The following is a 57671-nucleotide window of genomic DNA, read 5'->3' on the forward strand; positions in this document are numbered from 1 at the left end:
AAATCTCCGTAGTTACGTCCGATCAGGGAATAGTTCGAGCGCCAGTCCTTGGTCATCTGTACATCGTAAATACCGCCACCGGTCCCGGCCAGAAAGACCACGTCCGAGTCCAGCCAGTGGATATCGAAATTATCCCTGTCGAAGCGCTTGCCGGCCCACAGCGTGGCGTTTTCGAACACTGAATTCCCCTTGAAAGCGGCAATGTGGTCGAGTTCGGTAAATACCTGACGCACGTTCAGGCTGCTTTCGGTGGCCGTCCAGTCGTTATAGCTTTCAACGCCGTCGGCGATGGAGACGGTGAACTTGGAGCGCGTGCCGTTCTGCGCGTAGATCTCTTTCGACAGATCGAAGCGCATGTAGGTGTCGTCTTCGTTACCCAGGCGCCCGACCGCACCACCGACTGAACCTGCGGGGGTTGTATAAGGCCCACCGCGACCGCCGCCCAAACCGTCGTTGATCAACAGACCGGAGCGAGCGTAGCCCTTGAAGCTGAACCCGTCGGTGAGGTGTCCGGCACTGCCTGGCTTCTCCATGCTTTGCTGGCGGGCTTCGAGTTTTGCCACGCGATCATCCAGAGCCGGCTGTGAACTGGCCGCAACGGTGGACGCAGAAGTGGGTGCGGCAGGCTGCGCAACGGGGGTCGAGAGTTTGAGTTGCTGAAGCTCCCTGGCGAGCGCCTGGGTTTGCTGTTCGGCAGCGGCTGCACGTTTTTCCGCAGCGCTGGCACGGGCTTCGAATGCGGCCATCCGCTCTTCCAGAGTCGCGGCCTGAGAGACGGTTGTCGAGGTGCCGAGTACCCCTGCGAGTAGCCATCTTGATGCGTTCTGCATGTGGACTTCCTGTTTTGTTTTTATTGTTTTCGTGACGTTGGCCGAGCCTTTTTCCTTCAGCACAAAATTGTGCAAATCGGAGAAAAAAGGGTGCCACATCGAAAATACGCTGTTACATTGACGATGTTAACGTTAACTTTTATAAAAACAAAAATAAAGAGGGCTCTATGAAACAGCTGAAATCTCTTCTTCCCGCCGCGCTGCTCACCCTGTCCGCCGGGTTTTCTGCGCTGTCGAACGCAGCCGATCTGACGATCTCGTGCGGGGCCGTCGGCGCTGAATTGCAACTGTGCAAGGAGGCAGTCGATAGCTGGTCAAAACAGACCGGCAACAACGTTCAGGTGGTTTCCACGCCTAACTCTGCAACCGAGCGCCTGTCGTTCTACCAGCAGATCCTCAGCGCCCAGTCCACCGACATCGACATCATTCAAATCGACATGGTGTGGCCGGGGATGCTCGCCAAACACCTGACGGATCTGCGCGAACTGCTTCCGGCAAATGCGACACAAGGCTATTTCCAGGCACAGGTGGACAACGCCACCGTCGACGGCCGGCTGGTGTCGATGCCCTGGTTTACCGACTCGGGGCTGCTGTATTACCGCAAGGATCTGCTCGACAAGTACCAGCAGCCGGTCCCCCAGACCTGGGAGGACATGACCGCTACCGCCAAAAAAGTGCAAAAAGCCGAACGCGATGCGGGGAATGCCACTATGTGGGGCTACGTGTTCCAGGGGCGCGCCTATGAAGGCCTGACGTGCAACGCCCTGGAATGGATCAGCAGCCAGCCGGACGGCGGACTGGTCAACCCGCGCGGAGACATCGTGGTCAACAGCCAGGCCTCACGAGTCGCGCTGACCCTGGCAAAAAGCTGGATCGGCGAGATCTCCCCGCCCGGCGTCCTTAACTACACCGAGGAAGAAGGCCGTGGCGTATTCCAGTCGGGAAATGCGCTGTTCATGCGCAACTGGCCTTACGTCTGGGCCTTGGTGCAAAGCAAGGACAGCGCGATAAAAGACAAGGTCGGCGTCGCGCCCCTGCCCAGTGGCGGCGCGAACGGCACCCACGCTTCAACGCTCGGAGGCTGGGGCCTGGCGGTTTCGCGCTACAGCCGCAACCCCAAACTGGCGGCAGAACTGGTTGCCTACCTGACCAGCGCCCAGCAGCAAAAACAGCGTGCCCTGGCAGGTGCCTACAACCCGGTCATCGAGTCCCTGTATGCCGACCCCGAGTTGCTCGCGGCGATGCCGTACTACCCGCAGTTGCACAGCATCCTCAGCAATGGGGTCATGCGCCCCGCCGCGATCACGGCCAACGGCTACCCACGCGTCTCCAACGCATTCTTCGATCGGGTGCATAGCGTGCTGGCGGGCGATATTCCGGTCGATCAGGCACTGGTCGAACTGGAACGCGAACTGACCCGCATCAAACGCCGGAACTGGTAAGCCACACGTAAGGAAATCAACATGCCCGTCTCTTCTACCGACTTCCCTGGAGACGACGAACTCGTCACCCGGGAAACGCCTGTACAACGTCGCAGGCTACGCGCCGCCTGGCTGTTTCTGACGCCGATGCTGGTGTGCCTGGTCCTGGTGGCGGCCTGGCCGTTGCTGCGCACATTCTGGTTCAGCCTGACCGATGCCGATCTGTCGGATACCGGCAGTGGCTCATTCGTGGGCCTGAGCAATTATCTGCTCTACGACGGCGTCATCTGGTCTGGCGTGCTGGTCGATCCGCAATGGTGGAACGCGGTGCGCAACACCCTGCATTTCACCGTGGTGTCGGTCGGGCTGGAAATGGTCCTGGGACTGATGGTGGCGTTGCTGTTGAACGTCAAGTTCACCGGCCGCGCGCTGGTCCGTGCGTTGATTCTGATCCCTTGGGCGATTCCGACCATCGTCTCGGCGAAGATCTGGTCGTGGATGCTCAATGACCAGTTCGGCATCATCAACCATATGATGCTGAGCCTGGGCCTGATCGATGCGCCGCTGGCCTGGACGGCAGATGCGGACCTGTCGATGTGGGCAGTGATCATCGTCGACGTCTGGAAGACCGTGCCCTTTGTCACCCTGCTGATGCTCGCGGCACTGCAGATGCTGCCAAGCGATTGCTACGAAGCCGCCCGGGTCGACGGCATTCATCCGGTGCGGGTGTTCTGGCGAGTCACCTTGCCGTTGCTGATGCCCGCCTTGTTGGTCGCCGCGATCTTTCGCATCCTCGATTCGTTGCGGGTCTTCGACGTCATCTACGTCCTGACCTCCAACTCTTCGAGCACCATGAGCATGTCGGTCTATGCCCGCCAGCACCTGGTGGAGTTCCAGGACGTCGGCTACGGCAGCGCCGCCTCCACCCTGCTGTTTCTGGTCGTGGCAGTGATTGCCATGCTTTATCTGTACCTCGGACGTCGCCAGCTGGAGGTGCGCTCATGAACCTGCGCCCACTGAAGAAAGCGCTGCTGCGCCTGGCCTTCTGGGGCCTGGTCGGGGTCGTGCTGCTGTACGCGATCTTCCCTTTCTATTACGCCATCCTGACCTCGCTGAAACCGTCCAGTGCCTTGTTTGAAGTGAGCTACTGGATCACCGAAGCCGACTTCTCCAATTACGCAGCGGTCCTCAGTCAGGCGTCATTCCTGCAGGCCATCGCCAACTCGCTGGTGGTTGCGCTGAGTGTGGTAGTGCTGGCGCTGTTCCTGGGCCTGACGGCGTCCTACGCCCTGGGCAGGGTCAAGTTCCGAGGCCGCGGCACGGTGCTGATGATGGTGCTCGGCGTCTCGATGTTTCCTCAGGTCGCGGTGCTGTCGGGGCTGTTTGAAGTGATCCGCGCACTGGGTCTGTACAACACCTCATGGGCACTGATCCTGAGCTACACGATTTTTACCCTGCCCTTCACCGTCTGGGTGCTGACCACGTTCATGGGGCAACTGCCGCATGAGCTGGAAGAAGCGGCAATCATGGATGGCGCATCGCCCTGGGTCACGCTGACCCGCGTGCTGTTGCCGCTGCTGTGGCCCGCACTGGTCACGACCGGCCTGTTGGCTTTTATTGCCGCGTGGAACGAGTTCCTGTTTGCCCTGACCTTCACCCTGACAGATGCGCAACGAACGGTCCCGGTCGCCATCGCCCTGATTTCGGGTGGCAGCTCCCACGAATTGCCTTGGGGCCTGTTGATGGCGGCGTCGGTGCTGGTGACCGTCCCACTGGTGATTCTGGTGCTGATCTTCCAGCGCCGCATCGTTTCCGGCCTCACTGCCGGCGCGTTGAAAGGTTGATGCACACAACTGACAAGGAACAGCATCGTGATGAAATTGAAGCTAGCCAACATCAACAAGCAATTGGGCGGCACGCGCATTCTGCGCGATGTCAGCCTGGAGATCGCTGCGGGTGAGTTCGTTGTGTTCGTCGGCCCTTCGGGCTGCGGAAAGTCGACGCTGCTGCGCTTGATCGCCGGACTGGATTCGATCTGTGCTGGCGACCTGCTGATCGACGGACGACGGGTCAATGACCTGGAACCGCGCGAGCGTGGTGTCGGTATGGTCTTTCAGTCCTACGCCCTGTACCCGCACATGAGCGTCTACGACAACATCAGTTTTGGCCTCAAGCTGGCCAAGACGGAAAAAAGCAGCCTGCGCGAACGCGTGCTGAAAACCGCGCAGATCCTGCAACTGGACAAACTGCTGCAGCGCAAGCCCCGGGAATTGTCCGGCGGGCAGCGTCAGCGCGTGGCCATGGGCAGAGCCATGGCGCGGGAACCGGACATCCTGTTGTTCGATGAACCGCTTTCCAACCTGGACGCCTCGCTGCGGGTCCAGATGCGCAACGAAATCGCACGGCTCCACAAGCGGCTGGGCTCGACGATGATCTACGTCACCCACGATCAGGTCGAGGCGATGACCCTGGCGGACAAGATTGTCGTGCTCAACGGCGGTCAGGTCGAACAGGTCGGCTCACCACGCGAACTCTACGAACGCCCTGCCAGCCTCTTCGTCGCCGGTTTTCTGGGCTCGCCGAGAATGAATTTTCTACCAGTAAGCTTGCAGGCACCGGGTCGCAACAGCCTGATCGACATCCCGGCACTGGGTATGAAATCCCTGCCCTTCGACAGCTCGAATCTGACCGAGGATGCGCAACTGACCCTGGGTGTTCGCCCGGAGCACATCACCCTCAATGCTGCGAACAACGGCGTTGGCGTCACGGTATCCGGTGTCGAATACCTGGGCAGCGAGGTCTATGTGCATCTGGCTACCGGGGCGAGCGAGCCCTTGATTTGTCGCTGCGATGCCAAGGCCGGCTGGCAGGCAGGCGATCAGGTCGCGCTGCAATTCGACGACAGCAACCTGCACCTGTTCGACGCAGATGGCCTGGCCCTGAAGCGCCACACAGACGCCAGTCAACACCTGACACCCGGCACCACACCGCACCTCGTACAAGCAGGCACCCTATGAGTTTTTCTGCAAATGCCATGAGCAAGCCGATGTCTCCCGCCCTCGAGCGCGCGCGCCATGCGCTGGAAGAGGGTCTGTCGCAGCTCGTCCACGATTATCGCCCCGGTTACCACCTGGCCCCGCCTGCGGGCTGGATGAATGACCCTAACGGGGTGGTGTTCTTTCGTGGCGAATATCACGTGTTCTATCAGCACCACCCGTTCGACGCGAAATGGGGCCCGATGTACTGGGGCCATGCAAAGAGTGCCGATCTGGTCCATTGGCAGCACCTGCCCATTGCCCTGGCACCCGGTGATGACTTCGACCGGGACGGCTGTTTTTCCGGCAGTGCAGTGGTACATGACGACACCCTGGCGCTGATCTACACCGGGCACACGTGGCTGGGTGACGTGGGCGACGAGCGTTTCATCCGTCAGGTGCAGTGCCTGGCCACCAGTAGCGACGGCATCAGCTTCATCAAACACGGCGCCGTTATCGACACCCCGCCGCAAGACGGGATGATTCATTTCCGTGACCCGAAAGTCTGGCGACAGGATGGCCACTGGTACCTGATTGCCGGCGCACGCCTGGGCGACAAACCGCTGCTGCCGCTCTATCGATCCAGGGACCTGCACGCGTGGGACTTCGTCAGTTATGTGTCCACAGGCGGCGAAGGCGACGGCTATATGTGGGAATGCCCGGACCTGTTTGGCCTCAATGAACGCGACGTACTGCTTTACTCCCCCCAGGGCATGCCGGCGCAGCGCTACGAGCGACTGAACAGGTTTCACACCGGCTATCGAGTGGGCCAGGTCGACAGTCAATGGCAGTTCACCGGCGGGCCTTTTATCGAGCTGGACAGCGGTCACGATTTCTATGCGGCGCAGACGCTGGTGGCTGCCGATGGCAGGCGTCTGCTGTGGGCCTGGATCGACATGTGGGAAAGCCCGACCCCAACCGAGGCACATCACTGGCGCGGCATGCTGGGCCTGCCGCGAGAACTTGAAGTACGCGCCGATCGCCTGTGCGTGCAGCCCGCGCGCGAGCTGACAGCGTTGCGCAACGCGTCACTGCCAGGCACCCCCTGGTGGAGCGAAGCGGGTAGCCAATCGCTGGCCGACATACACGGCGACATGCTCGAAATCCACGTGCACCTGGACGTGCTCGACTGCATCGAAGGTCACCTGGGTGTGGCCTTGCGTTGCAGTGAGGATGGCAATGAGCAGACGCTGCTTTACTACGATGCGTCGCTGAAACGTTTGATACTCGACCGTACTCAGTCGGGCACCCACGTCAGCGGTCAGCGCAGTGTAGCGATAGATCCACAACAGAATCAGCTTGAACTGCGGATCTTCCTTGATCGCTCGTCCATCGAGGTGTTCGAGCAAAACGGCAGTTTCAGCTTCAGCAGCCGTTTTTATCCACAGACCGACAGCCTGGGGGTAAAACTTATTGCCAACGGAACCGGAGGCCGGGTCTGCATCGCCGACGCATGGCAACTCGCCTCGGGATACCTGTCGGTAAATCATTGAAGTCGCGAAAAAAATCAGGTCTCTGTAGCATGATAATCATCAGTCAACCCGACAGGCCCCGCTTCGCATGACCTCAGTTAAAGACGTTGCAAAACTGGCCGGTGTGTCTCTGATGACGGTGTCTCGGGCGCTCAATGATCCGGGAAAACTGAGTCCGGAGACTTATCAGCGAGTGCGCAACGCGATCGATGAGCTTCAATTCGTACCCAGCCTGTCGGCTCGCAGGATTCGCGGCGACAACCTGCAGACCCGAACCATCGGCGTATTTGCCCTGGACACCGCAACCACGCCGTTTGCGGTCGAGCTGCTGCTATCAATCGAACAGACCGCGCAGCAGGCAGGCTGGAACGTATTTATTCTCAACCTGCTAAGCAATCCGCCTACCGACCAGAACATTGACCTGATGCTGTCGCACCGCCCGGATGGGTTGATCTTCAGCGCCATGGGGTTACGCAAAGTGAGTATCCCCCAGCGCCTGAAGAGCAAGCCGCTGGTGCTCGCCAACTGCGTAGCTGATGACAGCAGCCTGGTCAGTTATGTGCCAGACGACGAAACGGGTCAGTACCGCGCCTTGAACCACGCGTTCAGCAAGGGCTATCGACGCCCGCTGTTCATAAACCTGCCAAAACAGAGCCTGGCCTGGGAAATCCGCCAAGCAGGTATGTTGCGTGCCTGCGAGGCATTCGGCCTGACTCGCGACGAACTCTTGCAGTACAACCTGTCCGAACACGATGCCTACTGGGAAACCGCCGCTATCCTTGCACGACACATGATAGATGGGCGTCCGCAGTTCGACATTCTGATCTGCGGCAATGACCGCATTGCCTTTTGTGCCTACCAGTTGCTGCTGGGCCAAGGCCTGAAAATCCCCGGCGATGTTGCCGTACTGGGTTATGACAACATGATCGGCATCGCCGAGCTGTTCATTCCTGCGCTGACCACGGTGCAACTGCCGTATTACGAGATCGGTCGCAACGCCGCCCGGCACCTGATTGAAAGCCTTGAAGTGTCGGGCTCCCAGCCGGTGGACTGCCCGCTGGTGATCAGAGAATCGTTATGAAGCCTTGCGTTGGAAAGCTCACGCAGCAAGTCGTCACGGGACCCTCCAGACAAAAGCGACTGCTCTTGAGCCCTGATTTACACCCCTGAAACGCTGACCGTATTAAATGGTTACGATTGAGAGGGGTAAGAGCGCCTGGCTGTCCGGCCACTCTAAAAAGATAGCTTTTCTCTTACTTTTCAAGCGCCTACTGATTGCACGCTCAAAACAGGCGAGCTGTACACCCTCTGACTTACATGAATCCCGCCCCAAAAAAGCGCACTAAACAAATTAAAGAACAAAACCGTGCGCAACTAACGCACGAACTAATCCAGAAACCAAACCCGACCACCTCAAGTAATATTTCTGGTAGCCGATAGTTCTAAAGCCGTGAAAAATCAATTCTACAAGGAGGTCAGTGACAATGAGAAACTTGAAAGTATCTGCGCGCGCAGCACTCAGCTTTATGTTTATTGCACTCTTATTGGTCGCCTTGGGTGGTATTTCAGTATGGAAAATGGGAGAAATCCGCGAGACGGCCAGAGACATTGAAAACGATGCATTGGCCAGCGTGGTGGTTGCAGACCGAATCAATGCCACGATGCTGCGCCTGCGCCTGGAAGTCCGCAGAATGCTGTCCCAGACCAATCCGCAGGACATGGCCACCACGTCCGGCATGATCGCTTCGCTGAGTGAGGAGTTGAAAAAGCAGGTAGCACTTTACGCCCCTTTTGTCGCCAGCGATAAAGAAGGACAACTGTTCAAAGCCGTGTCGGAAAACACCGATAAAGCACTGGTTGCATTCGACCAGGTGATTGCACTTATCCGTCAAAACGCAACCACTGAAGCGCTGGCCTACCTGAGTTCAAACGTGACGCCTGTTACCCGTCTTCTCGACGACGCTGTGAACGGGCTTGTTCAAATGAACATTGACGAGGCGGCAAACTCAGGAAAAGAATCCGAGGATTCGTATCAAAGCGGCTTAACGTTTGTGATCTTCATTATTGCAGCCGCGACGCTGGCGACGATTGTGCTGGCCGTGCTGTTCACCAAAAGTATCGTCACGCCGTTGCGCGACATGCTGCGTGTCAACGACACCATCGCCAAGGGTGATCTGCGCAGCGTGATTACCGTCACGGGCAAAGACGAATTTTCCGACCTGATGCGCTCTACCCAGGTCATGCAAAACAATCTGCGCGATACGATCAAGCTGATCGGCGATTCATCCACTCAACTGGCATCCGCCGCTGAAGAAATGAACGCGGTCACCGAGGAGTCGAGCAAAGGTTTGCTGCGCCAGAATAACGAAATTGATCAGGCAGCCACCGCCGTTAACCAGATGACCGCTGCGGTCGATGAGGTGGCGCGTAATGCTGCCGCTGCATCGGATGCAGCCAAAGCCTCTGATCAGTCAACCCGCACCGGCGCAGCACGGGTTACCAGTACGGTTGACGCCATCGAGAAACTGAGCAAGACCGTGCAGAGCACCAGTGTCGATGTAGAGCGTCTGGCCGTGCAGTCCAAGGACATCAGCAAGGTATTGGAAGTCATTCGTACGATTGCGGAACAAACCAATCTCCTGGCCTTGAACGCAGCTATCGAAGCCGCCCGGGCAGGTGAGCAGGGACGCGGTTTCGCGGTGGTGGCTGATGAGGTCAGAGCGCTGGCCCATCGTACCCAGACCTCGACTCAGGAAATCGAGAAAATGATTGGCGACATCCTCACGGGCACTGCACAGGCCACCAAGGCCATGAGTGAAAGTTGCGATCAGGCCGGTGGCACACTCACCATCGCTCATGAAGCCGGAGCAGCACTGACCCTGATCGCGAAAGCAATCAATGAAATCAACGAAATGAACCTGATGATTGCGACCGCATCGGAGCAGCAGGCGCAGGTCGCACGTTCGGTCGACGGCAACCTGATGAGTATTCGCGATCTTTCCATCCAGAGTGCAACGGGGGCCAATCAGACAGCGGCGGCCAGTGCCGAGCTCTCAGTGCTTGCTGTAGACATGAATAAGCTGGTGGCCAGGTTTTCGCTCTAAGGGTTTTCGACTGCTTCAGGTCGTGATGCTGTGGATACTGATTCCACAGCATTCAGGGCCAATCAACTGCATACGTCTGGACAAGTGCAGGACGGTCAGAGGAGCGCATTAACGCCCCTCTGAGCCGTGAGTTTCCTACGCGTCAGTCAGCACTGCCGGTCAGCAGTGTTCTTGTGGCCGCAGTAACATCCTCTTTGCGCATCAGACTTTCGCCGACCAGAAAGGTAGTAATGCCGGATTTTTTGAGTCGCAGGCAATCGTTATGGTTGCCGATGCCACTTTCACCGACCAGCAGTTTGCCTGCGGGCACCATGGATGCCAGTCGCTCGCTTGTGCCGAGGTCTACTTCGAAGGTATGCAGGTTGCGATTATTGACGCCGAGCAGCGGAGAAGACAGTTTGAGCGCACGCTCCATTTCATGTTCGTTATGCACTTCCACCAGAACGTCCATCCCCAGCGTCATGGCCGCATCTTCAAGTTCGGCGGCGAGGTCGTCACTCAATGAGGCCATGATCAGCAATATGCAATCCGCGCCCCAGGCACGTGCCTCATATACCTGATAAGTGTCAAACATGAAGTCTTTTCGTAACACAGGAAGGGCGCAAGCGTTTCGCGCATCGATGAGAAACTGCGGGGAACCCTGGAAGCTGGGCGTGTCGGTCAGAACGGATAAACAGGCGGCCCCACCGGTTTCATAAGCCTTCGCCAGTTCGGGCGGGTTGAAGTCTTCGCGAATCAGGCCTTTTGATGGACTTGCTTTCTTTATTTCTGCAATGAGCCCCAACAGACCCTGCTGTTCTTTTGCTTTCAGTGCTTTATAAAAACCGCGGGGACTGGACTGTTCGAGGGCACGCTGCTTGATGCGACTTAATGGTACGTTAGTTTTTGCCGCCTCTATTTCTTGAAGCTTGTAATGTTTTATTTTGTTTAGAATATCACTCATGGCAGTCACTCATATTAACGGGTAGTCTATTGAATTAAGCCCTGTAGCGCCTCGACGTACGCATGCTCATTATCGCCCTCTGGCAATATTTAAACGAGCGTACATTCACTGATCGAGAAACAACAATTAAATTTAATTTATCCACCTTTAAACACATTATCGCGTTAATATATCATGATCGTCCATAATGTAAACCCGGGTAACACGGTCTCTGTAACGTACATCAACAACTGAACCCAGACGATTAAGATGGCGAAACAATATCAACTTTCCGGCACAGCCTGGCGATTTACCTGGGCCAGTCCACGCCTCGGCTGTTACTACTGGCAAGCCTGCTGATCGGCGCACCGGCAAACCTGAAGTATCTGCTGGTCAATCGGCTGATTCGCAGCCCTAGTAAGCTGGAACTGCTTTCCGTGGTCGTGCGCCAACGTCTTGCTCGCACTGCTTTTGACGCTCGTGTCAGGCGTCAAGGATTACCTGCTTTATGGGTTGCTGCCGCATTCGACAACTTTTCAGGCCTTGACCCGGTTTATCGAACTCGCCGAACATTGCCCGATGATTGCCAAGGCCAGCGTGGATCTGCAGGCCACCCGCAATCGCTTCACTCCTCTCAAACGACAAACCAGCGACAGGGAACGTCATCAATGCAATCCAATTTCAGCAAGGGCGTTATCTTTGCGCTCTCCGCCGCCGCACTGAACGCAACCATTGGTGTGCTCAGCAAGGTACTCATGAGCAACGGCTTCACCTCCAGCAGTGTTGCCGTCATCAAAACGATACTGGGGTGCATACTGCTCTCGATCGTGCTGCGTTTCCTCAAGCGTCCGACATCAGCCGCCAAATGGAGCCAGGCCGCGATCTGCGCGTTCCTCGGTATTTTCGTGCTGTTCCATTTCGAAACGTCCGCCTACCGACATTACGCTGCGGCGGGTGTCGTCGTCGTACTCATGGCCAGTGCCTCAATCTCGTCGATCATTCTGGGGCGCCTTTTACTGAAGGATGCCATCACTGCAAACGTAACCGTGGGCGCCGCACTGGCCATCTCAGGTATTGCGGTGATCTTCGGCGCTGATTTGCAACAGGGCTTCACTCTGGAAGGTGCAGCGCTGGCCTCGATCGCAGGCTGTGGCTACGGAGCGTTTTCAGTTGCCATGAAAAAAATGGGCGTTTCGGGGGGCCTGCATTTCACTCGTCAATTGCTCTTCTTCGGCAGCCTGTACCTGCTGATGCCGGCCGCCGCCGATGGTTTCGTGATCGGCGAGCTGTCATCAATGGCTATTGCCGCACTGCTGGCGCTGGCCGCCCTGCCGACCATCCTCGGCTTTTTCTGCACGACCAAGGCCATTGAGTACCTCAAGCCATCCCAGGTGCAAGCGCTTGAACTCACCGAACCGCTGTTTGCGGCGTTGCTGGCATTTGTAGCCCTCAATGAAGTACCGCGCGAAAGCCTCTATCCGGGAGCGGCCCTGATCATCGCTGGTTTGTGCTTCTCCAACGAACTGATACGCCTGGGTCAAAAAGCGCCGACGCGCGCCAGTCAGTAAGGCAGGCAGCGCCTGCCAGTTGCGAGCACGTTGATTCCAGTAACCGATGTCATGCGTGAGGCCCCGTACACAAGTATTCGCTCGGTACGGGCCGCTCGATACGTCACAGAGCTTGCCGGTGTCCTATTTCGCATCAGACGGCGGCTTAGCCCCGTCTCACCTGAAAATGCACCCAACAAAAAAGGCGTCCCGAAGGACGCCTTTTCTGTTGGACTCAAAACGACTGTTCTTGAGTCCTGATCTTCAACCCTGATACAGCTGGGCGAAAATGGTCGGGGTAAGGGGATTCGAACTCCTGACATCCTGCTCCCAAAGCAGGCGCGCTACCGGACTGCGCTATACCCCGATGATGCTAAAAAACACCTCCGAGGAGGCGTTTTCTATTTGGGTGACGCTTGTGGCGTCACTCCCTAAGATCCAGCCAGATACAAACTGACCAAAAATGGTGGGTCGTGTGGGATTCGAACCTACGACCAATTGGTTAAAAGCCAATTGGTTTCATGCCCTCAGTTTAGGCAGAACCTCCTGATGAAGGCTCTGGATCCAATCCGCAGTCTCTAATGTCCCCATTAGAGGCTTTAAATCATGTTCGTAACCTCGCTAGTGTCCACCAAAGGTGGCGTCGGAAAATCTACCAAAGCTGCCAATCTCGGTGGGTTCTGCGCCGATTCAGGCTTGAAGGTCCTACTCATAGATTTGGACCCTGTGCAGCCTTCTCTCTCTTCCTACTACCCAATAGCGCAGGAGGCCAGCGGCGGCATATTTGAGCTCATCGCGCAGAATCTTACGGATCCTGAACGGATCATCTCCAAGACCAGCATACCGAACCTCTCGTTGATCCTGTCGAACGACCCCAACAATCAGTTGATCAACCTACTGCTCCAGGCACCAGATGGTCGGCTGCGACTGGCTCACCTGCTCAAAGCATTTAAAAATCAATTCGACCTGATCTTGATAGATACCCAAGGCGCACGCAGCGTCATGTTGGAAATGGTGGTGTTAGCCTCAGATCTCGCTTTGTCGCCGGTTCCACCGAACATGCTGAGCGCACGCGAATTTAGCCGCGGGACGTTGCAGATGCTTGACGGCCTTCGCCCTTATTCCCGGCTAGGATTGCCTATCCCCCCCATCAAAGTTGTGGTGAACGGTCTCGACCAGACCGTGGATGCTCGCGAGATCCATGACGCAATACGAAGAACGTTCTCTGGTAACGCGGAGATCGAGGTTCTCAAGACCACGGTCCCTGCTTCAGTGATTTTCCGTCAAGGTTCCACAGCGGGAATGTCTGCGCACCGAATCGAGTACAAGCAGCCTAGTAACCGTCGAGCGCCTAGCGCCCTGAAGGTCATCCGTGATCTGGCTATCGAGATTTTTCCACAATGGACCGACCATTTCGAGGCGATGACTGAGTCCGCCGTAGAGGCCCTGGTAAAAGGGGGTCAATGAGATGGCAAAGACAAATCTCACGGAAGCTGCCGGCATTACTCCTCAGTTGATGCAGAAGCTCAACGAGCAGTACAACTCATCAGAACTGCGCGCCGCTCAGACCAAGCTTACGAACACGTCACGTGAGCTTCGCAATTTAAGCTCAGGCCATCAGATGGGCCGCGGCTTGGTTAGCCGACTGGGTGATTACTTGAGCGTAGAACAGCGTGAACTGCTCACTCAGGCCGCGCAGCTCCTTGAATCAGTCAACTCTCATGTCGAGCATGCCAAGGAAAAACGTGTCCGCGACGAGAAAGCGGCCAAACGTCGGCAGGACGCGCGGAACGCAAGAGCGAAACAACTGATTGCTGCTACATATCCCCTGCCCATTGAGAGCCTGGACCAGAAACTTGAGCTCCTCAAAACAGTGCTGTTATTCAACCGTATTGGCGTATACGACGGTTTCTACACCGCAGTCGAGCTCAATAGCAGAGTCAGACGCGATCTACTGACGCCGTTTAGCCAACTGATAGGTTGGACCAGCCTGGCAGCTTATCGAGTCAGTTGCCTGGACTCAGTTCGTCACCAGTTCGTTGAGGCACTGAGTAATAACATCTCTTACGACGATGGATCTGATGTCGAGGACCGGCTTGACATTCTGAAGTCAAAAGCCCGGGAAGAGCGGGCTAAAGCCGAGCTCACTGCTGATGAAAGTGAGACCCTCAGACTCTGGAAAGAGGCTCTGGCAGTTGAGGCAGTACCGGAGGTACGGCCATGAGCATTGACCGCCAACGGATAATCGACAAAGTCATCAAATGCTTCGCACTGGCACGTTCTGCGGGTGCCTCTCCTAATGAGGCTGAGACAGCCCTGCGGCAAGGCCGCAAGCTTATGGAGCAGTACCAACTCGAAGAGCTTGAGGTGGACGCCCACCTCGCACGTGAGGCGTCAGTATCTGCCGGCACAAAGCGAGCGCCAGCGAGTTGGCTGCACAGCCTGGCAGGGACGTGCGCGAGCGCTTTCGACTGCGATTGTTTTGCTTTCCCCTCACGCCCTGGAGACTGGCATTTCAAGTTCGTCGGGTTGGGTGTATCGCCCGATCTGGCGTGCTATGCCTATTCTGCGCTTCATCTGCAGCTTGTTACGGCGCGTCGTCAGCACGTTTCGCAGCTCAAACGCTGCAATCCAACCACCAAAAGACGACGTGGACGGATTTTTGCCGAAGCATGGATCAATGCGGTGGCCACCAACGTTTACAAATTCGCCGGTCGACAAAATGCTGAAGCTCAGCAAGCGATAAGCGCTTACCTCAGCCTGCACCACCCCACCGTAGTCGAAAAAGAGCTTGAGCCTACCTCTGTTAAGGGCCACGACCTGAAATCTCAACATCAGGGCTGGACGCAAGGTTCTAGAGCAGCGTTGCACAGAGGCGTCGATCAGCACTCCCAGTCCCCGGCAAGAATCGGGAGGGCTTGATGGACATTTCTCATATGTCACCTCCCCACTCCGTGGAAGCCGAACAAGCTGTGCTTGGCGGACTGATGCTTGATAACGAGTCCTGGGACCTGATCGCAGACCGTATCAAAGCCGATGACTTCTACCGGGCGGAGCACCGTCTGATATTCCAGAGCATTGCTGGGCTGGCTGAATCGAACAGGCCATTTGACGTGGTCACGGTGTCCGACTCCATTGCGGCAATAGATGCTGCTGGGGGCTTGGCTTACCTCAGTGAGCTCGCCAAAAACACGCCTTCTGTGGCCAATATCAAGGCTTATGCAGAAACAGTGAGTAACCGAGCTCATCTACGCCGGATTATTTCACATGGCTATGCATGTACCCGGGAGGCTTCAGATCCTCAAGCGAATGCGTCTGAGGTTCAAGACGTCATCGAGCAGCAGCTTTTTGCCTTGGGGCAAGGACGGCAGACTTCCGACTTTGTGGACGTCAACCAGATGCTTATGCAGGTGGTCGACAAGATCGATCTTCGCTTCAACGCTGGGGAGTCGGTGGTTGGGCTGCCTACAGGGCTTTCCGATCTTGATGAATTGACGGGCGGACTACAACCAGCCGATCTGATCATCATTGCGGCCAGGCCCTCCATGGGCAAAACCAGCCTGGCGCTCAACTTGGTAGACGCTGCGCTTCAAAAAGATACTCAGGCCACTGTTCAGGTCTACAGCCTCGAGATGCCGGCAGAGGCGATCATTTACAGGCTCATCTCGATCCTGGGGCACCTGAACCTGGAGAAGTTGATACGCGGGCAGTTGGAGGATGAGGACTGGCCGAAGCTCGCGATGGCAGTGCAAAAGATCAACTCGTATGGCGATCGCCTTGTAATTGATGATCAAGCTGACCTCACTCCCTCGGCAATCCGTGCGCGGGCTCGCAGAGGCGCACGGCGTTTCGGAAAGCCAGTACTGATATTGATCGATTATCTGCAAATGATGAAATGTCCAGGTAAAGAAAATCGGACCAATGAAATCAGTGAGATATCTCGGTCACTCAAGGCTTTGGCCAAAGAGTTCGACTGTCCTGTCGTGGCGCTCTCTCAGCTCAACAGAGAACTTGAGCGGCGTCCGAACAAGCGACCTATCAATGCAGACCTCCGTGAGTCGGGCGCGCTTGAGCAAGACGCTGACCTGATTCTGTTCGTCTATCGGGACGAGGTTTACAACCCCGATAGCGAGCAAAAAGGGGTCGCCGAACTCATCCTCAGCAAGCATCGAAACGGCGCGCTCGGCACCGTCCGAACGGCCTTCATCCCCCAACACACTCGTTTCGAAAACCTCTCGGCCGCCGCATGGCAAGGAGCTCGATCATGAGCGCGCGCAATAAACCCCTTTGCATAACTCATGAGTGCCGCACTTGCGGCCACCACCACCCGTTCACTGCGGTCATGCCAGAAGGAAAACGTGCGCCCGAGTGCCCTTCGTGCCACAGCGGTGAAGTCGTTGAACTGGAGCTGGTGCACCCACAGTGGAGCGTCGTTGCCTCCAGCAAGGCACCAGACAGCAAGGAGTACACCGTCGTGTTCCGCATGAGCCCAGGTACTTCCAGAAAAGCTTTCATGAAAAAACTTACTGACACCTTTGCCGACCACGAGGTTGAAATCCTCGAGATTCAGTCGGGTGACAAGCTCGGCGGATCGGGAGGCCAGTGACATGCAGCTCTATCACACCACTGAAGAAGATTTGCCGATCCAGTCGGACCGGGAAAAAGAGCGCCTCCGGAGCGATATCGAGAAGGCGATGGCTGATTACTTAAGTCGTGGAGGCGCTATCAACCAGGTTGAAGCGAGCCAGCGCTCGAATGACAGCTCGTTCGTTATCAATTCTGAAAAAACCGCACAGTTGAAGGCGGATACCACCACTCGTGTGCGGAAAAAAACAAACGATCTGACCGACACAGAGCTGGCGCGACTGCTGAAAGCCCACTGCACAGCAGGGGCATCACTGGCGTCCGCCGCTGCAACGATCAATCAAACGCGGAAGCGTTGTGAAGCCATAGCTCGTCGCTATCAGATCCCTTTCCGCTCTGCTGCTTTTACAAAAGCGAGGGCGCGGTCATGAGCAAAACATCTACCTCTCTTCGAGGCAGGAAAAAGTCCCTGCAGGACTTGGCTGACTTCGCCATCTCACAGGGATGGGCAGTGCATCGCACTCATGGTGGACATATCAAGTTCACCAAAGGTGGGTGTTCACCCATCTTCACTTCTTTCACACCCAGCGACCACAGGGCCGGCCTCAATGCTCGCGCTCAACTGCGCCGCGCACAAAACCCAAGCCAGATTGGAGATCGCCATGTTGAGTAACGAAGCCGTGAATATTCGTGAGGACGACAAAGACGAGAAGTTCGTCATCCGCCTACCTACTGGAATGAGGGGCCGGGTCCGTGGGGCTGCAAAAGCAAACCATCGCTCAATGAACTCAGAAATCATAAGCCGTATTGAAGCGACGCTTCGTCACGAGCAGGAGATTGCGAGGCTTACGGCTGTGATCGATGTGCTGCTCAAAGGCGGAACACCCACCAGCAACGTCATCCAACTTCCTGAGGCGGGTCAATAATCATGGCAAGCAAACTGAGTGCAGATGAAATCTCGGGCAAGTTGTTACAAGGCTCATTCAGTCGTTCTGGCCCCACGGTTGATCGCCTGCCAGACCCGATTGCAGATACTCCTATGGTTTTGACCCTGGATGAATTGTCGGCGTACGAGCATAACCCCCGCACGGTGACCAACGCCAAGTACCAGGAGATCAAGGACTCCATTCGGGTCCGGGGTCTGGATCAGCCACCCCAGGTGACGCGTCGTCCGGGTGAGAAGAACTTCATCATCCGCAATGGCGGCAATACACGGTTGTCGATTCTGCGAGAGCTGTACAGCGAAACCGGGGATGAGCGTTTTTACAGGATCAGCGTGCTGTTCCGGCCATGGGATGGCGAGCGTGGGGAAATCATTGCCCTCACTGGCCACCTGGCAGAGAACGATCTGCGCGGTAACCTGATGTTCATCGAGCGAGCCGTGGGCATTGAAAATGCTCGTGCGATCTATGAGCAAGAAACCGGTGCCCCCATATCACAACGGGAATTGGCCAAAAGGCTGAAAGCAGACGGTTACCCGGTATCGCAGTCCCATATCAGTCGCATGCAGGAGACGGTACGTTGTCTTCTGCCGGTGATCCCCGCAGCACTCTATTCCGGTCTGGGCAAACATCAGGTTGAACGTTTGCTGGCTCTTCGCAAAGCCGCCGCTCAGACGTGGCAGGCGCACACCGAGGGCAAAGCGAACGTCACCGACTTCGAGATGCTGTTCCAAGACGTGCTGTCAATGTTCGATGGCGATGCCAGCGAGTTCGTCTGTGAACGCGTTCAGGATGAACTGATCAGCCACATGAAGGACGGTACGGGACTTACGTACGAGCAGATTCTGCTTAATGTCAATGAAAACCAGACGATTGCACGTCGCTCATCGGTGATCGGGACACCACTGACATTCCCTTCAACAATGCAGCCACCCACTGGCGATGCCCCAGGTCCTCCTCCGGGGGAGTTAGAGCAAACAGCCCCGCCACCCGACTCGCCCCCCCAGTCAACCACCATACGCGGCACGGGGAAAAGCACTCTACAAGCACTGCCACGGGAACTCTCTGATGAAGAGCGTCTGGCGCGGCTGGAAGGGCATGTGGTTACACCTGTTTCAACGACTGAACGTGTGTTCGAGATGAAGCGTCAGGTGGCTGCGCTGGACGGAGAGGAACTGCCGGATTTCAAGGCCAACGCCTTAGTATCAATTCCCGTACAAGCAGGTGGTCTTCATCCGATATCGGATGTTTGGTACATCGAGCGAATCATCGACCAGCCCGATGAATTACGCCATGTCATTGCTCAGCTTGCGCGTGAAGTGGCGGTCATCTGCGGCTTGAAGCCCGACACTGTGGAAGAGGTGCCGGGAGGTCTGGGATTCCTGTGTCAGGAGCCTCCGGCGGACGTCGAGCTTACAGAGCTTGCCAACAACACATTGACCCTGCTCCAGGCCATCAGTGGGGTATATGCCATCGCCCTGACCAAACAGACACCAGAAACACCATTAGACGTGGCGGAATTTCAATTCACGGCAGCACTGGGCCAGTTGCTCCTGGGCAGCCCCAGGTATGAAGACCGGGATGCTGTGTTGGCTGGACGTCTTGACGATGCCTGCATCGTCAAGCTGTTCCGCCTCATTCGTTTGGGCCGCAGGCTGGTCGAGCTGGAAGTAATGGACGTGGATGGGGGCCAAGCCTCGTGAGGTTTTATCACGGCTTTCTGAGACAGGAGTTTGAGCATGTCAAAAAGACATAACCCACTTAATGAAGCCATGGTCGCACAGATCCTTCATCACCTGCGCAACGGTGAGGTAAAGCGCTGCATCGATATGGGCTTGGACCCAGAAATTCTGGTACTGCTCCAGCACCCCTCCTCTCAGAGCGTGCTGTTGAACTCTGCCGTCATCTGGTGCCAAGTGGCGATTGATCCCGATATGGTCAAGCGCCTGCTCTCCAATAAAGAGCGAACTGACGAAGAGAACCGTATTGTTCAACGCGCCCTTCGTCTGGGCGCAACTACACCGATGCTTCAGCAGTTCTTCGGCATGTCGCCGCAAGAAGTCTCACTCCAACGCGTTCTGGTCGGAGTGCCAGGCAAGCCAGGTCGCTTCCGAGACCTGCCCGATGACACACCTTTATGGCACCGATTCGTCCAGTTGATGGCGGATTTCAATGTTGATCACACCGACGGCGTCGCTTTGCTCGACATTGCAATGTTGTTGACAGAAGAAATCAACATCCCTCCGGAAGAACAGGATCGCCAATCCCCCGAACCTATCACGCTTGGCCTGGTGTGGAACAAAATCCAGCAATGGCTGGCTCAGGACCTTTACCCGACGGGAAAAAACCGTAAATCCGCAAGCCTTGCTCTTGTGAATGAAGCTCGACTGAAGTCCACAGCTAATGCGAAACGCAACGCTCCACAACGCAGCCTGGCAGGTAAAACCGCAGGCAAGGTAGAAGGCGACCGGATGTGACAAGAATGAACCGGCGCCCTACCCTGGGAGTCGCCATCAACGCCGCTGCCGGGGCATTGCAAAACCACTTGCTGCTCCAGCAGATGAGATTGGCGCAACAGCAGAACGCTGGCTCAAGTTCGGTGCACCCGGACACTGAGTCATTACGCGACGAGCATTACGACGGCATCGTCTTCAGTGGCAATCCCCACGAGACGGTGCCGCGCGGCCTGCTGCTCGATGATCGGCTGTCCCCGCTTGAACGCAATGCCTGGCAAGTCTTCAGACTGCTGATCAATGGTGATGGCGTCACTGCTTTCCCGAGCTACGAAAAACTACGCCCCTACCTCGGTTCGTCACCAGGTAAATCTGCCTCAAAAGAAACTGTAGCCAAGGCGTTGACCGTTCTTAGACTGACGCGCTGGCTCAGCCTAGGACAACGCGTGCGCGACTCGGCCAACGGTCGAGTGCAAGGCAACATCTACATTCTGCACGACGAGCCGGTGGGGTGTGCGGAGGCGATGGAAATCGACCGCAACTATATGCAACTCGTTGGCCACGCTCTTGAGCATGCCAACAAAGCCGTCAGAGTCGTCGCAGACCATGCGTTCAAAGAATTCGCAGCCGACCCAAATCAAGCGACAGGTGTTATGCCCTCGCGGCTGGAAGTCATTGAGGCTAGATGGCGGCAACAGGGCTGGCATGATGCTCCACCAGCTGTCGAACTCGGACAGGCTGACCCTGAGTTCGGATTCCGAACCAAGGGTTCAGACGAGTCAATTTCACTGAGTTCGGATTCCGAACTCAGTGAAAAAAGCACCGGAGTGAATTTGAAAACACCGGGTTCGGATTCCGAACTCAGTCTGAATTCGGCCTCTTTCGGCTCAGTTCGGATTCCGAACTCATATAGTACGTATACCAATACAAATACATCTGTATGTAAAAGCTCTGTACCGCGCGAGGGTCGAGAAAGTTCTCGGGACCTGCCCCCCGGGTTTGAGCGGTTCACACAGGATCAATGTGAAAAGGCGATGATCGCCTTGCAGCGTGTAGAACCCGAATTACGAAAACTCGTGCTCGATCAGTGGCGACATCGGTGCAAAAGCGGAACCGTGAAGAACCCGTTTGGCTACCTCCTGAGCTGTACGCAGAAAGCCCTGAGTGGAGAATTCAACGCGCAGTGGCAGGCTCCCTCAGCGCACACCCAGAATCTGGAGGTTCCCCCAGGTCACTCCCGATCACCGAACAACCAGGCTAACCCGCCAACACAGGATCCCCCTCCGACTGTCACAAGGACTTCGCCGCAGGATCGAGATGCGTCATCACTCGCGACCGGACGCCGCTCCATGCTCAGCATCAAGCAGATGGTTCGACCGAGGCCCCAGGGTTGAGCATGTCCAGTCATCGCGACCGCTTAGGCATCACTGCGGACGGCGAACTGGGTGTTGCCACTGGCAACACTCCGAAGACCTATCTGGGGGATTACCCGGGAATCTCTTCCAACACCGATCTGAGTGATGCCCCGGGCATCACTTCCAACACCGATCTGGGTGATGCCCCGGGCATCACTTCCAACACCGATCTGCGTGATGCCCCGGGCATCACTTCCAACACCGTTCTGCGTGATGCCCCGGGCATCACATTCAGCACCGATCTGCGTGATGCCCCGGGCATCACACAGATCGGTCAGGCAAAACCCAATAGACCAAGAAACGGTTTGTTACTGACCAGAGCCAGCACGCCCGGGCAGTCTTGCCTCTCTCCATCAATCTGCTCATATAAAGGAAGCGCTCAGCATGGCTGACAACTTTCAGCTCAACCTCGGCTCGTTGCGAAGCAGCGTCAATCTGACCCTGCACACCCACCACGCCTCGCGCCTATGGTTTGGTCGTCAACGTACCGAAGGCAAGCCAGGCATGATCGGCCTGAGCGGCTTTGCCAACATCCTCAATCGCATCAAACGTGGCTGCGAACAGGACGACCCTTACTCGGACTGGTTCCTGATCCTTATAGAAGAAAAGATCGACAGCTCCGAACAGGAAATGAAGGACATCGACAACAGGCTGGATGAAGTCATGGCTGCGCTGCCCGCCATGCTAGACATCGGCGAAAACCTGTCCGTGCAACCAGTGACACTCCCGCTGTATCTGTCGACGCCTTTGGCGTTCAAAGCTGTGTACCTGCTCACTGCCTATGACGAACTGGTGCGCCGCATCCTGCTGGCCAGCCACGTCGGCCTAATCGACAACAATGCAAAGGGCCAGTGGCTGGATGAAGGTGCTGCGATCCTGCGACGCCTCTTCGGCCTGAGTCAGCGATACAAATTTTCGGGCGCTAGCCGGGGAGACTTCGCTGCCAAGAATGCACGCGCCGAGCAAGCTCGCGAGATGTATGCACCGTTTGGCGAAATCCCCCAGGACATTCTCGAAGGCACACAGCGATCCAAGTTTGCTCCAGCTCTGGCCACCGCGTCCGCACTGACGCTCGATGACGACGATCATGAAGATAGCTTCGAAGAGGCTATAACGCTGGGCCTGCCGCACCAAGATACGCTTGGCACTGAGTCAGAAGAGTGAGTGATCTCAAGCAAAATCATCCTCAGCAGTCGACTGGAAGCCGTGGAATGCAACAGGGAGCCTTCCAGCCCCTGCAACAGGATGCCTTCACCGGCCTGCAACACGCGCCCTTCCTAAAAGGCCTTTTAAAACCTTTTAAAGGTAAGGGGGGGATGCTCCAGCTGACGGAGTTATGTCGGTCCCTTGAAGGCGATTTGAATGCGCTGGCTGAAGATCAAGTGCTGGCCCAGGCGAACAGGCATCCCTACACCCTTCTACCTGTTCGGATGGTTCGGCAACGCACAAGCGCTGGCACAGTTTTTCTTCGCTGGCAGGAGATGGGCACTCGGCAGATGGGAGTCAATGTTTGGTCCAATTTGCTGGCCGACCCAAGAACACCCGAATCACTGCTCCAGGATCTGCACTCCATGGAACAGCAGCGCGTTGCTTTGAATATGCAAATAAGTCTGGTCCATACCATCGGCCGGCAGGCCGCCGAGTGCGCCGAAAAGATGGCCCAGGCAGATGCCGTCTACTCAGGACGGCTGCAACAGATCTCACAATCCAGCGGCATAACACCGCACACGCAGAAGGAGTCCTAACATGGGCACATCAGTAGATTGGGAAGGTAACCTTGGCTCTGCTCCAGAATTTAAGGAGTTCCCCAACGGCAACAAAGATCCGCGCCGCTTGCTACGGCTGAACGTTTACTTTGACAATTCAATTCCGAAAGCCGATGGATCAGGCTTTGAGGACAGAGGCGGTTTCTGGGCCAACGTAGAGTATTGGCACCGCGATGCAGAGCACTATGCCAACGTTTACCAGAAAGGCATGCGGGTGCTGATTCAAGGCCGGGCGGTCATGGATACCTGGACCAAAGATGGGGAGGATTTTTCAGCGTTGAAAGTACAGGCGTCTCGCGTGGGTATTCTCCCAGCGCGGATCGAATCGGTAAACCTTGCGCAGTCCCAGCCTCAGCAATCGACCCGTGCGCAGCCTCAGGCGGCTCAACACAACGATGCACCGCCGGACTTCGACGACGATATTCCCGTGTAGGCAAAAAATCGCGCCCTCTGCGTGATGCTGCTGATGGAAACGAAACTGATCAGCGTCGTTCTTCATCGGCAGGCAGCCTCTTCTGAAACTGTTCCCATGATGGGTTGAAAAAATCGCCGGATACGTGAATCCATTGGTAAACGAATTACACACCTCGGCAATCCCAAGCCACTATGAATCTCTATCAGGTCGAAACTCATGAGTACGAGCAACTTTGTAACCTACGTGATCCGCATGCCGACGAATACCGTTTCAAGGGCCACCCTGACGGCCGAGCTGCAGGCGTCCGTTACCAGGAATGGAGGCGTAATCACCGGCACATCAATGGATGATGAAATGACGCTAAATGAGCTGCTGGAAGCACGCCTGGATGACATTGATGTCCAGGAAGCTCGGCAAGAGGCAGCGGGGCTGGCTGCTGAACAGCTGTCCCAGGCATGAAAAAAATCGCCTCATTCGGGAAGGCTCAGGGATTTTTAAGCTACAACACGGGAATCCCCAGTCGTGAGAGCGGGTACTACCTCGATGCACGAGACTACGGATCAGCGTCGCTTCAAAAACCCTCACCATGCGGTGATGCTCGCGGGGGCCGAAGCGGCGCGTAAGAGCATCCCACTCCACGAATGCCCCTACCGGCATCCAGCTATGCGCGCATCGTGGCTAAAGGGGTTTGCCCAGGAGCAACAACAAAGCTTCAATTTCTGACCCAGAGCGGTTAACCCACTCCCCCGCGTTTACGGTTACGCATGGCGAGCGCAAATTTGGTCTAGGACAGTGCTGCCTCAAGTCACTTTGAGCTCATTGATTCATGACCGCCGAGCCTATTTGCGAAACAACTTTCGTCCAAACTCTTCTCGATATTGCGAAATTTTCAGAACGTCAACGTGCTGTTGCTAACACTTGGGCTGATCATTTCGTCGTGCCGCCGGAGCTACGTGACGAGTTCATTCTCCACTACCTGAGTCACACCTCTTCAACTCGATGCTGGTGCGTGTCTCTCCATAACGATGACTCGGTTGCACGTCCAACTGTGGCGCGCCTGGGCAGGCAGCTTCAATACTTCGATGGCCAGCTGATTTCAGCGGTGCGATTTGATGAGAAGGGAAAAGTCCCAGGCCACGCACCCACGCCGAGCCGAGCTTTGAAGCTGGCTCATCAGTTGATTACTCATGATGGTGCGGACGCGATTCTGACGTCATTCTGCAAACACGCACGGGACCTGGCGCGATATGAATCAGAACTTAGTATAAGACCACTGGTGAAGTACGATTTATGGCCGCTTAGTTCAGAAGGCAGAAACAAACGTTTTTACGCCCCACGCGACCGCTTTTACATAACCTGTATCGGCGCGGCACTGAAGAGGTTTTCTCAGAGTCTCGACCAGGAGCTGCTGCATGCAGTGCGTTCTGTGCAGTGTCCATCCGCCAAACTTTACAACTGGCTCGCTCAAGGCGACCGCAAACGACGACTACAAGCCTTGAAAGCACAACCGGTATTGGTGCCGGTATTGATCGTTGGGGTTGGAATGCCTTGGCCCAAGATTGCAGGTGGACTGTTGGTGGAATGCCCATGGGGCGACCTTCAGGAGTTTTGCTGCTCATGGGAGGGGGAAACCGTCATGGACGGGGCCGGGTTCTTAGGACGAGCCGTAGACACAGGCTTGCCTTTAAACAGGGTCTTGGCATGGTTGTTCTCAGTCCCGACGTCCGCGATCCGATTCCTTGGCCAGCAGCGGGTCTACGACACCGGCAGCGCGCTCAGTCGTTTGAACTCCGAGGGCCTTGAGGCAGGCTGGGAGCATTTGATCGCGGGCTCTGTGCTAGGCAATCGTCGCCCGAGAACGAAAGCAGAATGGCGTTTTTTCTATGCGTTCAGATCAGGTATTCCATGGCAAATACTTCGACCCTTGCGTGACATGAACAATCTTTTGGCGGGCTGCCCTACTGACTGGGCGGATCCTGCTTGGTCAGATATAGCGGCCAAACTGGTTGATTTCAGAGAGCTGTTCGACAATCTCGACAGGGCTAATAGTGAAAAGGCGCGAAGCACCAAGCGGCGCCTGCACGAGTTTGTGGGGGGGTTGAACTTTCGCCAAATATCCAATGTGATCGATGCTTTCCACGGAGCACTCGTAGACATCAGAGCGAGGATGGAGCGGGATATCCCGCCTGAGCCATCTGACTGTTTCACAACGTGGCCGGGGCTGCTGCTGGGGAGTGATCCAATCACCTGCAGTGTGACCGGTTTGCAGATCGTCGAATTGCGCTGCCCAGCAGACCTAGACCAGGAGCATCGCTCTCTGGGTCATTGCATCGACACATACGACTACCGCGCATATTCGGGCGACTGCCGACTCCTATCAATCCGATCTGGTGGACTGCCGCAGGCATCGGTCGAGCTCATACTCAGAGCGGGCCGTAATGAGCGGGCGACGGGGGAATTGACACTTCAGCATCTGCATGTCGCTCAGATCAGAGGCTACAAAAACGCTACCCCGGAGGCTCATTCGGCGGTGATGAACGCCTTCGAGATATTCATGGTAGCAGTCAAAAGCGGTCGTATTCCGGTGCTCCTGCACTGGCCAAATATGGCGATGAAGATGGCGCGTTACGCTGACAATAATTCGATCTTCAACATCCGATTTGCTGAAGAAATCGTGGGCTGGGTTAACACCTTGCTGGACAGGGGGCTCTGAAGATGGGATCGCCCCGATTGATGAACAAACGCCCAGTGTTACTGCGTAAAGCCATTTACGATGGCTACGACTTCGGGCTGTCACTGAGTTATCTCGAAGGTGCTTACAAGCTGTTGTTGCGCCGGGGTGGGTTTTTCATACGCCGAACTGATCATCCGCTGAATCAGTTCTGGCGCGTGCCCAAGGCCAAGCTGCTCGATGACCTCGATGTGCTGTACCGAGAACTGGCTGAGCTCGCGGATGGAAAACACATCGAAAGCTGGCAAGCATTCAGGGACAGGATTACCGCTGCCCAGTCTGACGTGCACCGTGACGCATTCACCTGGGGGATGAAGTTCCGGCTCGCGCCGTTGGCGGAAGGCGGTGTGATCCTGTCGGGAGATTTTCATCCTGGTGCAGTAGCAATCGCCAAACGCATGCGTGGGGTGTTCCTCTCGGCGGGCAAAGCTTGGCGGGTGCAGGGCACAGCAGAGTTGGTCCGCAGCAACCTGATTCTAGAACTGGGCTTGGCCGAAGAGCAGTTTGAAATTCTGGACACGCTGCAGGAGTTGCTCGCTGACGGGTCGGTCAAAGCGGTGAGTGAGGTCACGAGCATCCGTCTGGGGGGGCACTCTCCGGAGTCGACCAAAAACGAAGAGGAAATTTCAGACTCAGGTATCTACCTGGCATCTGTCCCATCGATCAAAAACACCGAGCTGACCAGCGCCGAGATCGATAAGGCGCTGCAAGGATTCTCGCTGATGGATCATCAACCAGCAGGTATCAGGCACCTGCTGCAGCGCACGAGCGCGCTACTGGCCGACGATATGGGGCTGGGCAAAACTCGCCAGGCGGTGATTGCCGCTGGTATACGTGCCCAAGGCAAACCGGTTCTGGTGATAGCGCTCAACAGCCTGATCATCAACTGGCAGCGCGAGATCCTGATGGTATTTCCCCAAGCTCAGATCGCCATGCAAACCTTTGATGCGAACGCTGGATGGATCATCGTGAACTACGAGCGACTGGGTGATTTTGTCATGCACGCGAACCGCTTCGCGGTGATGGTCATTGACGAGGCTCACCGACTCAAGGAACCCACTGCTGGATGGACACGCCACGGCTTCGACATCGCGGCTCAAGTACAAAACCGCTACCTGTTAACGGGCACACCAGTGCTCAATCGCGAAGCGGAGCTGCACACACTGCTCAGGCTCTCAGGCCACCCAATAGGTCAACTGCCCCTCAATGAGTTCTGCGAGCGATTCGCCGGCAGTCCTGAGTTTCGCAAGACGCTAAGGGATGAGATATCTGACTGGATGCTTCGTCGTCGCAAGGATGTGCTGCCCAACCTGAAGGGGAAGCAGCGCCAGACTGTGCCGGTGATACTCAGCCAGATAGAACGTGACGAGTACAATCAGATCATGCGAAGCGACCAGCACCGATTCGCACGGCTGGGCGCACTGCGTCAACTGCTCGAGCGCGTGAAGGTACGGATCTTGGCGGATCTGATGGCCGAGCTGGACGTCGACGACAAGGTGATCCTCTTCTGCGAGTATCAGGAATCCGTGGCCACGTTACGTGAACACTGCCTCAAGATGGGCGTCGGGTGTGTGACGTTGGTAGGCAGTGACTCGCCCAAGAAACGACAGAAGGCGATTGATGCTTTCCAGCAGGATCCGGACTGCAGGGTGTTCATCGGGACCAGGTCGGCCGCCGGCACAGGTTACAACCTGACAGCGGCGAACTATGTATTCTTTCTGGGACTTCCATGGACACCGGGGCTGCAAGACCAAGCTGAGGATCGAGCCTATCGCAACGGGCAGTTGCGCATGGTTGTCGTCAAAATCCCTCTAGCTGAGGACACCATCGACCAGCAGCTGTGGCAGATGCTCATGGACAAACGCGCGCTAGCCCGCGATTTGATAGACCCCGAAGCAGAAGAAAAAAGTAAAATGGCTCTCGCGAATCAGCTAAAAATTTGAGATGACGGCACGGTTTACTGTGGGCTGTTCAGCAACATGATTGGCAACCCTCTAAGTTACAAATCGCTTAGGCACGTGCTTCCAATACGACGTCGAAATTGCGGACGGTTATCAACGGCGAGATCTTTCAGGGTGGCGGTGATCCCTTTCACAACTCAACAGCTCGGTCCTAGCCAATTTTTTGGAACCGAACGGGTCAGCTGGACACTTAGATACTGATTCTAGGTTACGTAGGCCAAATTTTCAGTCTAAGAACTACATCGGAAATGTTTTGAGGTTTATATGAAAATAGGTACGCAGGCCACCTCGCTGGCTGTTTTGCACAATCAGGAGTCGCACGCTCCACAGGCACAAACTGCTGTACGACCTGAGCCTGCTCAAGCAGTCCCCGAAATTCCTTTAGACCTCGCAATTAGGCCTAGAGCACGTGGCATACACCCGTTCCTGGCAATGACATTGGGCGATAAAGGGTGTGCATCTTCTTCAGGCGTAAGTCTAGAAGAGGACTCACACACACAAGCAAGTTTGAGTGATTTTTCTGTAGCTTCGAGAGATGTTAATCATAACAATATCTGTGCCGGTCTCTCCACGGAGTGGCTTGTAATGAGCAGTGACGGGGATGCAGAATCACGCATGGACCATCTCGACCATAACGGAGAGGGACAAAGCAGTGGAACCCAAAGGCATCAGGTCTATAATGATGCGTTAGCTGCCGCCCTATCAAATGATGATGAAGCACCTTTTTTCACTGCAAGTATCGCCGTTATCGAAGATGCCGGTTTCTCTTTACGCAGGCAACCTAAAACTGTTCGTACGTCGGGTGGCAGTGCGCAATTGGGCCAGACAGTAGCCGATGATGTAGCTCAATCTGGTAGAAAACATTTGCTAAGCTTACGTTTTGCAAACGTTCAAGGGCACGCAATCGCGTGTTCCTGTGAGGGAAGTCGGTTCAAGCTGTTTGACCCTAATCTCGGTGAGTTCCAATCATCCCGCAGCGCAGCACCGCAGCTGCTTAAGAGTTTAATAGACCACTACAACAGTTTGAACTACGACGTAGCTTGCGTGAACGAATTTAGAGTTTCATAACTTAATCCCTTAAGATTTTCCACGAACTTTAATTTCGGCAATATTTACCACTCACACGCGAAAAAACTGACGGGGAATCGCCGCACGCCTGTAGCCAGTCTGCCTCGAGTTGACTCCATTGTAAGTGGAAGCAAAAAACCCAGCCTGAAAAGGCTGGGCTTAAAGCCAACCAATCCTCGAAGAAAACTACACACAGAAGAATTTGGTATCAGACATACAGACAATCTTAGCTCAACTCGTGACAAAGGCATGTATAAATTGGCGGGAAATTATGAAACAGCTTAGACTCTTTAAAAGTTTCCCTATGTATAGATGCAGTAAGCCGCTCATTTGACGACACACGCCTTCAAATGCGTTCACCCAGATAACCTGAATCGATCCGTTAAGGGTTTAGCAGTGCTTTGCAAACTGAGCGCTGGCACCTTGTCCACCATCAAGAAATGGGGTCAAGGCACACATGATCAGGCAGCTTTCCACACTTTCCATACTCGCGCTGTTCGCCGGATGCACATCTGTAGCGGACAAACCGGTTGGGCCTGCTTTCGACAGCAGCCAGAATCCTGAGCTGCTCTCGCCAGACCTGTACTCAAGTGGCGCAAAGTCTGGCCAGGAGCCGATGGTTCGCTATGGTCGATACGCCCTGGTGAATACCGCTCCAGAGGCCGAGCAGCGTGATCTGATGGCTCAGATCATCGATGTCAGCATTCCGGCCAATATGCATCCGTCCGTCCAGGATGCGATGCAGTATGTGGTCAGCCGCTCAGGCTACACCTTGTGCCCACCGAGCACCGGTCACGTAAACATCTTGTTCACACGCCCTCTTCCTGCTGCCCAGTACAAGCTCGGACCAATGAGCCTGCGCAACACGCTGCAGGTACTGGCCGGTCCGGCATGGCAGGTAAAGGTCAACGAAGTCACGCGCGGTGTCTGTTTTGTACTGCGGCCAGGTTACCAACTGCCGGAGACGTCTAAGCCCATGGCACTGGCTCAACCTGCGCAACCGGCCAGCACTGGATCAACCTCGGTAGCCAGCACCTCCCCAGCCGTTACCGTTGTAACTGCCCCGGCAACAGGAACCCCATTCAGCAAGGACACATCCCCTGCAGGGCAACCGCAAACCACGGTCGTCACGCAGGCAAAAGCGCAACCAGCTGCATCCATCAGCACCCCAGCCAAGGAAGGCACCCCTACACAGCAAAAGCCGACTCCTGTGAGCGCGGCTCCTGCGAAGACCACATCTCAGACCACGGTCACCAAGAGCATCGCTTCAACCAGCCAGGCTCCGACAAAACCTGAACCTGCAGCGAAACCCGTCGCAACGGTTGCGCCACAGCAAACGTGGAACGCGCCTGTGGGCAGCACCTTGCGTCAATCGGTCGAAGACTGGGCCAAGCGGGCCGGCTGGCAGGTTATCTGGGTGCCGGAGGATCTGGACTACCCCATCGAAGCACCATTGAGTTTTACAGGCTCCTTCACCTCGGCGGTCAGGCAGATATTCCCACTGTACGACAACGCCAAACGGTCCTTTGTGGTGGACGGTAATGAAGGAAATGGTCAGCAGGTTCTGCACGTATCGGAGAGGAAAAAATGAGCATGCCCTTCATGCGTCAGACCGCTCTGTGCCTCGCTGTTTTGTCGGCATCAGCCTGCTCAGTCAAACGGGTGGATGAAGCCGCTGCACGGGCAGAGGCTACCGCCGATTCCGCTGGCCGTTACGCGGCTATCCAGCGTAACAAGCAGCAGCAGGAACGCCGCGACACAGTGATATTCAGCGACAAACCCTGGGTTTCAACGCAGCCAGTTGTTGCGAGACGAGGTATCCCCTCCAAGTATGACTGTGAGGTCGCATACCGGCCTGCTGGCAGTGTCGGAATTGCTGAAATCGCCCAGTACATTTCCAGCCAGTGCGGCATCCCCGTACTGGTCTCGCCGGATGCGCTCAATCCTGGCCTGCTCAACGCCAATGCATCTGCTCAGCGCAGCAATCCTCCTCCGATCAGCACGGCACCCAACCCTGACAGCCTTGCCGGGTTGCTGCCTGCAGGCATTACGGGCAGCTCCAACCTCGCGCAGGCGTCTCAGGGCAGAAGCTCTGACTTCGCATCGATGCTGACACCGAATCTCGTCAGCGGATTGCGCTACTCAGGGAAAGCTTCGGGTCTGCTGGATGATGTCACCTCGCGGCTGGGACTCACCTATCGATTCAATCCCAGCTCACGGTCAGTGCAGGTCAGCTATTTCGATACCAAGGTGTTCGACGTCTACGCATTTGGAGACGTGCAGGAGATCAAAAGCACCGTGAGATCCGGTATGACCACCTCCTCAGGTTCGGGAAGTGGTTCGTCGAGCGGTTCGTCGTCAGGGAGCAGCTCTTCGGGCGTTTCGGGTGACTCGGGCAGCAACCAAAGTACGACCGTCACGCTCAACACATCAATCCTGGCTGACATCCAGAGCAACGTGGGGGCCATGCTGAGTACCTCGCCGCCGGGTCGCATGTATCTGTCACCGTCGACAGGGACGTTGACCGTGACGGACCGGCCCGACGTGCTTTCGAACATTGAGACATATCTGGCCAAGACTAACCACGCGATCACACAACAGGTGCTGTTCAATGTGAAGGTCTTTGAGGCGACTCTGACCGACACCGATCAGCTGGCTTTGAACTGGGCGGCTGTCTACAACTCGCTGAGCACAAAGTGGGGCCTGTCTCTCTCGAATACTGTGCCAGGTATCAGCTCAAGCGCTATCTCTGGCTCTGTCGGAATTGTCGATACAGCCAACTCCGCTTGGGCAGGTTCCAACGCGATCATCCAGGCAATCGCAGAACAGGCCCGGATCTCGAATGTTCGCTCGCCGTCTGTGACCACACTGAATCTGCAGCCTGCCCCACTGCAGATCGGCAACGTTCAAGGCTACATCCCATCGGTTCAAACCAACACGACTGCGTCAGTGGGCTCCAGCACGGCAATTACTCCAGGCACGATCACCTCCGGCTTCAACATGACGCTGCAACCGCGCTTGATGGACGACGACGAGATGTTGCTCATGGTTTCGATCAACATGAGCTCTAAACCTACCTTCGAGCCATTCACCAGCAACGGCTCCAGCGTTCAGATCCCCAACTACGATGCGAAAAGTCTGTCACCGAAGGTGAAGCTACGCAGCGGCCAGACATTGATCCTGTCGGGCTTTGAGGAGCTCAGCGACAACACGGACAAGATCGGCACAGGCTCACCCGGATTCTTTGGTCTTGGAGGTGGACGTAAACGCACCTCGTCAAAAAGCGTTCTGGTGGTGCTGATCACCCCGATTGTGACCAACTGACATGGCGAACCTGTTCTCCCTGTTACGAAGACGCGCACCGCGCGCTCAAATGCCCAGTGACGGCAAAGTTCAGATTCTGACTTATCACGATCGATCTTTCGTGACAGGCCTGCTGTGGCACCCGTTGGGCAGCCTTACCGGCTACATGAAAGAAGCACGCCAGTTCGGTCGCACCCAACAAATGGACATCGTTGCCATCAGGCATACCGAGTCTGTGATTCAGGCTGGATTCGTTTCGCAGAATGACGGTGCAGTCAAAGGCATGTACTCGCTTGCAGCCGCACTCGCTGGGCAGCTGGGCGCATCGTGGCTGGCTGCCTGGAAGATCGAAAACACCGAGGACAGATATGCCTTGGTCGCAGTGTACCGAGGCGCGGTCATCCCGGGCGCTGACCTGGTAGGTAGCAGTGAGGAAATAAAAAAGAAAGTGGCTCAGCAGCTGAGCCGCTCGATGAGCTTCGACAAGATCTTTCTCCCGCCGGAGTTTGGTCGCGGTGGCGAACAATTCGACCCTGAAACATTGTTGCAGCCATCAAACCTCAAGCGCGAATACAAGCTGACACCGCTGGCATTCGGCCTGTCCAGACAGGAGTTGATGAAAGCCGCGGTGATCGGTGCCTTGGTCGTGGCCGGCCTGATTGGGTGGCACCAGTGGAACGAACATAAGCTGCAACTTGCTCGCCAGGCGCAGAAAGCGGCAGAGGCGGCAAGGCAAGCTGAATTGGATGCCCTGAACCAGCGAACAAACGCACCAGTTGTGATCGAGGCGCTTGTGCATCCGTGGGTAAAACAGCCTTCTGTCCCAGTATTTCTTGAAGGCTGTAACGGCGCAATTGACCAGTTACCACCGGCAATCGAAGGGTGGTTATTCGTTTCCGCTAAATGCGACGGAACGCTGATGTCGGCCAACTACAACCGCACCGGCAACAGCACCACGATGGCTTTCAGCGCAGCTACGGCGGGCTACTTTGCTGATACGCCAGCGTTTTACGACGAAGGCAACATGGCCGCAGTTAAGCTCACGTTCGAGCTGCCGCTGGCGGGTGATGACGCTCTGAACCCGGCAACGCAGGCTTTGGACAGCATCACTTCATGGCTGCAAGCCCAAGACCTGCAGCCCAAGATCACAGAAGTACCTGTGACGGTTGTCCAGCCACCAGCTTTGCCTGGCCAACCCGCGCCTCCACCACCACCGCCCCCGGATTACCGACACTTCGAAATCCGTTTCACGAGCCTTTTGCCGCCAGCGACTGTTCTTCAAGGCGTGCAAAGCACTGGAATGCGCCTACGTGAAATCAAAACCGACTTTCAAGACGGCAAATTAACCTGGAACGTCATAGGTGACCTCTATGTGCATTGACACTCGCGCCTCGATTCTGCTGCCCCTTCTGTTGTCCTGCGTGGCTGCCGGCAACATGGCAGTAGCGGCCGATCCATCTCCCACCGACCTTAGTCGGATCAACATTGGCGAGTTGTCCCAAGTGCAGAGTGAAACCTTACTCTTCACAGCACAGGCGGCGCGGGCTCGAGCGAAGGAAGACATCGTAAACGGGGGCAAGACATCAACGTCTGCGCCGGTTCAAGTAACGCAGACCGCTTACACGATGCCCGCCCCGGCCAGCAATACCACACCGCAGTTGCCGGTGGTCAAGACCGTTTTCAGGACGAATAACGCTCTGTATGCCACGTTGCTGTATGGAGGTGGTTTCGAGGTTGATGCATCCGTTGGTAATGCTGAACTGCCAGGAGGGTTCAAGGTAATCAGCGTGTCCCTCGACAGCGTTGTACTGGGCCATGACGGACGCCGATACCCACTAGGGTTCTCGACCCGGGCACCAAGTGGTTCGTTTGAAGCACCCCAAATGTCACTGCAGACACTCAAGCCTGTAGCTCCGGGGCAGCCATCGGCCATGACTCCGTTGTCCAGCGTGTCGCAGGAGTTACAGCGATGAGCGGCGCGGTACGAATTGAGCCTGACATTGAGCCCGATCCATTAGCACATCAGGTCACCCGACCGACCGCGCTCGTGCAACCGATTACCATCGCCATGCAGTCTGAAGTGGTCGGAACCGTCATGACTGCAGAGGGACAGCGGTGGGGTGACATCACCAGCGAGTTGCGTCAGCTGGTTGCCCTGCTAGCACCTGCCACTGTGGCCGAAGAAGCAGAACTGCTGGTGTCGTCTCAGCACTTGCACGACCCCTACGTGATGGCTTTTATGGATCGCCTGGACCGAGCCGGCGTACCGTTTCAGATCATCAGCAGCACGCTCAGCGATATCAAGTCTCTGTACCAAAATGCAGGCAGAACTTTCGCCGGATCTGTAGACAGTACCCAGCGCCAACAAGAGGTGATTCGTATCATCGGCGCGGCCCACGCGCGACGTGCTTCCGACGTGCATTTCATCGTTGGCCATGAAATCACCTACATCAAGTTCCGTGAGGACGGTCTCTTACGGGAGTACGGGCAGATCCAGAGCGCCGTAGGGAACGAGCTCTGTTCTTCACTCTTCAATTCGATGTGTGACGTCAAATCTGAGGGCTACTACCAACCGGAGTTGAAACAAGATGCGCGCATGGCTCGCACCTTCCTCGACCAATTGGGGCTGTCAGGAGCCCGTGTAGCTACCCGCCCTCTGGTCGAAGGGCCACTGATGGTGCTGCGTCTGATCTATGACGATCAGGAGAAACAGTCCGTAGACGATCTGGGGTTTCTGCCAGAACAGAATTTGCTGTTCAAGCGCCTGCGAAGCCTTCCTTACGGCGTGATCATCTTGACCGGTCCGACTGGATCAGGGAAATCGAAGTCGCTCCAGGTGCAGATCAACCTTCTGGCTGAGGAGTGCAAAGGCACCAAACATATCCTGACCGTTGAGGACCCACCCGAATATCCAATGCGCGCGAATCAGTCCCCTCTTGGCAGCAATGAGTCATGGGGAGAATCCATTACAAACTCCGTGCGACTCGACCCCGACATACTGATGTACGGGGAGATTCGCGACCTTGAATCAGCTCAGGGGGCACTGCGCGGGGGGATGACCGGCCACCTCGTGTTATCGACTCTGCACACCAACAACGCTGTAGCAGCAATTCCTCGGCTGATCGATATGGGGGCTGATACAAGCCTGGTCACCGACCCAACACTCATCGTCGGCCTTATCAACCAGTCTTTGCTGCCAACGCTGTGCAGGAAGTGTCGCGTGCCTGCGCGCAGCCACATCAGTACCTTGGATCCGCAACTGGTCGAGCGGCTTGAAAAGATGACCGTGCTGGATCAGGTCTATCTGACCGGGCCTGGTTGCTCTCTATGCCGTGACGGGGTGAACGGCAGGGTCGCTGTCGCAGAGATTCTTCTACCAACCCACCGGTTCATGGAGGAAATCAGAAAGAATGGCCCCAGCGCTGCGCGTCAGTATTGGGTCAAGCACATGGGTGGTATCACGAAGGTTGCCCACACGCTCATCAAGATCAATGCGGGGCTGATTGACCCGCGCATGGCAGAGGCAGTGGTCGGTCCATTGGATTTTGACAGCTACATGCTGGATACCGAGCCAACTGAGGCAGAAGCCCATGCTCAGTAAGGTGATGGATGCCTGGTCAGGGCTTGTAGATGGCTTTTACAGAAACCAGTTCGGAGGCAATGAGCGGATCCGGCTGTACGAGAGCATGACAGCTCTGCTCGAGAACGGGGTGCCGCTCGACCTGGCACTTGATCGTATCGGATCAATCTACAGTGATGGTGGCCGCCATGCTCGACATCCGATCGCGCTTGCCAGCTATGGCATAGGCAAAGCTGTGGACGGCGGCAAGACGCTGGCGCAGGCCTGCCTTAACTGGGTGCCTTATCAGGAGCACGCCGTTATCAGCGCCGGCGAGAAGTCAGGGAACTTGATCCAGGCATTCAGCGACTGCGTGCGGATCATTGAGGCTCGGCAAAAAGTGATGAAGCTGGTGGTCTCCACGGCCTCGTACCCGATTTTTGTCTGGAGCCTGATGGCCTACTTGCTGAACGTAATCGCCACTCGGGTGGTGCCTGCAATGAGCCGCTCTTCCAACCCAGAAGCCTGGTCCGGCGCACCCATGGTTCTGCACATGATCGCCACCTTTGTGACCAACTGGGGACTTCTGACTTTGTGCATTGTGGTGGTCCTGGTTGTCACCAGTATCGTGACTCTGCCTTATTTCCGTGGCCCTTGGCGGACACGGCTGGAGATCTTGCCTCCCTGGTCAATCTACAAAGCGCTCCACGGCTCAACTTTCCTCCTCAATATCGCAGTGATGCTGCGAGCAAATATTGATCCGCTCGGAGCGTTGGACACGTTAAAGCGTGGGGCTAACCCGTGGCTGCGCGAACGCCTGGAAGCTGCCCACTATGGGGTCCGGATGGGCAAGAACTTTGGCGAGGCTTTGGATCTTTCAGGGCATAAGTTTCCAGACCACGAAGCCATTCAATTCCTGATTGTTCTCTCCACCACGCAGAGCTTCTCGGCTGCAGTGCATCGCTACAGCCTTCGCTGGTTGGAGATATCACTGAAACAGGTCGAGCGTTACGCAAAGACGCTGTCCCTCGTATCCATGGTTCTGATCGGCGTCTTGATGATTCTGGTCATGGTCGGGGCCTACAGCATGACCGGCAATGCCACACAGGGCATGACGCACTGAACACTACACCCGTTACCCACATACCCAGGACCACACACATGCAAAACACCACTCAATCCGCTCGGGCGAAACAGATCGGTTATATCTCGATTGAATTGCTATTCGTTCTCATCGTTATCCTGATCGGGATGGGCTACGCCCTCTACAACGGTTGGGGCGCGATGGGCAGTTCGGACGTCAACAACGAGCAGGGTAACGTCGGTCAATTGATCGCGAATACTCGCAAGCTCAAAGGCAGTACCGGTTACGGAGCGTCAGGGACCGATCTGATCGCCCAGCTCAGCTCTATAAGGGGCCTTCCTAATATGTCTTTCTCCGGCGGCAAGCTCTACAACGCCTGGAGTGGGCAGGTCACTGTGGTTGCCAATGGCATGACCTTCACAGTCACCGAATCGGGCTTGCCCCAAGATGCCTGCGTGACGCTGGCCACGAAGATTGGACGCGGGCAGAAGGTCACCACCTCTATCAATGGCGGGACGGCTGTGAGCGGCGAGGTTAGTTCTGCTGCTGCCACCAGTGGCTGCTCTACAGACAGCAACACATTGGCTTGGACGGCCTACTGAGCATGAACCCAATTATCGACACGCCTTTTAGTGACCTCTACCTGGGGCCGGATTTTACGGACGTAAAAGGCCTGGATGGCCAGAGCGGACGTGTCGAGGCTCCGGAAAACTGGAAAGAAAGCGCCCAGTTTTTACGGGAGGAATGCACAAAGCATTTCGAAGAGCACCAGGATCCCGAGTTCTCGTTGATCAAAGACGGAACTGTGCTTCGCGTCACTCAGATACCCGATGCCTTCGGCCAGGATGTGTTCGTACTGCGCAGATCAAATGCGCAGGTGCGTCAGTTCGACCAGTTGGGATTTCCGGAAGACCTTGTTGCTTCGTTGCTGACGAAGCAGGTGCGCGGCCTGGTGATTTTTTGCGGCGAGATCTGCACCGGTAAGACGTCAAGCGCAGCTTCGCTGATCATTGCCAGGCTAAATGCGTGCGGAGGGATCGCGTTGGCTGCAGAGGATCCGGCCGAGACAGACTTGAACGGTCGTCACGGACCTGGTCGTTGCATCCAGATGCAGGTTTCAAGACGCAATGGGGGGTATGAAGAGGCTCTGATGAGAGGCCTCCGTTCTGGCGCGGACATGATGCTTATCGGTGAGATCAGAGATACACCGACGGCAGTTCAGGCAGTCCGAGCGGCGATCAACGGCCTGTTCATCATCACCACCGTTCACGCGGGAACCGTGCCGCAGGCAATCGAGCGAATAGCGACGCTTGCGGAGCCGGCCATCGGCAACGTCCGATCAATTCTGTCACAGGGTTTGCTAGCTGTAGCTGCGCTTGCCCTCGAAGGCGAAGGCGAAATGCGACATCTGAAGATCCAGAGCCTTTCACTGACTGGACCTGACGGCCCTGGTATTCGCGAGAAGATCCGTTCAAATCAGATCGCGATGCTTAGCCAGGATGTGGATCAACAATCGAACAGGAGCCTCTGGGGATGAATCTTCTCAAGCCCGGCCGGACCGGAAAAAACGGTTTCGTGGTAATCGAGCTGCTCTTCGGCTTGATCGTTTTTGCCATCGCGTCGGCCATAGGCGTTTCGCTGGTCGCGGACAGAATGGATGCGCAGAACTATCAGATCGCAGCTCAGCAACAGCAGCAGATCGCAGAGGCCGCTTCCAAATACCTGAAGGACAATTTCTCAACGGTCTATGGATCAGCGGGCACAACCACTCCAGCGACGATTACCCCTCAGATGCTACGCAACACCAACTATCTGCCAGCCAGCTTCAGTGACACAAATGCATTCGGTCAGAGCTTCGTGGTGCTTGCCCGAAGGGTCAACGTCAACCAGCTCGAATCCATCGTGATCACTACCGGTGGACAGGCTATCGATGAAATCGGTACACGGACGATTGCGGAAAATATGGGCGCGCCGGGGGGCTTCATCCCGTTCAACAACACCGGCGTTATTCAGGGAGTACGAGGCGGCTGGCAACTTGCGCTGAGCAACTACGGTATCAACCCAGGCGTTGGCCACACTGCGAGCGCCTTGTTCCTGCAGGATGGCACGCTCTCCAACGACTACTTGTACCGCAATGCCATCCCAGGCAAGCCTGAACTCAATCGCATGAACACGGCGCTCAGTATGGGAGGAAACAATGTCAACGATGTGGCTGCATTGAACGCCTCTGGAACAGTGACGGTTGGAGGGAATGTCGACACTGCTGGATCAGTCAACGCCACTGGTAATGTCAGTGCGTCAGGATCTGTCACAGCCCAGGGCAATGTGAGTGCGTCGGGGAGCGTCACAGCCCAGAGCAACGTTGTAGCTGCAGGCGATGTATACGCACAGTCGGTGAATGCCTCGGCCAACCTCACGGGCGCTGCTGCCCGAATATCAGGCGAGACTGTCACAGGCGGTTGGTTTCGCACTCAGGGCGACACCGGTTGGTACAGCGAAAAATGGGGTGGTGGCTGGTACATGAGTGACTCGGACTGGGTTCGGGTCTACGGCGACAAGAACGTCTACACAGCCGGGAACATCCGAGGAGGGACAGTGACTTCAGAAGGTCGCGCGACCGTCGGTGAATACCTGCAGCTGAATGGCGTTGCAACTGCCGGCACTGCCTGTGCTGCAAACGGTATGGTTGGTCGAACCAGTACGGGTCGATCCCTTTCTTGTGATAACCAGGTCTGGGTGGTGAACGGTTCCAGTGCCCCTACCTGTACAGCGAAGACTATCAACGGTTACGACGCAAACGACGCGACTACCTATTCCTGCCCGGTCGGCTACACGAAAGTCGGGTGGGACACCACCGGCTCCGGCCAGCGGAACAGTAGTACCCCGGGAATCGTGATAGGCCAGAACGACTACGCCACCATTTTCTGTTGCCAGTTTTGAGCAGGCTCATAGCAGTCATCGAGGACGTAGAGTGAACATTTACTGGCTTGCAATGGTGGTGATTACAGCCGTGCTCGGAATGGTTTACGAGAAGTCACACCAGGCAGAACAGAGCTCCCAGACCGTGGAAATCTCCCTGATTGCTCATAACGTCCTCGTCTACAGAAATGCCTTGGCCGAGTATGCCTACGCTCACAAAGCTGCATCAGGAACGGTGCCAGATAATCAGCTGGATCTGCCCGCCTGGTACGCGCGTTACCCAGGAGTCGATGGAGTAGTCGATGCTGGACGAAGTTACGCGTTCTTCGGGTCCCCTCCCCCCGGTCTTGTTTCAGAGATGATCAATTTGACTGGGGGATCGCTAGCCATAGGCACCGCGTCCTCCGGTAGCTTGCTCACACCGAGCTCAGGTAACGTAGGGGTCGCGCTACCGGCGACAGTACCCAACGGTGCAGCTGTGGCTTACCAATAAGCGAACAGTTGACACGCTTGTCAACGACCTATGATATGACGTATGATTAGCTCAAGAATAACCCCCACGCCTCGGGCGGGACACAGTCCCGTACTGCGCACCAGGGGGTTAGTTTTTTCTGTTCTCTGCTTCCCTCAATGCCTCCGCAGGATGCCATGGCATGCCTCAAGTTCCGAGTCTATTCCTCAAACCGGCAAAATCCCCCGCCGCCCTACTGCGTCATCTGCGGCTGAAAGGACTTGACACGCGAGGAGAAAAAATAAAGGCCACACAAGCCCTTGAGTTTATCGGCCATCATCGACTGTTGATGTATATGCGTCCGCTGCAGGACACACACAAGCGCTTCTACGCAAAGATAAAGTTCGATGACATCCTGCAGCTATACGATTTTGATCGACGGCTACGCCTTGTGTGCTTGGATGGGATCGACAGGATTGAGATTGCTTTTCGATCCGCGATCATCAATACCTTGGGCCTAGACAAAGCATGCGGGCCGCATTTCTACCTAGACGCAATTCATTTCGTAGATGGGAAGGTACATCGAGACCTGTTGAAGCAGGTCCTCGGCTTAAGAGATGGCAACGCGTCGATCAAGCATTACTATCGCAGCTACAACACACCAGCATTGCCACCAATATGGACGGTGCTCGAAGCAATGACTTTTGGCCAGCTGTCCCGACTCTTCAAGGATTTACACCTTGACCACCGCAAGACAGTGGCAGCTAAATTCGGGTACGACGAATCGGTTTTGGTTTCTTGGTTAAAGTCTACAACCCTCCTGAGGAATGTTTGCGCCCATCATGGTCGTTTGTGGAATGCGTCGATTACTGCTGATGCGCCGGTCTACGCAAATGCAATCAAGGGAGAGTTTCCGTCCCATACAGACCGCGGGCGGATTTTTGCCAGGGCAGTGGTTGTTCAGGCCCTGCTGTTAAACATTGACGCAACCGCCGATTGGAAATTACGGTTCAAGCAGTTGATGTCGACACTACCCACAGTAGCTATGGCAAAGGCGGGATTGAGTACATCAGAGTTAGGCTTGGTGGTTGGTTGGGAACAACGACCGTTTTGGTCTTGACTAATGATGGAATTTTACACAGTTCAGGAGCCGTTTTTGAAGGGGACCTAGTATTTCACTTTGTAAGTAGGTGAATCCTCCGGCCTTTGGCCACGCCGATCATACAGCCTCGTCGTGCTGATGTTTGCGTGTCCCAGCCAGATCTGCACCTTGGCAATGTCCGCGTCGTGCTCCAGCGCGTTGGTCGCCGCCGTTGCCCGCAGGCCATGGACACCCAGTCCGTCGACGTGGATCTGCGCAACGCTGGCCCATTTCGTCACAACGCCATACACACCCTTGCCGGTAATCCCGGTACCCGATGTTTTTCCACGCAGCGAGCGGAACAGCGCACCCGGCGTCAGGGCACGATCGCCATCGCGCATTAGGTACACGTAGATCCGCTCCGCCGCGACGGGGTGCAGTGGAAGGTAGCGGATCTTGCCGCCCTTGCCGTGGATCCGCAGGTGCTTCACACCACGCCGCTCCTGCAGGTCGCCGGTTTGGAGCAGGCTCAACTCTTCACGACGTAGCCCTTGGTACAGCAGCACCGCCAGTATCGCCCGGTCGCGCACGCCTTGGAGGGATTCACCATCCGGTGCATCGAGCAGACGCTTGGCCTGGTCGTCGCCGAGCGCCGGGGTCTTGCCCTCGTTGGTTTCAACCGGGGGCCTGGCAACCCCATGTACCGGGTTGCCCCCGGCCAGTGCGTTGCTGTCCAGGAGGTAATCGAAGAGGCTGGCCAGCGCCGCCAGTTTGCGCCGGATCGTGGCCCCCGACAGAGCCCGCCGCTCCAGCTGAGCGCGCCAGGCTAAAACGTGCGCCCGGTTCACAACGCGAAACTCTTCGGCACCGGCCAGGCCGACAAAGCTGCAGAAGTCGCGCAGATCTGCCTGGTATGCACGTCGAGTGCGCAGGTTGCGGATATTGGCGAACCACTCGACGGCTGCCGGCACTGCGGCCAGCTCCTGGAATTCCAGTGCAGTCAGTCGCCGCTCGCCGGCGTTGGCCATCACCAGCTCGCTCATGCATTTCGCTCCGCATCGTGCCGCGCTTTGATGGCCGGCCACTCGGGGGAAGCCATCAGCTCGCGGATCAGGCGCTTATGTTCCGGCTCTGGCACCAGGTGCTGCCAACGCTCCTGCTCCAGCTCCATTTGCCTGACACCGCGTAACTGAGCCTCAATCATCACACCCGCTGCACCAAGGCGCGCTCGGGCCTGGCACCAGAAACCTTCCGACGTGGCATATTCGTACAGCGGCACGATGGGCAGCCCGTGCAGTTGCCAAAGGTGCCAGAGGACGGCAGAGCCGATCCCCTGTCGCTGACTACCGGGCCTGAGCTCAATCATGTTGATGTACAGCCGGTCTTTCAGCGGGTTGATGCTGTAGTCGATCTGACCCACACGCTGGCCGTCGACCTCGATGTGATCGATGAAGTCAGTACCAGGAAACACGAAATGACCAGGCCGCGATTCGGTGCGCTCGTTCACCAGGGTAATCGGTCGCATCACCACACTCTCGACGTGCCATCTACTGAAAAAACCACGAATCCTGCTGAAAAACGTCATATCCCCGCCTGAACTTGAAAGAGCCGATAACATATTTTATCACCCCTTTCTGCGAAATCGCCCCGTGTCCGTTTTTCGCGATAAATCGGCTGCTTCCGGAGCTGGGGATCGATTCCAAAATCTACGCTTCGTCTGTCCTCGCAGGATCTCACGCTGTCAGTCTTCTTCTTCGACTTTAGAAAGTCTGACTTCAACCACGAAGCGACTGGAACAGTTGCTGCAGCGGATGGGCTGCCACATTTGGGCTGGAGGGACGGGAATTACTGCCTGACAATCAGAGCAGTCAAAAATGAACGTCTCTACTTTGACAAGGATCTGCCGCCCATCCTCTTCAGTCCATTTTTTCCAAAGCAAATTACACCTTCTGTTACTGCAGTGGACTACATCGTCATTATCGAACTCACGCTGACCTACATAAAGTACATCTCCACACTCACACTCGCCAAACACTACAGCTTTGACTGCAAATACGGCTGTTGCCTTGGCAACATCCTCAAGACAACTTATTATTTTAGCAAAGTCCTCCTTTGCTATTTTTTTGACTTTCTGCTCATCAGCTTTGATCACAGGGGAGTGGAGATAGGAACCGAGCTTATTGTAATACCTCCGGAAATCTTTCCACGGAATTGACTTGGTAGAACCTATGGCTTTGAAATCTGAGTCAGCCGGCAACTCATCGCCGTTTCTCAGAGCAAATGCCAGCTCACCACCGTTTTCATTGATAGGATCAAATGATATCAGCGCCTTCAGCATCTGATCAGGCTTCCACATACCCAGCACTTTGCCAGGCAAGACATCTCCGTATTGACGCATCTGCCTGTAAACGACATTTTCTAACGCAAATCGCAGCTCGAGGGCAGCATACCTCTTGGAGTTCTCGTCAGTAGCCTTCAAAAGCTCCTTCGCACGGTCCAAAAATGGGACGACCCTGTAGATATCCATAACATGAAAATTCCTGATTGAGATTAGTTACACCCATGGCACACACACTCAAGCACGCACCCTCAACGCTTCCTATATTCCTAACGCTTTGTAACGAGCCTTGTCGTTTGGCAAGCCCGTTACACTGACTATCCTAACGAACCTCTCTGCATTGGGGATACATATCTCCCACCCCTCATAGCTGTAGTATGATTTAACATTAGGTTTTCCCAATGCATTGATATGGGCTTCTAGAGTGTTTTGAAACTCACGACTTAGATCGTATCCACCTATACCTGGAAAACACTCTGCAAGAAATGGTGCCCAGTTTTCGCCACCCATATGTTTAGGTTGAGAGATAGCCAAATGTGGATCCGTGAGTTCCAGCTCAAGCCTCATCCTCTGCGCATTTTGTGGCCGGCTAAAATGCCATGCGTACTCACCTGCGTAATGTCGGTTGATTGAGAACCATTTATTCCCTGTTATCAGATTGGCGCATACGTCCACCCCCTGATCTCCGAAACAGCAGCCATGGTAGAAACGACCGGGTACAGAAACTATGGGCCAGGTCGAAAGTTCATCGAGCAGCCGATTTGAGATAGTCATAGTAAGCCTCGTTTGTGATTCGTACCCGTTTACCAAGCCAGAGGTTTTTTTTCAACCTCCCAGAGAGCCTCAGCTAACTCGATCTGAAATCAACACCAATTTTCCAACCCCACGGGATCAATGAAGGGTTTTCTAAGGCGCATAACTTCTCAAGCAGGCAATGTTTCTCCTTTGAGTAAAACGACCTCATCGGAGTCCTTATGCGTTTGTATCTGTGCGAGAAGCCCAGCCAGGGTAAAGACATCGCCGCCGTACTCGGGGCCAAAACACGAGGTGACGGCTGCATCAAGGGCAATGGTGTGGCCGTGACCTGGGGAATTGGGCACTTGCTGGAAACGGCGCCACCGGATGCCTATGGCGATCACCTGAAAAACTGGAGCCTGGACACACTTCCAATCCTGCCTGCTGAATGGAAAGTGCTCGTAAAGCCGAAAACCTCCAGTCAGTTCAAGATCGTCAAGCAGCTTCTCAAGCAGGCTACCGAGCTTGTCATTGCGACAGACGCTGACCGCGAGGGGGAGATGATCGCGCGCGAACTGATCGAGTATTGTGGGTACCGAGGACCGATTCAGAGGCTATGGCTGTCTGCGCTCAATGAAGCATCCATCCGCCAAGCGCTCAACACCGTCAAGCAAGGCTCAGAAACCTACCCGTTGTACCTCTCGGCGCTCGCTCGTTCCAGAGCGGACTGGCTCATCGGTATGAATTTTTCGCGGCTATTCACCCTGCTCGGCCGACAGGCCGGGTACACCGGTGTGCTCTCCGTGGGCCGTGTCCAAACACCGACCCTTCGCTTGGTGGTCGACCGCGACCGGGAGATCTCGAACTTCATACCCAAACCGTTCTGGAGTGTCGAGGTTCAGCTCTGGACGGCAGGACAATCGTTCTTGGCGAAATGGGTCGCCGATGAGTACGTGGTAGATGAGGAAGGCCGTTGCCTTGATCAAGCTGCTGCAACTGCTGCACTGGCCGCGCTGAAAAGTAGTCAGGCTGCCTCAACAGTTTCTGTTGATACAAAGCGTGGCAAGGATCCAGCTCCGCTCCCGTTCGATCTGAGCACCCTGCAGGAGGTGTGCTCTGCAAAGCTTGGGATGGGTGTGCAAGAGACGCTGGACGTAGCACAGTCACTTTATGAAACTCACAAGGCGACGACCTACCCAAGGACCGATTGCGGGTACCTGCCGGAGAGCATGTTTGATGAAGTCCCCATGGTCCTCGATGCTCTAAACCGAACTGATCCATCTATCGGTAAGACGCTGCAACTGATCGACCCGGAGCAACGTTCCCGGGCATGGAATGACAAAAAAATCACGGGGCCGCACCACGGGATAATACCCACGCTTGAACCAGCAAACCTTTCAGCAATGTCTGAGAAGGAACGCAAGGTCTATGAATTGATCCGCGCGCACTTCCTTGCGCAGTTCCTGCCTACCCATGAGTACGACCGGACCGTGGCCACCTTCGAATGCAATGCAGTTCCACTGCAAGCAGTGGGCAAGCGAATCGTGATCCCAGGCTGGAAGGTTCTTTTTTCTGCATCGTCCGAAGAGGAGGCTGATGACAGTGGCGGCCGCTCTCAGATCCTGCCAGTGCTGCAAATTGGTACTCGGTGTGACGTTCAGGACCTGCATCTCAAATCGCTGAAAACCGAGCCGCCCAAGGCTTACACCGAAGGTACATTGATCAAAGCGATGAAAACCATTGCCAAGCTGGTCAAGGATCCACGACTGGCTCAAAAGCTCAAGGAAACTACCGGTATAGGTACTGAAGCAACACGCGCAGGCACAATTCAGGGATTGATCGACCGAGGATCACTCATCAAGAAAGGAAGCGCGCTGCGAGCAACTGAAGCAGCGTTCTCGCTGATTGATGCGGTCCCTCCGGCTGTGGCCGATCCCGGCACAACTGCTATATGGGAGCAAGCGCTTACTATGATCGAGCAAGGCACCCTGACGCTCGATGATTTTATCGCCAGGCAATCGAGCTGGATCACCAGGCTCGTCGACCAATACAAAGGCACCACCTTGTCGATAAAAGTGCCCGAAGGTCCCAAGTGCCCTTTGTGCAGTGCGAAAACCTCGCAGCGTAAAGGATCCTCAGGAGTTTTCTGGGCGTGTTCCCGCTACCCCGAATGCAAAGGGACGGTGAACATTGGTACAGGTAAGAAAAAAACACCTGGCAGGTCAGCCAAGCCCCGAGCCGCTTCTGTCAAAAGCAGCTGAGAGGCTGGTGATAGCGGGGTCACAAATGATGTGCCACAATGGGGCTACTACCAGTTCCACCCCGCTGGTCACTGACGGTCATCAGTGACACCCTGGAGAAGTCGGCCTTGCCTTCATTCTCCTCCCCCAAAGTACGCAAAGCATCGGGAGGGGCGTACAGATCTTGTTGTGAATTCTCCCTGTGTCTCCCTGTTCAGTAGCAGACACGCAGCCGTCTAACTCGTGAAAGCGGGTTCATAGGCACACAGAGTTCACAGAAGGTTCGATGCATAGTTGTCTCAGGGCCGCACTGGTGTTGCGGTCCACTTTTTTTTAAAACGCTTCCGACTCTCTCGGCAGGTAACCTGGTCATCTAGCAACGCTGGATGACCAGGTTACCTTCCGAGGTAGCCACTTTTCGCTGCCGGCACCCACCGGTGAAAAAACGGGTTCCCTTTGTGCGCGAATGCGTGCCTTTTGATAACTGGCCCAAGCCACGACAACGGGCCGGGTGATGTCGATGTAGCAATGCGTGCGATCAATGCCCAGGGATCCTCGCTGAGCTAACGCTCACAGGTGGCAAATTTTACAAGCTGTAGCAAAGTACACATCGGCTGAGAGCTATCGTCACCAAATGAGATAGCTCTCAGCACGATTCCCATTAGATTCAGCTTTCAAAAATATGGTTTCTTCAGCCTGCTAGAGGGCCTGCTCGCGTGCAATCCCTCCAACAGGTTTTTTAGTTTTGTGAACAAAACAAGCTCTAAGTATGCCTCGCTTTTGCGGGGCTAAGTCAGTAAGGAACGCTGTATCTTGCGTTCGTCATTATTAGGAACCAACATGAGTGTATTGAAGGGATTGCTTGACTGGATGATCACTAAACTTGCTTCAAAGCAGTCTCCAGTAAGACCAGAAACAGTTGAAAACCAGGCAGCTCAGGCAGCGTTAGAACTCGCCGCAATTCTGAGGGTAGGCGGAGCCTTGGAGCATGACGAAATCCCCATGATCACACGTCGACTGCAGTCCGTGATTGATGCAACGAATGCCGTGATTGCTGCCTGCGAACCTAGTCAAGCCGAAGGAAGATACTGCCGTCGAGAGCTCTGAACCGAGCATCTCACGCTGATCGTGGCCAGAACCGACAGCTCGTGCTTGACAAGCCTTCACAGACTTCACATTCTCAAGACATGTACCGCTGACGTTGTCAGCAACATGCCCGGGTAGTCAGGATCTCGCGACTACGATGCGCCCCACGCATTGATCCCCCCCCAAGTTCGCAAAGCTTCCGGAGGCGCGAACGATCGGTATTGATTGCCGATGGATGCATATTCAACATCGCACACAACGCTGCACTCAGCCTGGCTGAGTCATGCCATAACACTGACCTGCCCTCGGGGAATACTTTCCCTTAGGGACAAGTGTCTCCGTTTTCTGCAATTTGAACGGAGACAGACTATGTCGGATCACACGGCTGCAAACTCAACATCCCAGAATGCTGAGATCACTAAACGCGTTGATATGCTTTACGGCGAGGCATGTCGTCAATTTCCGACATACGAAACAATGGTCTTTGAGCACTTTTGCTCTCAGATGATTGAGACTTTCGGCGATGACGAACAGGCGCCAGAAGCGGCAGACGCATTTAGCTATGCACGCTCGGACTATGATTATCTTTCCCCATCAGAAATTATGGCGGCAAGGGAAGTCAATCGGAGCCATGGAATCTGCAGCCACGGCCTTACTAAAGACACCTGCCCATGCGGTTGTTTTGAGTTCACAGGTCTAGAGATCTACGAGGACTACGGACCTCAGGAATGTGACCTGATAGATGATCCAGACCTCGTCATACAAGAAATTTCGGGCACTAGCGGAGTGAAAATTGTGTGGGTCTCTACCCAGACCAAAACCACGCTTATCCGCAGTTTTCTCTCGTACCTATCGTACCAATGGAATGTGGCGCTGCGATTGTCAGCAACACGCCGAAGGTAGTTTGGATCTCATGACTACGATGCGTTCTACGCATTGATCCAACCTAAAGTTCGCAAAGCTTCCGGAGGCGCGAACGATCGGTGATTTAAACGCCGATGGATGCACATTAAACGCGTCACTCACCCAGCGGGGAAACACTCCCCTCTCGGGCGGTGTTCTCCGCAATTTTCACTGGAGAAACACCATGAGTTCAGCAAGCTTCCGTTTCGGCATGATGGTCGGCACTGCACTGCGTGAATGCATCCGTGCGGTCAACCAAAAACCAAGACCTTCAGCAGTCAAAGTGGTAACAGCGCAGTGCAGGATGATGCCTGAACCTGCGATGACCCACGACGAGTGCGAAAACTACTGCAGCGTGCCAGCCATAGTGCGTCGCAAAGGGATCAATCTTCGTGATTGGTATGAGGCTAATACGCAAGAGGTTCAGACCAAACAGGTGAAGAAAGCCCGTAAATCTCGCGCATCGAAGGTGCCCGAGACGTCCAAAAAGCGGAATGCTGAACCAGCAGTTAAGGCCCCTGTCATGGGTTCGTTGGACCAGCTCATTGCTTGATACTCACCCTCCCCTGACAAGCCCCTCATTCATTGAGGGGCTTTTTTCATTTGGAGGGTTGACAAACGAATCTCCCTTAAAGGATTCTAAAGCCATGTACCGCTGACGTTGTCAGCAACATGCCCGAGGTAGTCTGGATTTCATGACTACGATGCGTTTTACGCATTAATCCAACCCCCAGTTCGCAAAGCATTCGGAAGCGCGAACGGTTGACCAGTTTAACTGGTTGATGGATGCATAATGATTCTCACACCCCATCGGGACCTTTCCCGTAGGGATGGTCTCGTGCTTAGCAGGAGACCTTCATGAAAAGCAGTCTTGCGCTTTACCAAGCATTGATTTCAATCGATGTTCCGGAAGACCGCGCCACTGCAGTCGTCGATGCTCTGGAGTCGGATATGCAAACGCAACTCGCGACTAAAGCCGACATCGACAATCTCGAGTCTAGACTCGAACTGAAACTCACCATTCGTATGGCTGTCATGCTGACTGCTGCTGTAGGCGTTATGCTTACTGCGTTCAGATTCATGCATTGATTGTCGTAAAATTTCGCTCTACCACCCATGCGGGGAATACCTTCCCCCTGGGCGAAGTGTATCTCCGCTTTGAACACTCAAAACTGGAGATACATCATGAACAACTCTACCAACGAAACCAAATACTTCGACCTGCACACCGTCGGCATTGGCTATCTCAACCGCATTCGTGAAGTGAAGCCTCGTAAGGGAGACCCTTTCATGGCTGTCACCATTGCCGCCCTCAAAGGCAGCACAGACTCGGTTGAGTATTCATACATCGATTGCAACGTGGTGGGTGCAGAAGCTGACAAGCTGATTCGCCGTTGCCAGGAAGCTGTTGCTGCCGATAAGAAGGTTCTTGTCTCTTTCCGGATTGGCGATCTCTGGGCCGATGTTTTTACCTACAGCAGTGGTGCTAAGCAAGGCCAACCAGGTGTCAGCCTCAAAGGCCGTCTCTTGTACCTTGCCTGGATCAAAGTTGAAGGTGAATACGTTTATCAGGCTCCGCAGAAAGAAGAAGCACCTGCCTCTTCTGAAAGCTCACAGTCCGAAGCTACCCCAGTCGTTCAATCCGAGGCGCCTGCCTCAAGCGAACCAACTGATGTGGCTACTCCAGCTGCTACTCCCCCTAAGCCAACACGAGCAAAACCAGCTCGCGCAGGACGAGGAGAGAAACAAGCCGCTTGATAGATTTTTTACAACCTCAAGGCGCCCTGCAGGCGCCTTTTCTTTTCTCCACACCGTAGGTAACGACTTCATGAAATTCGCTATCGCGACACTCGTGCTTACAATGCTAAGCATATTTTTTCTGGAATTTGGACAACAGCTCTCCGCTCAACTACTGACACAGATCGGCGCAGGAGGACTGGTCGCCACTTTTCTTGCAATGGCAGGTATGGTGATTAGTTCTTGACACTAAACCTTCTACTTTACCCTTAAGGCCCCCACCCTTAAGGGACCGGGGCCCTTATATTGGAGCTCCTATGGACAGTAATACTAACAGACTAACCTTGCGACTTGAGCTCGCTTTGCTGATCTCAAAAGCACACGCTCAAGATAGTATCTATCAACAGGTTTTGAACAAAGATACGCCGCCGGATCGCTTTTCCAGTTTGTATTGGGAGGATGTTCTGGACAAGCTCGAAGACTTGGCCCTATTGGACCACGTTGAGAATTACACACCGGACCACAGCTCGTATATTGATGATGCTGCACTCCTCAAGTCTTACTGGACTCTTCGGGAATGGTGCGGGATAGATATATATCCTGATACTTCATCCGCTGTAACAGAAAGACTCTAACCCAACGTTCTCAAGAACGAAAACCAACCTGACCGGGTAATTCACCTCCCGGTCGGGCCAGGTGGTTGCCCGCACCTGGAGAATTATTATGTCCATCACCATAAATCACTTGCCATCCACTTTGCTGAAGCTGCCTGTTGTGCTGACGCCTTCCGCCTGGAAAGAATCTGTTCATTTGGAACAACCGTCGCACATTGCGGAGATCGGCACTCGTCTTGGCGAAGTCGTACTCGAAGCCTATCGCGAGCTGCATCTGCAGCCAGATGAGGTTCAGATCGACTTCGGTATCTATCGTTTTCTACCCAATGGGGACCGCTCGGGGCGTCATTGGCTCGAACTGAAACTTCATCGGATAGATGCCATAAACGGCAGTCCCTACCTTTGCATTTCGCTTAGAGCTGAACAGCCTCTCAACCTCTTCTGACCCAGTCGTCAACCTGAAACCACTAACAAGCCCGAATCTTCGGGCTTTTTTTCGGGCTCCCATTCAAGCGGCCTGCCCGATAATCCGGAGTAGTCATGATCAACCTGCCCGGCTATTTGGCCATACGCACCATCAGCGGTCGCAACGGCGCTTTCAACGTTGGGCGACTCTCGACGTCCATTGGTGAGTTCGTTATCAAGGACGCGCTGCTGGACCAGTACCACGAGGGCAAATATCGAGGTGATTTTGTTATCACCGAAATTCGTCCCTCCTACTACACAAACGGCGGCAGATTAGTGGTCGAAGTCCGCGCCAGGCTGGACAGCATGTCTTTGGACGATGTGGCTAACCTGAGCGCCGACGAGGCTGAGAGGCTGTCCAACAGCGAAACTGACCCACTCGACGAAGAAGCCTCCGGCGGCTCGTCTTCAACCAGACCTCGTCCGGCTATTCAAACAACGTCCAGAAGATCAGTTTCTGCTGACAGTGACGCACCGTTTGGCATGACGAGATCCGAGCCTGAGAAACAGGTCACCGCACATGAGGCTGATGCAGAGCTGTTCGGCACGATCTGGCCTATTGGACGTGCAGTCAAGCTGGACACAACTGTAGACCGTAAGCGTCTGCGGCAACAATGTGTTCGCCTTGGCGAGCTCGGGTATGAGCTTGACTTCAAGCTGCAGATTTGGAATCTCAGCACTCATTGACCTTGCTCAGAACTGAGCGTTTTCTACTTTTACATCCCCTGAGGGCTCCCTCATGGGTGCTCCTCATTACTAACTGAAGGAGCATCACATGCATCCGCTTTTCATAAATATCAAGAAAGCGATCCTGGACATCATTGAGGATCAACTCACCAACAACGAAGAAGCGCCTGACTCAGAAATCTGGAACATTCTGGTCGACGAACTTGACTTGACCGTAGAACAGGCAGACGCGGCCATAGCAATGCGACCGCGCTTCCGGTGCGAGATATTCATTGCTGGGCAAAGCCCGTTGTATCAAACAAACACCGTAACCTTCGATCCGCTTGAGAAAAAACTCGTGGCTGCTGAGCCTTTGAGTTTCGATCAGATCTTAGAGATATACACGATGCTACTGAAGAGTCGACCGGGTTACCGACTCAAACTGGGGGCTCACTGGGCAGCCGGTTTGAATTCAGAGGGTGAGCTGTATTGCACCCATCTAAACCCATGCGACAAAAACGTCATGTTTGAGGTTTACGACTTCGACCGCGATGCGTTCGTTGATGGTCGCTGGCAGTACGAGACAGAAGAACAAACTCGGGCGGCAATCGATAAACCCGAATTTATCCGCTAAACACATTGAATCCCGAGGGGCAGCACCGCCCCTCAGGGCGGTTCCCCTCCTGTATTGGAGGACCTAATGCCGAACCGCACTCAACTCTTTCACATCGAAGAATGCCCGGATCTGTACGTCGACGCGTGCGTCTGTGACGAGCAGCGAAACCTGATATTTCTATCAGCCTGGGGCCGCGACACGGCCATGCAGGAGTTTCTGGCCAGACTCACACTCGGTACCACCGAGAACGGCCTGGACCAGTTCCACATCGTCATGAATGACCAACGCATCCCGGTGTTCCCTGATACGGATCTGTTGGAAAAACGCACCACTCGCCAGCTTCGCGGAACGCTCTTCGGTAGCCTGCTGCACTTATGGCTGTTCGATCAGCGTTGCTCGCAGCCGGATAGAGCAACCCATTCTGCTTACGCGCTCATCAATCAAGCCCAAGACCCGTTCGATAGGTTGTGGCCGCTGATCGTAGACACTTGCCCTCTTCCGTTCCTTCCACATTGGCGTGAGCCGGTGATGGAGGTCCTTACTGCGCACAACATGTTGCACCCGCTACCGGGAGCTATTGGCTCGGTGACAGCCTGGCGTTTGTCGCTGCAGCTGGACGTGCTCGAAAAAGCTCTGGGCGAACTCATTCGCGCAGGGAAACTCACCACTGAAGTTACGGCGTAGTTCACGCCCACCAGTCCAAGGAGCCAACCATGGCTTTGATGTTCTCACGGCTTGCCCGTAATTTTGCACGCAACGGCTATTACCCGACTGACGAACTGACTCTGGAGCGCACTCTGCAGGCATTGTTGCCGGCGACCTCGGGACGGATGCGGATTCTTGATCCGTGCTCGGGAGAAGGAGTGGCTTTGGCTGAGGTCGCACACCGACTGGAGCGAGACCGAACAGAGACGTATGCGGTTGAGTACGACAAAGAGCGCGCTGATCACTCGAAAACGTTGCTGGACCGAGTGCTGCAGGGTGACTTGATGGACACCATGATCTCTCGACAGTCCTTCGGACTGCTCTGGCTCAACCCTCCTTACGGGGATCTGGTCGCTGATCACTCTGGCGCTTCACAGTACCAGGGTAGCGGCCGCAAAAGGCTGGAGAAGGCATTTTACCAACGGTCACTGCCGTTGCTTCAGTACGGAGGGGTGATGGTATTCATCGTTCCTCACTACGTGCTGGACGACGAGCTGTGTGGCTGGCTCACCAATCACTTTACCGGGCTGCGGATCTGCGCCGCGGTAGACCGCACGTTCAAACAGGTCGTGATATTCGGAATCAGGGTACGGCGTCAGGATCTGGCAAGACCCCGGGAACTGGCGGCGATGCGTGAGTATCTGCGGGCAATCGGATCCGGGGAAGAAGCTGCTGATCTGCTACCGGCCACTTGGCCATGGGAGCAATACGCTGTCCTACCGATCGCTAATGACCTGGAACACTTCTACCGAATCACTCTTGAACCCGAGCAATTCAGTGAAGAGGTTCTTCGTCTGAGAGGCCTATGGCCTGATTTCACGCTGCACTTTGGCCAGACTGGCGCTCAACCGCGGGCCCCGGTGAAGGCACTTTCACGGTGGCACTTGGCACTGGCACTCGCTGCTGGAGCCATAACTGGTGTCGTGACCTCTCGTTCCGGGCGTGTCCTGGTGCTCAAGGGCGACACTTACAAGGATAAGGTTCCCAAGACCGAATTCACTGAGGACGAGGACGGCCACGTGTTTGAGACACGGATCTTGACTGATCGTTTTGTGCCCAGGATTAGGGCATGGGATATGACGCCAGGCTCATCCTATCTAGGGTACGCACTGACCATCAGCTCGGATGCGACAACACCAGCTACACACGAAACCACCTCAAACACTGCTGCACGTAGTCAGAACGCTTCAATTGAACTGGGCCGTGTGATGCTCACGCACAGCGTTCAAAGTCTGCTTCAAAATAGCTCTCTCGACGTGAGGCAGTACCTGCGGCGTCACGCGACGGGCGATTGGGGCGAGATTTCGAACGACGACTGGGACAGCAACCAGCAAGCACTGAGTGCTGATGGCCGATTGTTTTCCGGGTATGACATCGAAGCAGAGGATGAGACCAGACTCTGGATCATTACCGAGTCTGATCGCTCAGCAACAACAGTCATGTTGCCATCTGACTACTAATAAACTTTACCAAGACCTTTTAATCATCTAACCGCACCTCAGGGTATGAACAATACCCTTGGTGGTGTCGTGCATGCCCTGTTTAACCCAATAGTGGAGAAACATCATGAACGACCTGCCTTTGGCTGCGCCTGCAGACCACCCTTGTGTACCAACTTTGAACATCGGGCTCACTGAGTTTATCGAAGAGTTTGGCGACGAACTCCTGGAGTCACTCAACCGCTCCAACCCACCGGTCTACGCCGGCATCGACAATCCGGCTCGGCAGTGGGTGCTGGACGGCCTCAAAAGACAGCCCTTCCCTGCCCAAGCTCAAGTGGTCCAGGCAATTGCCGCGCTTTTGCTCGATCAGAATGAGCAGGCTGGCATCATCAATGCCGAGATGGGGACAGGCAAAACAATGATGGCCATCGCTCTCGCTGCAGTCATGCATGGAGCTGGTTATCGCAGGACGATGGTCATCGCGCCTCCGCACCTGGTCTACAAGTGGCGGCGCGAGATCCTCGAAACCATCCCTGACGCTCGCGTCTGGGTGCTCAACGGACCGGATACCCTGGTCAAGCTGCTGAAGCTGCGCGATCAACTGGGTGATACCTACGACGGACGTCAGGAGTTCTTTATTCTCGGCCGTGTGCGGATGCGGATGGGGTTCCACTGGCGTCTGGCCTTTTGGCAGCGACGTGCCGGCGGTGGAAGGAGCCTGGCAGCGTGTCCAGATTGTGGGCGTCTGCTACAGGACCAGGAAGGCAATCTGATCACCGCTGAGGAATTTCAGCGTGAAGAGCGACGTCGACGCTGCGAACACTGTAATGCCGCTTTATGGACGCTGATGCGCCCGGGCAAATCGGATGGCGGCAGCCGCCGTAACACGATCCTAAAGTCGATGTGTCGCATCCCTACAATCGGACCTGTTCGTGCAGAACGGCTTCTATCTGACTTCGGCGAAGACTTTCTCGCCTCGATGCTTCTGGACAATGTCTCTGAGTTCATCAACCTGATGGACGCCAAAGGCAATTTCATCTTCAGCGACCGCCAAGCCAAGCGCATGGAGCGTGCGATGGCCAACATCGAGTTCGGGTTCGGCGAGGGGGGTTACCAACCCACCGAGTTCATCAAGCGCTACCTACCTGATGGATGCTTCGACCTACTGGTCGTGGACGAGGGGCACGAGTACAAAAACAGTGGATCGGCACAAGGTCAGGCTATGGGCGTGCTCGCAGCCAAAGCACGTAAGACTGTGCTGCTGACCGGCACTCTGATGGGCGGGTATGCAGACGATCTGTTCTATCTCCTGTTCCGAATCCTCACCAGACGAATGATCGAGGACGGCTATCAGCCCAACGCGCGAGGAAGCATGGCGCCGGCGGCGATGTCTTTTATGCGGGATCACGGGGTACTGAAGGATATCTACACCGAGCGTGATGGCAGTTCTCACAAGACTGCCAAGGGTAAGAAACTCTCAGTGCGGACGGTCAAAGCTCCGGGGTTCGGCCCGAAAGGCATTCACCGCTTCGTTCTACCCTTCACTGTGTTCCTGAAACTCAAGGATATCGGCGGCAACGTGCTACCTGGTTACCGGGAGGAGTTCATTGACGTTCCGATGTCTCCAGACCAGGAGGCGGCTCACCGTAAGCTTGCCCAGACATTGACCGTCGAGCTTCGGCAGGCGCTAGCCCGAAGAGATACGACGCTGTTAGGGGTGGTGTTGAACGTGCTGTTGGCATGGCCGGACTGCTGCTTTCGACCTGAGGTGGTGAAACATCCTCGATCCAGAGACACGTTGGCTTTCGTGCCGTCGGTCTTCGATGACGACGAGCTCATGCCAAAGGAACAGGCCCTTCTGGACATATGTCTTGCTGAAAAGGCCCGGAACCGCAAGGTTCTGGCCTATTCGGTTTACACGGGTACCAGAGACACCACGAGCCGCATGAAGCGGGTGCTCGAGCAATCGGGACTGAAGGTGGCAGTGCTGCGTGCATCGGTGGACACCGCCAGGCGCGAGGACTGGATCCTTGACCAGGTTGATCGAGGCGTCGACGTACTG

General features: G+C 55.5%; 58 protein-coding genes and 1 tRNA gene (2 of these 59 running past the window's edge). 53 read left to right on the plus strand and 6 right to left on the minus strand.

Translation table 11 applies throughout. The features are described 5' to 3' along the window. Positions 1-830, minus strand: the 5' portion of a protein-coding gene (locus BLR16_RS25095; protein ID WP_042930958.1) for a carbohydrate porin. 748 nt of this gene lie to the left of the window's left edge; 830 of the gene's 1578 nt are visible here — the first part of the coding sequence; it begins with the start codon at positions 828-830; the stop codon falls past the left edge of the window. Positions 831-997: 167 nt separating this feature from the next. On the opposite strand from BLR16_RS25095, the gene BLR16_RS25100 reads away from it, so the two are divergent. The 7 genes from BLR16_RS25100 (at position 998) to BLR16_RS25130 (ending at position 9862) form a co-directional block, all read left to right on the plus strand. Beyond that, entirely contained in the window at positions 998-2272 is a 1275-nt protein-coding gene (locus tag BLR16_RS25100) for an ABC transporter substrate-binding protein (RefSeq protein ID WP_054082212.1), read from the plus strand. Between the two features lie 21 nt (positions 2273-2293). Next, positions 2294-3256: a carbohydrate ABC transporter permease gene (locus BLR16_RS25105; protein WP_003430789.1), complete on the plus strand. Its 963-nt coding sequence runs from the start codon at positions 2294-2296 to the stop codon at positions 3254-3256. Then, a complete protein-coding gene (locus BLR16_RS25110; protein WP_003430791.1) occupies positions 3253-4095 on the plus strand; it encodes a carbohydrate ABC transporter permease in 843 nt (280 codons plus the stop codon). Before BLR16_RS25105 ends, BLR16_RS25110 begins: the two co-directional genes overlap by 4 nt. A 27-nt stretch (positions 4096-4122) precedes the next feature. Continuing rightward, a complete protein-coding gene (locus BLR16_RS25115; RefSeq protein ID WP_275087169.1) occupies positions 4123-5268 on the plus strand; it encodes an ABC transporter ATP-binding protein in 1146 nt (381 codons plus the stop codon). After that, positions 5265-6779, plus strand: coding sequence for a glycoside hydrolase family 32 protein (locus BLR16_RS25120; RefSeq protein ID WP_161437955.1), 1515 nt, complete (start codon positions 5265-5267; stop codon positions 6777-6779). The genes BLR16_RS25115 and BLR16_RS25120 overlap by 4 nt, the downstream gene beginning before the upstream one ends. A 67-nt stretch (positions 6780-6846) precedes the next feature. After that, positions 6847-7839, plus strand: a complete 993-nt coding sequence (locus BLR16_RS25125) for a LacI family DNA-binding transcriptional regulator (protein ID WP_003371156.1) — start codon at positions 6847-6849, stop codon at positions 7837-7839. A 403-nt stretch (positions 7840-8242) separates the two neighbouring features. Further along, the gene (locus BLR16_RS25130; RefSeq protein WP_042930956.1) at positions 8243-9862 is read left to right on the plus strand and encodes a methyl-accepting chemotaxis protein; all 1620 of its coding nucleotides are present in this window, start codon (positions 8243-8245) and stop codon (positions 9860-9862) included. A 142-nt stretch (positions 9863-10004) separates the two neighbouring features. Here the strand turns inward: BLR16_RS25130 and trpC are convergent, their stop codons facing one another. Further along, positions 10005-10805, minus strand: coding sequence for an indole-3-glycerol phosphate synthase TrpC (trpC, locus tag BLR16_RS25135; RefSeq protein ID WP_054082209.1), 801 nt, complete (start codon positions 10803-10805; stop codon positions 10005-10007). Between the two features lie 647 nt (positions 10806-11452). Between trpC and BLR16_RS25145 the strand changes: the two genes are divergently transcribed. Further along, positions 11453-12352, plus strand: a complete 900-nt coding sequence (locus tag BLR16_RS25145; protein ID WP_074809102.1) for a DMT family transporter — start codon at positions 11453-11455, stop codon at positions 12350-12352. 269 nt (positions 12353-12621) lie between these two features. Here BLR16_RS25145 and BLR16_RS25150 read toward each other — a convergent pair. Then, positions 12622-12698 (minus strand) — tRNA-Pro (locus BLR16_RS25150). Between the two features lie 239 nt (positions 12699-12937). Here BLR16_RS25150 and BLR16_RS25160 point away from each other — a divergent pair. The 31 genes from BLR16_RS25160 (at position 12938) to BLR16_RS25310 (ending at position 42101) form a co-directional block, all read left to right on the plus strand. Beyond that, entirely contained in the window at positions 12938-13798 is an 861-nt protein-coding gene (locus BLR16_RS25160) for a ParA family protein (protein ID WP_092194506.1), read from the plus strand. Between the two features lies 1 nt (position 13799). Next, on the plus strand, positions 13800-14555 hold the full coding sequence (locus tag BLR16_RS25165; protein ID WP_092194507.1) for a hypothetical protein: 756 nt from the start codon (positions 13800-13802) through the stop codon (positions 14553-14555). Then, positions 14552-15253, plus strand: coding sequence for a DUF2786 domain-containing protein (locus tag BLR16_RS25170; protein WP_092194508.1), 702 nt, complete (start codon positions 14552-14554; stop codon positions 15251-15253). The genes BLR16_RS25165 and BLR16_RS25170 overlap by 4 nt, the downstream gene beginning before the upstream one ends. Continuing rightward, positions 15253-16599, plus strand: a complete 1347-nt coding sequence (gene dnaB, locus BLR16_RS25175) for a replicative DNA helicase (RefSeq protein ID WP_092194509.1) — start codon at positions 15253-15255, stop codon at positions 16597-16599. The genes BLR16_RS25170 and dnaB overlap by 1 nt, the downstream gene beginning before the upstream one ends. Beyond that, complete coding sequence (locus tag BLR16_RS25180) at positions 16596-16937, plus strand: hypothetical protein (RefSeq protein WP_092194510.1); 342 nt, start codon at positions 16596-16598, stop codon at positions 16935-16937. The genes dnaB and BLR16_RS25180 overlap by 4 nt, the downstream gene beginning before the upstream one ends. Position 16938: 1 nt before the next feature. Next, positions 16939-17346, plus strand: a complete 408-nt coding sequence (locus tag BLR16_RS25185) for a hypothetical protein (protein ID WP_092194511.1) — start codon at positions 16939-16941, stop codon at positions 17344-17346. Beyond that, positions 17343-17588, plus strand: coding sequence for a hypothetical protein (locus BLR16_RS28995; protein WP_092194593.1), 246 nt, complete (start codon positions 17343-17345; stop codon positions 17586-17588). The genes BLR16_RS25185 and BLR16_RS28995 overlap by 4 nt, the downstream gene beginning before the upstream one ends. After that, positions 17524-17841, plus strand: coding sequence for an Arc family DNA-binding protein (locus tag BLR16_RS25195; RefSeq protein ID WP_010191958.1), 318 nt, complete (start codon positions 17524-17526; stop codon positions 17839-17841). Before BLR16_RS28995 ends, BLR16_RS25195 begins: the two co-directional genes overlap by 65 nt. Positions 17842-17843: 2 nt before the next feature. Next, a complete protein-coding gene (locus BLR16_RS25200) occupies positions 17844-19559 on the plus strand; it encodes a ParB family protein (protein WP_092194512.1) in 1716 nt (571 codons plus the stop codon). A 36-nt stretch (positions 19560-19595) separates the two neighbouring features. Continuing rightward, complete coding sequence (locus BLR16_RS25205; protein WP_005782851.1) at positions 19596-20333, plus strand: DUF2857 domain-containing protein; 738 nt, start codon at positions 19596-19598, stop codon at positions 20331-20333. A gap of 5 nt (positions 20334-20338) precedes the next feature. Then, positions 20339-21703 carry an STY4528 family pathogenicity island replication protein gene (locus BLR16_RS25210; protein WP_092194513.1) on the plus strand — a complete coding sequence of 455 codons (1365 nt, stop codon included), beginning with the start codon at positions 20339-20341 and terminating at the stop codon, positions 21701-21703. 2 nt (positions 21704-21705) lie between these two features. Then, complete coding sequence (locus BLR16_RS25215) at positions 21706-22116, plus strand: hypothetical protein (RefSeq protein ID WP_092194515.1); 411 nt, start codon at positions 21706-21708, stop codon at positions 22114-22116. After that, positions 22109-22888 carry a PFL_4669 family integrating conjugative element protein gene (locus BLR16_RS25220; protein ID WP_074809552.1) on the plus strand — a complete coding sequence of 260 codons (780 nt, stop codon included), beginning with the start codon at positions 22109-22111 and terminating at the stop codon, positions 22886-22888. Before BLR16_RS25215 ends, BLR16_RS25220 begins: the two co-directional genes overlap by 8 nt. A gap of 47 nt (positions 22889-22935) precedes the next feature. Beyond that, positions 22936-23469: a DUF3158 family protein gene (locus BLR16_RS25225; RefSeq protein ID WP_092194517.1), complete on the plus strand. Its 534-nt coding sequence runs from the start codon at positions 22936-22938 to the stop codon at positions 23467-23469. 1 nt (position 23470) lies between these two features. Further along, complete coding sequence (locus BLR16_RS25230; protein WP_074809556.1) at positions 23471-23923, plus strand: single-stranded DNA-binding protein; 453 nt, start codon at positions 23471-23473, stop codon at positions 23921-23923. Between the two features lie 198 nt (positions 23924-24121). Next, complete coding sequence (locus tag BLR16_RS25235; RefSeq protein WP_054070042.1) at positions 24122-24364, plus strand: hypothetical protein; 243 nt, start codon at positions 24122-24124, stop codon at positions 24362-24364. Positions 24365-24448: 84 nt separating this feature from the next. Continuing rightward, a complete protein-coding gene (locus BLR16_RS25240; RefSeq protein ID WP_164989077.1) occupies positions 24449-24628 on the plus strand; it encodes a CrpP family ICE-associated protein in 180 nt (59 codons plus the stop codon). Positions 24629-24731: 103 nt separating this feature from the next. Further along, complete coding sequence (locus BLR16_RS25245) at positions 24732-26618, plus strand: PcfJ domain-containing protein (protein WP_092194521.1); 1887 nt, start codon at positions 24732-24734, stop codon at positions 26616-26618. 2 nt (positions 26619-26620) lie between these two features. After that, on the plus strand, positions 26621-28579 hold the full coding sequence (locus BLR16_RS25250; protein WP_092194523.1) for a DEAD/DEAH box helicase: 1959 nt from the start codon (positions 26621-26623) through the stop codon (positions 28577-28579). A 282-nt stretch (positions 28580-28861) separates the two neighbouring features. Next, the gene (locus BLR16_RS25255; RefSeq protein WP_092194525.1) at positions 28862-29665 is read left to right on the plus strand and encodes a YopT-type cysteine protease domain-containing protein; all 804 of its coding nucleotides are present in this window, start codon (positions 28862-28864) and stop codon (positions 29663-29665) included. Positions 29666-30122: 457 nt separating this feature from the next. Continuing rightward, positions 30123-31256 carry a PFGI-1 class ICE element type IV pilus protein PilL2 gene (locus BLR16_RS25260; protein ID WP_092194527.1) on the plus strand — a complete coding sequence of 378 codons (1134 nt, stop codon included), beginning with the start codon at positions 30123-30125 and terminating at the stop codon, positions 31254-31256. Continuing rightward, positions 31253-32989 carry a PilN family type IVB pilus formation outer membrane protein gene (locus BLR16_RS25265; protein ID WP_092194529.1) on the plus strand — a complete coding sequence of 579 codons (1737 nt, stop codon included), beginning with the start codon at positions 31253-31255 and terminating at the stop codon, positions 32987-32989. Before BLR16_RS25260 ends, BLR16_RS25265 begins: the two co-directional genes overlap by 4 nt. A gap of 1 nt (position 32990) precedes the next feature. Continuing rightward, on the plus strand, positions 32991-34349 hold the full coding sequence (pilO2, locus tag BLR16_RS25270; protein WP_092194531.1) for a type 4b pilus protein PilO2: 1359 nt from the start codon (positions 32991-32993) through the stop codon (positions 34347-34349). Continuing rightward, the gene (gene pilP, locus BLR16_RS25275) at positions 34339-34941 is read left to right on the plus strand and encodes a type IV pilus biogenesis protein PilP (RefSeq protein ID WP_046832654.1); all 603 of its coding nucleotides are present in this window, start codon (positions 34339-34341) and stop codon (positions 34939-34941) included. The genes pilO2 and pilP overlap by 11 nt, the downstream gene beginning before the upstream one ends. After that, positions 34938-36569 (plus strand): GspE/PulE family protein, encoded by a 1632-nt coding sequence (locus tag BLR16_RS25280; RefSeq protein ID WP_024661457.1) that lies wholly within the window; start codon positions 34938-34940, stop codon positions 36567-36569. The genes pilP and BLR16_RS25280 overlap by 4 nt, the downstream gene beginning before the upstream one ends. Further along, positions 36559-37650, plus strand: coding sequence for a type II secretion system F family protein (locus tag BLR16_RS25285; protein WP_058825444.1), 1092 nt, complete (start codon positions 36559-36561; stop codon positions 37648-37650). The genes BLR16_RS25280 and BLR16_RS25285 overlap by 11 nt, the downstream gene beginning before the upstream one ends. Before the next feature lie 38 nt (positions 37651-37688). Continuing rightward, positions 37689-38213, plus strand: coding sequence for a type 4 pilus major pilin (locus BLR16_RS25290; protein WP_024661459.1), 525 nt, complete (start codon positions 37689-37691; stop codon positions 38211-38213). 2 nt (positions 38214-38215) lie between these two features. Next, positions 38216-39148 (plus strand): ATPase, T2SS/T4P/T4SS family, encoded by a 933-nt coding sequence (locus tag BLR16_RS25295; RefSeq protein ID WP_024661460.1) that lies wholly within the window; start codon positions 38216-38218, stop codon positions 39146-39148. Continuing rightward, positions 39145-40551 (plus strand): shufflon system plasmid conjugative transfer pilus tip adhesin PilV, encoded by a 1407-nt coding sequence (gene pilV / locus BLR16_RS25300; RefSeq protein WP_058825445.1) that lies wholly within the window; start codon positions 39145-39147, stop codon positions 40549-40551. Before BLR16_RS25295 ends, pilV begins: the two co-directional genes overlap by 4 nt. 31 nt (positions 40552-40582) lie before the next feature. Next, positions 40583-41023, plus strand: a complete 441-nt coding sequence (pilM, locus tag BLR16_RS25305) for a type IV pilus biogenesis protein PilM (protein ID WP_092194533.1) — start codon at positions 40583-40585, stop codon at positions 41021-41023. 160 nt (positions 41024-41183) lie between these two features. Continuing rightward, positions 41184-42101, plus strand: a complete 918-nt coding sequence (locus tag BLR16_RS25310; protein WP_092194535.1) for an Abi family protein — start codon at positions 41184-41186, stop codon at positions 42099-42101. Positions 42102-42148: 47 nt separating this feature from the next. Here the strand turns inward: BLR16_RS25310 and BLR16_RS25315 are convergent, their stop codons facing one another. The 3 genes from BLR16_RS25315 to BLR16_RS25325 all read right to left on the minus strand — a co-directional run bounded on the left by BLR16_RS25315 (position 42149) and on the right by BLR16_RS25325 (position 44589). After that, complete coding sequence (locus tag BLR16_RS25315) at positions 42149-43105, minus strand: tyrosine-type recombinase/integrase (RefSeq protein WP_092194537.1); 957 nt, start codon at positions 43103-43105, stop codon at positions 42149-42151. Then, positions 43102-43680: a GNAT family N-acetyltransferase gene (locus tag BLR16_RS25320; protein ID WP_244618919.1), complete on the minus strand. Its 579-nt coding sequence runs from the start codon at positions 43678-43680 to the stop codon at positions 43102-43104. Before BLR16_RS25320 ends, BLR16_RS25315 begins: the two co-directional genes overlap by 4 nt. A gap of 123 nt (positions 43681-43803) precedes the next feature. Further along, positions 43804-44589 (minus strand): hypothetical protein, encoded by a 786-nt coding sequence (locus BLR16_RS25325; protein WP_092194541.1) that lies wholly within the window; start codon positions 44587-44589, stop codon positions 43804-43806. A gap of 785 nt (positions 44590-45374) precedes the next feature. On the opposite strand from BLR16_RS25325, the gene BLR16_RS25330 reads away from it, so the two are divergent. The 14 genes from BLR16_RS25330 to BLR16_RS25390 all read left to right on the plus strand — a co-directional run. Further along, positions 45375-47396: a DNA topoisomerase III gene (locus tag BLR16_RS25330; protein ID WP_024661467.1), complete on the plus strand. Its 2022-nt coding sequence runs from the start codon at positions 45375-45377 to the stop codon at positions 47394-47396. Between the two features lie 819 nt (positions 47397-48215). Next, the gene (locus tag BLR16_RS25335) at positions 48216-48482 is read left to right on the plus strand and encodes a hypothetical protein (protein ID WP_024661468.1); all 267 of its coding nucleotides are present in this window, start codon (positions 48216-48218) and stop codon (positions 48480-48482) included. A gap of 348 nt (positions 48483-48830) precedes the next feature. Next, positions 48831-49364, plus strand: coding sequence for a regulator (locus BLR16_RS25340; protein ID WP_092194543.1), 534 nt, complete (start codon positions 48831-48833; stop codon positions 49362-49364). A 184-nt stretch (positions 49365-49548) separates the two neighbouring features. Continuing rightward, a complete protein-coding gene (locus BLR16_RS25345; RefSeq protein WP_092194545.1) occupies positions 49549-49917 on the plus strand; it encodes a hypothetical protein in 369 nt (122 codons plus the stop codon). A gap of 305 nt (positions 49918-50222) precedes the next feature. Further along, positions 50223-50453: a hypothetical protein gene (locus tag BLR16_RS28675; protein WP_003435757.1), complete on the plus strand. Its 231-nt coding sequence runs from the start codon at positions 50223-50225 to the stop codon at positions 50451-50453. Between the two features lie 96 nt (positions 50454-50549). Next, the gene (locus BLR16_RS25355; protein WP_092194547.1) at positions 50550-51122 is read left to right on the plus strand and encodes an STY4534 family ICE replication protein; all 573 of its coding nucleotides are present in this window, start codon (positions 50550-50552) and stop codon (positions 51120-51122) included. Positions 51123-51192: 70 nt separating this feature from the next. After that, a complete protein-coding gene (locus BLR16_RS28680; protein ID WP_164989078.1) occupies positions 51193-51348 on the plus strand; it encodes a hypothetical protein in 156 nt (51 codons plus the stop codon). 70 nt (positions 51349-51418) lie between these two features. Further along, the gene (locus BLR16_RS25360) at positions 51419-51736 is read left to right on the plus strand and encodes a hypothetical protein (protein ID WP_024662545.1); all 318 of its coding nucleotides are present in this window, start codon (positions 51419-51421) and stop codon (positions 51734-51736) included. Positions 51737-51824: 88 nt separating this feature from the next. Further along, positions 51825-52160 (plus strand): hypothetical protein, encoded by a 336-nt coding sequence (locus BLR16_RS25365; RefSeq protein ID WP_024662544.1) that lies wholly within the window; start codon positions 51825-51827, stop codon positions 52158-52160. A gap of 95 nt (positions 52161-52255) precedes the next feature. Next, a complete protein-coding gene (locus BLR16_RS25370) occupies positions 52256-52867 on the plus strand; it encodes a DUF3275 family protein (RefSeq protein WP_092194549.1) in 612 nt (203 codons plus the stop codon). 88 nt (positions 52868-52955) lie between these two features. After that, positions 52956-53480: a hypothetical protein gene (locus tag BLR16_RS25375; protein ID WP_003425083.1), complete on the plus strand. Its 525-nt coding sequence runs from the start codon at positions 52956-52958 to the stop codon at positions 53478-53480. Between the two features lie 66 nt (positions 53481-53546). Further along, a complete protein-coding gene (locus BLR16_RS25380) occupies positions 53547-54146 on the plus strand; it encodes a hypothetical protein (RefSeq protein ID WP_092194551.1) in 600 nt (199 codons plus the stop codon). 29 nt (positions 54147-54175) lie between these two features. Continuing rightward, positions 54176-55627: a DUF6094 domain-containing protein gene (locus BLR16_RS25385; RefSeq protein WP_092194553.1), complete on the plus strand. Its 1452-nt coding sequence runs from the start codon at positions 54176-54178 to the stop codon at positions 55625-55627. A 106-nt stretch (positions 55628-55733) separates the two neighbouring features. Continuing rightward, positions 55734-57671 carry the 5' portion of an SNF2-related protein gene (locus BLR16_RS25390; RefSeq protein WP_092194555.1) on the plus strand. 321 nt of this gene lie beyond the right edge of the window, so 1938 of the gene's 2259 nt are visible here — the first part of the coding sequence; the start codon lies at positions 55734-55736; its stop codon lies off the right edge, out of view.

This window comes from Pseudomonas sp. BS3767, assembly GCF_900099665.1.
In the GTDB taxonomy this organism is placed as follows: domain Bacteria; phylum Pseudomonadota; class Gammaproteobacteria; order Pseudomonadales; family Pseudomonadaceae; genus Aquipseudomonas; species Aquipseudomonas cerasi.

What these genes read in the sequence shown, in the direction of transcription:
- BLR16_RS25100 (WP_054082212.1), top strand. Translation starts at nt 998, where the DNA reads ATGAAACAGCTGAAATCTCTTCTTCCCGCCGCGCTGCTCACCCTGTCC.
- BLR16_RS25105 (WP_003430789.1), top strand. Translation starts at nt 2,294, where the DNA reads ATGCCCGTCTCTTCTACCGACTTCCCTGGAGACGACGAACTCGTCACC.
- BLR16_RS25110 (WP_003430791.1), top strand. Translation starts at nt 3,253, where the DNA reads ATGAACCTGCGCCCACTGAAGAAAGCGCTGCTGCGCCTGGCCTTCTGG.
- BLR16_RS25120 (WP_161437955.1), top strand. Translation starts at nt 5,265, where the DNA reads ATGAGTTTTTCTGCAAATGCCATGAGCAAGCCGATGTCTCCCGCCCTC.
- BLR16_RS25125 (WP_003371156.1), top strand. Translation starts at nt 6,847, where the DNA reads ATGACCTCAGTTAAAGACGTTGCAAAACTGGCCGGTGTGTCTCTGATG.
- BLR16_RS25130 (WP_042930956.1), top strand. Translation starts at nt 8,243, where the DNA reads ATGAGAAACTTGAAAGTATCTGCGCGCGCAGCACTCAGCTTTATGTTT.
- trpC (WP_054082209.1), bottom strand. Translation starts at nt 10,805, where the DNA reads ATGAGTGATATTCTAAACAAAATAAAACATTACAAGCTTCAAGAAATA.
- BLR16_RS25145 (WP_074809102.1), top strand. Translation starts at nt 11,453, where the DNA reads ATGCAATCCAATTTCAGCAAGGGCGTTATCTTTGCGCTCTCCGCCGCC.
- BLR16_RS25160 (WP_092194506.1), top strand. Translation starts at nt 12,938, where the DNA reads ATGTTCGTAACCTCGCTAGTGTCCACCAAAGGTGGCGTCGGAAAATCT.
- BLR16_RS25165 (WP_092194507.1), top strand. Translation starts at nt 13,800, where the DNA reads ATGGCAAAGACAAATCTCACGGAAGCTGCCGGCATTACTCCTCAGTTG.
- BLR16_RS25170 (WP_092194508.1), top strand. Translation starts at nt 14,552, where the DNA reads ATGAGCATTGACCGCCAACGGATAATCGACAAAGTCATCAAATGCTTC.
- dnaB (WP_092194509.1), top strand. Translation starts at nt 15,253, where the DNA reads ATGGACATTTCTCATATGTCACCTCCCCACTCCGTGGAAGCCGAACAA.
- BLR16_RS25180 (WP_092194510.1), top strand. Translation starts at nt 16,596, where the DNA reads ATGAGCGCGCGCAATAAACCCCTTTGCATAACTCATGAGTGCCGCACT.
- BLR16_RS25185 (WP_092194511.1), top strand. Translation starts at nt 16,939, where the DNA reads ATGCAGCTCTATCACACCACTGAAGAAGATTTGCCGATCCAGTCGGAC.
- BLR16_RS28995 (WP_092194593.1), top strand. Translation starts at nt 17,343, where the DNA reads ATGAGCAAAACATCTACCTCTCTTCGAGGCAGGAAAAAGTCCCTGCAG.
- BLR16_RS25195 (WP_010191958.1), top strand. Translation starts at nt 17,524, where the DNA reads ATGCTCGCGCTCAACTGCGCCGCGCACAAAACCCAAGCCAGATTGGAG.
- BLR16_RS25200 (WP_092194512.1), top strand. Translation starts at nt 17,844, where the DNA reads ATGGCAAGCAAACTGAGTGCAGATGAAATCTCGGGCAAGTTGTTACAA.
- BLR16_RS25205 (WP_005782851.1), top strand. Translation starts at nt 19,596, where the DNA reads ATGTCAAAAAGACATAACCCACTTAATGAAGCCATGGTCGCACAGATC.
- BLR16_RS25210 (WP_092194513.1), top strand. Translation starts at nt 20,339, where the DNA reads ATGAACCGGCGCCCTACCCTGGGAGTCGCCATCAACGCCGCTGCCGGG.
- BLR16_RS25215 (WP_092194515.1), top strand. Translation starts at nt 21,706, where the DNA reads ATGTCCAGTCATCGCGACCGCTTAGGCATCACTGCGGACGGCGAACTG.
- BLR16_RS25220 (WP_074809552.1), top strand. Translation starts at nt 22,109, where the DNA reads ATGGCTGACAACTTTCAGCTCAACCTCGGCTCGTTGCGAAGCAGCGTC.
- BLR16_RS25225 (WP_092194517.1), top strand. Translation starts at nt 22,936, where the DNA reads ATGCAACAGGGAGCCTTCCAGCCCCTGCAACAGGATGCCTTCACCGGC.
- BLR16_RS25230 (WP_074809556.1), top strand. Translation starts at nt 23,471, where the DNA reads ATGGGCACATCAGTAGATTGGGAAGGTAACCTTGGCTCTGCTCCAGAA.
- BLR16_RS25235 (WP_054070042.1), top strand. Translation starts at nt 24,122, where the DNA reads ATGAGTACGAGCAACTTTGTAACCTACGTGATCCGCATGCCGACGAAT.
- BLR16_RS25240 (WP_164989077.1), top strand. Translation starts at nt 24,449, where the DNA reads ATGCACGAGACTACGGATCAGCGTCGCTTCAAAAACCCTCACCATGCG.
- BLR16_RS25245 (WP_092194521.1), top strand. Translation starts at nt 24,732, where the DNA reads ATGACCGCCGAGCCTATTTGCGAAACAACTTTCGTCCAAACTCTTCTC.
- BLR16_RS25250 (WP_092194523.1), top strand. Translation starts at nt 26,621, where the DNA reads ATGGGATCGCCCCGATTGATGAACAAACGCCCAGTGTTACTGCGTAAA.
- BLR16_RS25255 (WP_092194525.1), top strand. Translation starts at nt 28,862, where the DNA reads ATGAAAATAGGTACGCAGGCCACCTCGCTGGCTGTTTTGCACAATCAG.
- BLR16_RS25260 (WP_092194527.1), top strand. Translation starts at nt 30,123, where the DNA reads ATGATCAGGCAGCTTTCCACACTTTCCATACTCGCGCTGTTCGCCGGA.
- BLR16_RS25265 (WP_092194529.1), top strand. Translation starts at nt 31,253, where the DNA reads ATGAGCATGCCCTTCATGCGTCAGACCGCTCTGTGCCTCGCTGTTTTG.
- pilO2 (WP_092194531.1), top strand. Translation starts at nt 32,991, where the DNA reads ATGGCGAACCTGTTCTCCCTGTTACGAAGACGCGCACCGCGCGCTCAA.
- pilP (WP_046832654.1), top strand. Translation starts at nt 34,339, where the DNA reads ATGTGCATTGACACTCGCGCCTCGATTCTGCTGCCCCTTCTGTTGTCC.
- BLR16_RS25280 (WP_024661457.1), top strand. Translation starts at nt 34,938, where the DNA reads ATGAGCGGCGCGGTACGAATTGAGCCTGACATTGAGCCCGATCCATTA.
- BLR16_RS25285 (WP_058825444.1), top strand. Translation starts at nt 36,559, where the DNA reads ATGCTCAGTAAGGTGATGGATGCCTGGTCAGGGCTTGTAGATGGCTTT.
- BLR16_RS25290 (WP_024661459.1), top strand. Translation starts at nt 37,689, where the DNA reads ATGCAAAACACCACTCAATCCGCTCGGGCGAAACAGATCGGTTATATC.
- BLR16_RS25295 (WP_024661460.1), top strand. Translation starts at nt 38,216, where the DNA reads ATGAACCCAATTATCGACACGCCTTTTAGTGACCTCTACCTGGGGCCG.
- pilV (WP_058825445.1), top strand. Translation starts at nt 39,145, where the DNA reads ATGAATCTTCTCAAGCCCGGCCGGACCGGAAAAAACGGTTTCGTGGTA.
- BLR16_RS25310 (WP_092194535.1), top strand. Translation starts at nt 41,184, where the DNA reads ATGCCTCAAGTTCCGAGTCTATTCCTCAAACCGGCAAAATCCCCCGCC.
- BLR16_RS25315 (WP_092194537.1), bottom strand. Translation starts at nt 43,105, where the DNA reads ATGAGCGAGCTGGTGATGGCCAACGCCGGCGAGCGGCGACTGACTGCA.
- BLR16_RS25320 (WP_244618919.1), bottom strand. Translation starts at nt 43,680, where the DNA reads ATGTTATCGGCTCTTTCAAGTTCAGGCGGGGATATGACGTTTTTCAGC.
- BLR16_RS25325 (WP_092194541.1), bottom strand. Translation starts at nt 44,589, where the DNA reads ATGGATATCTACAGGGTCGTCCCATTTTTGGACCGTGCGAAGGAGCTT.
- BLR16_RS25330 (WP_024661467.1), top strand. Translation starts at nt 45,375, where the DNA reads ATGCGTTTGTATCTGTGCGAGAAGCCCAGCCAGGGTAAAGACATCGCC.
- BLR16_RS25335 (WP_024661468.1), top strand. Translation starts at nt 48,216, where the DNA reads ATGAGTGTATTGAAGGGATTGCTTGACTGGATGATCACTAAACTTGCT.
- BLR16_RS25340 (WP_092194543.1), top strand. Translation starts at nt 48,831, where the DNA reads ATGTCGGATCACACGGCTGCAAACTCAACATCCCAGAATGCTGAGATC.
- BLR16_RS25345 (WP_092194545.1), top strand. Translation starts at nt 49,549, where the DNA reads ATGAGTTCAGCAAGCTTCCGTTTCGGCATGATGGTCGGCACTGCACTG.
- BLR16_RS28675 (WP_003435757.1), top strand. Translation starts at nt 50,223, where the DNA reads ATGAAAAGCAGTCTTGCGCTTTACCAAGCATTGATTTCAATCGATGTT.
- BLR16_RS25355 (WP_092194547.1), top strand. Translation starts at nt 50,550, where the DNA reads ATGAACAACTCTACCAACGAAACCAAATACTTCGACCTGCACACCGTC.
- BLR16_RS28680 (WP_164989078.1), top strand. Translation starts at nt 51,193, where the DNA reads ATGAAATTCGCTATCGCGACACTCGTGCTTACAATGCTAAGCATATTT.
- BLR16_RS25360 (WP_024662545.1), top strand. Translation starts at nt 51,419, where the DNA reads ATGGACAGTAATACTAACAGACTAACCTTGCGACTTGAGCTCGCTTTG.
- BLR16_RS25365 (WP_024662544.1), top strand. Translation starts at nt 51,825, where the DNA reads ATGTCCATCACCATAAATCACTTGCCATCCACTTTGCTGAAGCTGCCT.
- BLR16_RS25370 (WP_092194549.1), top strand. Translation starts at nt 52,256, where the DNA reads ATGATCAACCTGCCCGGCTATTTGGCCATACGCACCATCAGCGGTCGC.
- BLR16_RS25375 (WP_003425083.1), top strand. Translation starts at nt 52,956, where the DNA reads ATGCATCCGCTTTTCATAAATATCAAGAAAGCGATCCTGGACATCATT.
- BLR16_RS25380 (WP_092194551.1), top strand. Translation starts at nt 53,547, where the DNA reads ATGCCGAACCGCACTCAACTCTTTCACATCGAAGAATGCCCGGATCTG.
- BLR16_RS25385 (WP_092194553.1), top strand. Translation starts at nt 54,176, where the DNA reads ATGGCTTTGATGTTCTCACGGCTTGCCCGTAATTTTGCACGCAACGGC.